Annotated in this window: 48 protein-coding genes and 1 other RNA gene (1 of these 49 only partly in view); 33 read left to right on the top strand and 16 right to left on the bottom strand. The window is 60.9% G+C overall.

Annotated features, from left to right (window positions below):
• Positions 1-410: 410 nt before the first annotated feature.
• From ffs to BLO49_RS15945, 5 genes are all read left to right on the top strand, one after another.
• An RNA gene (gene ffs, locus BLO49_RS15965) (signal recognition particle sRNA small type) lies at positions 411-504 on the top strand.
• A gap of 174 nt (positions 505-678) precedes the next feature.
• Positions 679-2,499 carry a DNA polymerase III subunit gamma/tau gene (locus BLO49_RS15960; protein WP_090650391.1) on the top strand — a complete coding sequence of 607 codons (1,821 nt, stop codon included), beginning with the start codon at positions 679-681 and terminating at the stop codon, positions 2,497-2,499.
• A complete protein-coding gene (locus BLO49_RS15955; RefSeq protein WP_415500638.1) occupies positions 2,496-2,828 on the top strand; it encodes a YbaB/EbfC family nucleoid-associated protein in 333 nt (110 codons plus the stop codon). The genes BLO49_RS15960 and BLO49_RS15955 overlap by 4 nt, the downstream gene beginning before the upstream one ends.
• 120 nt (positions 2,829-2,948) lie before the next feature.
• The gene (gene recR / locus BLO49_RS15950) at positions 2,949-3,551 is read left to right on the top strand and encodes a recombination mediator RecR (protein ID WP_090650389.1); all 603 of its coding nucleotides are present in this window, start codon (positions 2,949-2,951) and stop codon (positions 3,549-3,551) included.
• 24 nt (positions 3,552-3,575) lie between these two features.
• The gene (locus BLO49_RS15945; protein WP_090650388.1) at positions 3,576-4,070 is read left to right on the top strand and encodes a DUF6998 domain-containing protein; all 495 of its coding nucleotides are present in this window, start codon (positions 3,576-3,578) and stop codon (positions 4,068-4,070) included.
• A gap of 4 nt (positions 4,071-4,074) precedes the next feature.
• Here BLO49_RS15945 and BLO49_RS15940 read toward each other — a convergent pair whose 3' ends face one another.
• Positions 4,075-4,626, bottom strand: a complete 552-nt coding sequence (locus tag BLO49_RS15940; RefSeq protein WP_090650387.1) for a VUT family protein — start codon at positions 4,624-4,626, stop codon at positions 4,075-4,077.
• Positions 4,627-4,708: 82 nt separating this feature from the next.
• Here BLO49_RS15940 and BLO49_RS15935 point away from each other — a divergent pair, with 82 nt between their 5' ends.
• From BLO49_RS15935 to truA, 4 genes are all read left to right on the top strand, one after another.
• Positions 4,709-6,007 carry a DNA recombination protein RmuC gene (locus tag BLO49_RS15935; RefSeq protein WP_090650386.1) on the top strand — a complete coding sequence of 433 codons (1,299 nt, stop codon included), beginning with the start codon at positions 4,709-4,711 and terminating at the stop codon, positions 6,005-6,007.
• A gap of 24 nt (positions 6,008-6,031) precedes the next feature.
• Positions 6,032-6,565 (top strand): peptide deformylase, encoded by a 534-nt coding sequence (gene def / locus BLO49_RS15930; RefSeq protein ID WP_090650385.1) that lies wholly within the window; start codon positions 6,032-6,034, stop codon positions 6,563-6,565.
• Positions 6,566-6,630: 65 nt separating this feature from the next.
• A complete protein-coding gene (gene fmt / locus BLO49_RS15925) occupies positions 6,631-7,560 on the top strand; it encodes a methionyl-tRNA formyltransferase (protein ID WP_090650384.1) in 930 nt (309 codons plus the stop codon).
• Complete coding sequence (gene truA, locus BLO49_RS15920; RefSeq protein ID WP_090650383.1) at positions 7,560-8,342, top strand: tRNA pseudouridine(38-40) synthase TruA; 783 nt, start codon at positions 7,560-7,562, stop codon at positions 8,340-8,342. Before fmt ends, truA begins: the two co-directional genes overlap by 1 nt.
• Here the strand turns inward: truA and dapE are convergent.
• Positions 8,291-9,451 carry a succinyl-diaminopimelate desuccinylase gene (dapE, locus tag BLO49_RS15915; protein ID WP_090650381.1) on the bottom strand — a complete coding sequence of 387 codons (1,161 nt, stop codon included), beginning with the start codon at positions 9,449-9,451 and terminating at the stop codon, positions 8,291-8,293. The genes truA and dapE overlap by 52 nt on opposite strands.
• Positions 9,452-9,528: 77 nt before the next feature.
• Here dapE and BLO49_RS15910 point away from each other — a divergent pair, with 77 nt between their 5' ends.
• Entirely contained in the window at positions 9,529-10,803 is a 1,275-nt protein-coding gene (locus tag BLO49_RS15910; protein WP_090650379.1) for an MFS transporter, read from the top strand.
• Between the two features lie 139 nt (positions 10,804-10,942).
• On the opposite strand, the gene BLO49_RS15905 is transcribed toward BLO49_RS15910, so the two are convergent.
• Positions 10,943-12,361 carry a peptidoglycan DD-metalloendopeptidase family protein gene (locus BLO49_RS15905; RefSeq protein ID WP_090650378.1) on the bottom strand — a complete coding sequence of 473 codons (1,419 nt, stop codon included), beginning with the start codon at positions 12,359-12,361 and terminating at the stop codon, positions 10,943-10,945.
• 577 nt (positions 12,362-12,938) lie between these two features.
• Here BLO49_RS15905 and BLO49_RS15900 point away from each other — a divergent pair.
• Positions 12,939-16,508: an intermembrane phospholipid transport protein YdbH family protein gene (locus BLO49_RS15900; protein WP_170828361.1), complete on the top strand. Its 3,570-nt coding sequence runs from the start codon at positions 12,939-12,941 to the stop codon at positions 16,506-16,508.
• Between the two features lie 43 nt (positions 16,509-16,551).
• Here the strand turns inward: BLO49_RS15900 and BLO49_RS15895 are convergent, their stop codons facing one another.
• Entirely contained in the window at positions 16,552-17,601 is a 1,050-nt protein-coding gene (locus tag BLO49_RS15895; protein ID WP_090650373.1) for a potassium channel family protein, read from the bottom strand.
• Positions 17,602-17,750: 149 nt separating this feature from the next.
• On the opposite strand from BLO49_RS15895, the gene BLO49_RS15890 reads away from it, so the two are divergent.
• The 5 genes from BLO49_RS15890 to BLO49_RS15870 all read left to right on the top strand — a co-directional run bounded on the left by BLO49_RS15890 (position 17,751) and on the right by BLO49_RS15870 (position 21,622).
• Complete coding sequence (locus tag BLO49_RS15890) at positions 17,751-17,933, top strand: YnbE family lipoprotein (protein ID WP_090650372.1); 183 nt, start codon at positions 17,751-17,753, stop codon at positions 17,931-17,933.
• Positions 17,934-17,954: 21 nt separating this feature from the next.
• A complete protein-coding gene (locus BLO49_RS15885; RefSeq protein ID WP_090650370.1) occupies positions 17,955-18,341 on the top strand; it encodes a YdbL family probable chaperone protein in 387 nt (128 codons plus the stop codon).
• Between the two features lie 185 nt (positions 18,342-18,526).
• Entirely contained in the window at positions 18,527-19,624 is a 1,098-nt protein-coding gene (locus tag BLO49_RS15880) for an acyltransferase family protein (protein ID WP_090650368.1), read from the top strand.
• Positions 19,625-19,713: 89 nt separating this feature from the next.
• Positions 19,714-20,598, top strand: coding sequence for a CHAP domain-containing protein (locus tag BLO49_RS15875; RefSeq protein ID WP_220083759.1), 885 nt, complete (start codon positions 19,714-19,716; stop codon positions 20,596-20,598).
• 58 nt (positions 20,599-20,656) lie between these two features.
• Positions 20,657-21,622, top strand: coding sequence for a magnesium transporter CorA family protein (locus BLO49_RS15870; RefSeq protein WP_090650366.1), 966 nt, complete (start codon positions 20,657-20,659; stop codon positions 21,620-21,622).
• On the opposite strand, the gene BLO49_RS15865 is transcribed toward BLO49_RS15870, so the two are convergent.
• The 3 genes from BLO49_RS15865 to BLO49_RS15855 all read right to left on the bottom strand — a co-directional run bounded on the left by BLO49_RS15865 (position 21,623) and on the right by BLO49_RS15855 (position 24,104).
• Positions 21,623-22,120, bottom strand: coding sequence for a DUF305 domain-containing protein (locus tag BLO49_RS15865; protein ID WP_220083758.1), 498 nt, complete (start codon positions 22,118-22,120; stop codon positions 21,623-21,625).
• Between the two features lie 96 nt (positions 22,121-22,216).
• Positions 22,217-23,413: a pentapeptide repeat-containing protein gene (locus tag BLO49_RS15860; protein WP_245679067.1), complete on the bottom strand. Its 1,197-nt coding sequence runs from the start codon at positions 23,411-23,413 to the stop codon at positions 22,217-22,219.
• A gap of 205 nt (positions 23,414-23,618) precedes the next feature.
• The gene (locus BLO49_RS15855) at positions 23,619-24,104 is read right to left on the bottom strand and encodes a Fur family transcriptional regulator (protein ID WP_090650363.1); all 486 of its coding nucleotides are present in this window, start codon (positions 24,102-24,104) and stop codon (positions 23,619-23,621) included.
• A gap of 140 nt (positions 24,105-24,244) precedes the next feature.
• On the opposite strand from BLO49_RS15855, the gene BLO49_RS15850 reads away from it, so the two are divergent.
• Positions 24,245-26,248, top strand: coding sequence for a TonB-dependent receptor (locus BLO49_RS15850; protein WP_090650361.1), 2,004 nt, complete (start codon positions 24,245-24,247; stop codon positions 26,246-26,248).
• A 221-nt stretch (positions 26,249-26,469) separates the two neighbouring features.
• Positions 26,470-27,264, top strand: a complete 795-nt coding sequence (locus BLO49_RS15845) for a SapC family protein (RefSeq protein WP_090650360.1) — start codon at positions 26,470-26,472, stop codon at positions 27,262-27,264.
• Between the two features lie 291 nt (positions 27,265-27,555).
• Here BLO49_RS15845 and BLO49_RS15840 read toward each other — a convergent pair whose 3' ends face one another.
• Positions 27,556-27,969, bottom strand: coding sequence for a hotdog family protein (locus tag BLO49_RS15840; protein ID WP_090650358.1), 414 nt, complete (start codon positions 27,967-27,969; stop codon positions 27,556-27,558).
• A gap of 231 nt (positions 27,970-28,200) precedes the next feature.
• On the opposite strand from BLO49_RS15840, the gene BLO49_RS15835 reads away from it, so the two are divergent.
• Complete coding sequence (locus BLO49_RS15835; protein ID WP_090650357.1) at positions 28,201-29,397, top strand: helix-turn-helix domain-containing protein; 1,197 nt, start codon at positions 28,201-28,203, stop codon at positions 29,395-29,397.
• A 157-nt stretch (positions 29,398-29,554) separates the two neighbouring features.
• A complete protein-coding gene (gene ispG / locus BLO49_RS15830; RefSeq protein WP_090650355.1) occupies positions 29,555-30,670 on the top strand; it encodes a flavodoxin-dependent (E)-4-hydroxy-3-methylbut-2-enyl-diphosphate synthase in 1,116 nt (371 codons plus the stop codon).
• A 231-nt stretch (positions 30,671-30,901) separates the two neighbouring features.
• Here the strand turns inward: ispG and BLO49_RS15825 are convergent, their stop codons facing one another.
• Positions 30,902-33,139 (bottom strand): putative bifunctional diguanylate cyclase/phosphodiesterase, encoded by a 2,238-nt coding sequence (locus tag BLO49_RS15825; protein WP_245679066.1) that lies wholly within the window; start codon positions 33,137-33,139, stop codon positions 30,902-30,904.
• 207 nt (positions 33,140-33,346) lie between these two features.
• Between BLO49_RS15825 and BLO49_RS15820 the strand changes: the two genes are divergently transcribed.
• The 10 genes from BLO49_RS15820 to BLO49_RS15775 all read left to right on the top strand — a co-directional run bounded on the left by BLO49_RS15820 (position 33,347) and on the right by BLO49_RS15775 (position 40,071).
• Positions 33,347-33,946: a glutathione S-transferase N-terminal domain-containing protein gene (locus BLO49_RS15820; protein WP_090650353.1), complete on the top strand. Its 600-nt coding sequence runs from the start codon at positions 33,347-33,349 to the stop codon at positions 33,944-33,946.
• 164 nt (positions 33,947-34,110) lie between these two features.
• Positions 34,111-35,184 carry a peptide chain release factor 1 gene (prfA, locus tag BLO49_RS15815; protein WP_090650402.1) on the top strand — a complete coding sequence of 358 codons (1,074 nt, stop codon included), beginning with the start codon at positions 34,111-34,113 and terminating at the stop codon, positions 35,182-35,184.
• The gene (locus tag BLO49_RS15810) at positions 35,184-35,390 is read left to right on the top strand and encodes a hypothetical protein (protein ID WP_090650352.1); all 207 of its coding nucleotides are present in this window, start codon (positions 35,184-35,186) and stop codon (positions 35,388-35,390) included. The genes prfA and BLO49_RS15810 overlap by 1 nt, the downstream gene beginning before the upstream one ends.
• Positions 35,387-36,190 (top strand): MOSC domain-containing protein, encoded by an 804-nt coding sequence (locus BLO49_RS15805; protein ID WP_090650350.1) that lies wholly within the window; start codon positions 35,387-35,389, stop codon positions 36,188-36,190. Before BLO49_RS15810 ends, BLO49_RS15805 begins: the two co-directional genes overlap by 4 nt.
• Before the next feature lie 46 nt (positions 36,191-36,236).
• Positions 36,237-36,950, top strand: coding sequence for a 2,3-diphosphoglycerate-dependent phosphoglycerate mutase (gpmA, locus tag BLO49_RS15800; RefSeq protein WP_090650349.1), 714 nt, complete (start codon positions 36,237-36,239; stop codon positions 36,948-36,950).
• Entirely contained in the window at positions 36,947-37,573 is a 627-nt protein-coding gene (locus tag BLO49_RS15795; RefSeq protein WP_342670339.1) for a bifunctional diaminohydroxyphosphoribosylaminopyrimidine deaminase/5-amino-6-(5-phosphoribosylamino)uracil reductase RibD, read from the top strand. The genes gpmA and BLO49_RS15795 overlap by 4 nt, the downstream gene beginning before the upstream one ends.
• Before the next feature lie 62 nt (positions 37,574-37,635).
• On the top strand, positions 37,636-38,889 hold the full coding sequence (locus BLO49_RS15790) for a pentapeptide repeat-containing protein (RefSeq protein ID WP_090650345.1): 1,254 nt from the start codon (positions 37,636-37,638) through the stop codon (positions 38,887-38,889).
• Between the two features lie 54 nt (positions 38,890-38,943).
• Entirely contained in the window at positions 38,944-39,318 is a 375-nt protein-coding gene (locus BLO49_RS15785; RefSeq protein ID WP_090650343.1) for a GFA family protein, read from the top strand.
• Positions 39,315-39,770: an EVE domain-containing protein gene (locus BLO49_RS15780; RefSeq protein ID WP_090650341.1), complete on the top strand. Its 456-nt coding sequence runs from the start codon at positions 39,315-39,317 to the stop codon at positions 39,768-39,770. The genes BLO49_RS15785 and BLO49_RS15780 overlap by 4 nt, the downstream gene beginning before the upstream one ends.
• Positions 39,733-40,071 carry a hypothetical protein gene (locus tag BLO49_RS15775; RefSeq protein ID WP_090650340.1) on the top strand — a complete coding sequence of 113 codons (339 nt, stop codon included), beginning with the start codon at positions 39,733-39,735 and terminating at the stop codon, positions 40,069-40,071. Before BLO49_RS15780 ends, BLO49_RS15775 begins: the two co-directional genes overlap by 38 nt.
• Positions 40,072-40,248: 177 nt before the next feature.
• Here the strand turns inward: BLO49_RS15775 and BLO49_RS15770 are convergent, their stop codons facing one another.
• Together BLO49_RS15770 and trxB are read right to left on the bottom strand one after the other, a co-directional pair.
• Positions 40,249-40,737, bottom strand: a complete 489-nt coding sequence (locus BLO49_RS15770; RefSeq protein WP_090650338.1) for an Hsp20 family protein — start codon at positions 40,735-40,737, stop codon at positions 40,249-40,251.
• 144 nt (positions 40,738-40,881) lie between these two features.
• On the bottom strand, positions 40,882-41,922 hold the full coding sequence (trxB, locus tag BLO49_RS15765; RefSeq protein ID WP_090650337.1) for a thioredoxin-disulfide reductase: 1,041 nt from the start codon (positions 41,920-41,922) through the stop codon (positions 40,882-40,884).
• A 220-nt stretch (positions 41,923-42,142) separates the two neighbouring features.
• Between trxB and BLO49_RS15760 the strand changes: the two genes are divergently transcribed.
• Positions 42,143-42,403, top strand: coding sequence for a GlsB/YeaQ/YmgE family stress response membrane protein (locus BLO49_RS15760; protein ID WP_090650335.1), 261 nt, complete (start codon positions 42,143-42,145; stop codon positions 42,401-42,403).
• Between the two features lie 65 nt (positions 42,404-42,468).
• Here the strand turns inward: BLO49_RS15760 and BLO49_RS15755 are convergent, their stop codons facing one another.
• From BLO49_RS15755 to BLO49_RS15740, 4 genes are all read right to left on the bottom strand, one after another.
• Positions 42,469-43,455 carry a mitochondrial fission ELM1 family protein gene (locus BLO49_RS15755; protein ID WP_090650334.1) on the bottom strand — a complete coding sequence of 329 codons (987 nt, stop codon included), beginning with the start codon at positions 43,453-43,455 and terminating at the stop codon, positions 42,469-42,471.
• A gap of 148 nt (positions 43,456-43,603) precedes the next feature.
• Complete coding sequence (greA, locus tag BLO49_RS15750) at positions 43,604-44,077, bottom strand: transcription elongation factor GreA (protein ID WP_090650332.1); 474 nt, start codon at positions 44,075-44,077, stop codon at positions 43,604-43,606.
• A 210-nt stretch (positions 44,078-44,287) separates the two neighbouring features.
• Positions 44,288-46,579, bottom strand: a complete 2,292-nt coding sequence (locus tag BLO49_RS15745) for a DUF6311 domain-containing protein (RefSeq protein WP_245679065.1) — start codon at positions 46,577-46,579, stop codon at positions 44,288-44,290.
• Positions 46,580-46,812: 233 nt separating this feature from the next.
• Entirely contained in the window at positions 46,813-47,403 is a 591-nt protein-coding gene (locus BLO49_RS15740; protein WP_090650329.1) for a hypothetical protein, read from the bottom strand.
• 184 nt (positions 47,404-47,587) lie between these two features.
• On the opposite strand from BLO49_RS15740, the gene BLO49_RS15735 reads away from it, so the two are divergent.
• Positions 47,588-49,066, top strand: a complete 1,479-nt coding sequence (locus BLO49_RS15735; protein ID WP_090650327.1) for a DUF1593 domain-containing protein — start codon at positions 47,588-47,590, stop codon at positions 49,064-49,066.
• Between the two features lie 50 nt (positions 49,067-49,116).
• Here BLO49_RS15735 and carB read toward each other — a convergent pair whose 3' ends face one another.
• A complete protein-coding gene (gene carB, locus BLO49_RS15730) occupies positions 49,117-52,419 on the bottom strand; it encodes a carbamoyl-phosphate synthase large subunit (RefSeq protein ID WP_090650326.1) in 3,303 nt (1,100 codons plus the stop codon).
• A gap of 339 nt (positions 52,420-52,758) precedes the next feature.
• Here carB and BLO49_RS15725 point away from each other — a divergent pair, with 339 nt between their 5' ends.
• Positions 52,759-53,136 carry the 5' portion of a hypothetical protein gene (locus tag BLO49_RS15725; protein WP_090650324.1) on the top strand. It continues 471 nt past the right edge of the window, so only the first 378 of its 849 coding nucleotides appear in the window; it begins with the start codon at positions 52,759-52,761; its stop codon lies beyond the right edge, outside the window.

Below are 53,136 nucleotides of genomic sequence, written 5' to 3'. Positions count from 1 at the left end.
TAAGCGGACGACCAGACCATCGATCTCAGGCGCAGACTGACCGCAGGTAAAACTCTCACCCAAGGGACGCAGGTGAACATCCAGACGATCCTTGGACACATCGATACCAACATATATAAGCGTTTCCATCCTGACCCATCCTTGCATAATCGGGATCGGCAAGGCCGTCCCTGGCGACTGTTCGGGGTTGATGGAAAACGGAAGGCGACCTGGCTCCTAACGGGATGAAACCCCAAGGGGGACACGGTCTGCCTACCGCTTCCAGCGCTGTCCACAAAAGAACAGATGGAAATAACTTACAAGGGGGACCGCGCCGAAGGCGTGGTGGTGGGGTGTCTTGCTTCTTTCAACCTCCAGTCTGGCCGCAAAAATCCCCTCTTGCAATGACGGATAAAAATACGCATATAGGCCGCGAGACGGCTGGGCGGAGGCCTCGCCAATCTGGTCAGGGCCGGAAGGCAGCAGCCACAACGAATTCACCTTCGGGTCAGTCGTCTCACCCGCGCCATTCTGGCGCGCTCAGACGCCGCGGGGCTCCTCGCATCAGCTCGGGCGGGCAGTCGCCCTTGCCTCAATCGCCGGATGGCTAAGACAATCCCAACCGATCTTACCTTTTGCGCCTGTTGAAGAATCGCGCATTGTGATGACGCCTGTGCAAAAAGCCACTATATAGAATTCATGTCCGAACATCCCGACCTTGATGATCCTTTTGCCGCCACGGAAATAGACCTTCCGGAGCGCGATGAGAACACGGACGACATGTTCGGTGGCACACCAACACCGGCGCCCGTTGCCGTGGCCAAGCCGATCGAGAAATCCGAAGCCTATACGGTCCTTGCGCGCAAATATCGTCCGCGCACCTTCGAGGACCTGATCGGCCAGGAGGCCATGGTCCGCACCCTGACCAACGCCTTCCATGCCAACCGGATCGCCCACGCCTTCATGCTGACCGGCGTCCGCGGTGTCGGCAAGACCACGACCGCCCGCCTTTTGGCGCGCGCGCTCAACTATGAGAGCGACACGGTTCACCAGCCGAGCGTCGATCTGTCCGTCATGGGCATACACTGCCAGGCGATCATCGAAGGCCGCCATATCGACGTGCTCGAACTCGATGCCGCCTCGCGCACGGGGGTCGACGCCATGCGCGACCTGCTCGAATCCGTGCGCTATGCTCCCGTCGAAGCGCGCTATAAGGTCTACGTCATCGACGAAGTCCACATGCTTTCCACCGGCGCCTTCAATGCCCTGCTGAAGACGCTGGAAGAGCCGCCGCCCCACGCCAAGTTCATCTTCGCCACGACCGAAATCCGCAAGGTGCCGGTTACCATCCTGTCGCGTTGCCAGCGTTTCGACCTGCGCCGCGTTGAGCCGGAAACCCTGACCCCGCATCTGGAAAAGATCTGTGGGCTCGAAGGCGTGAAGATCGAACCGGACGCCGTGGCCCTGATTGCCCGCGCCGCTGAGGGCTCAGTGCGTGACGGGCTTTCCCTGCTCGACCAGGCCCTGGTGCAGAGCGAGGCCGGTGAAACCACCAGCGCCGAAGTGGTGCGCGACATGCTGGGCCTGGCCGATCGCTCGGCAACGCTCGGCCTGTTCGAAAACATCATTTCCGGCCAGATGAGCGAGGCCCTGCTGGCCTTCCGCACACTCTATGGGTTCGGCGCCGATCCGTCGCAGATAATGGGCGACATGCTGGAATATGCCCACGCCACCTCGGTCGCCAAGATCCTCGGTGCCGACGCCACGCGCCTGCCCAAGGCGCCGGCCATGCGCGTGACGGCACTAGGTTCGCAGCTTTCCGCCGGCACACTCAGCCGCCTGTGGACCCTGATGCTCAAGGCGTTCGAGGAACTGCGCCGGGCGCCGGATGCCTGTGCTGCCTTCGAAATGGCGCTGGTGCGGCTGTGCTATGCCGCCGACCTGCCGGGGCCTGAACTGCTGATGAAGCGCCTGCAAAGCGGCGAACCTCTGGTGCCGAATGGGCCCGGTGGGCTTCCCACACATGGCGGTGGCGGCGGAGGTGGGGCGACCGCCGTTCAGATGCGGCCCGTTCAGCAGGCTCTGCCCAGCCCGCAGACCTTCGAGGAGGTGCTGAAGCTGATTTCTGACAAGCGCGATATCGGCCTGCGCGTCGATGTCGAGCGCTTTGTCCGCCTGGTCGCTTTCCGGCCCGGCGCCATCACCTTCGAGCCAGCCCCCAATGCACCGGGTGATCTGGTGCGCAAGCTGTCGCTCAAGCTGCGCGAATGGACCGGCCAGCGCTGGCTGATCGCCACCGAAGGCGCCGGCGGCGCGGAATCGATCATGGAGCGCGACAACCGCGAGCGTGACGCGGCGAAAGCGCGTTTGCAGGCTAACCCGTTTGTCTCCAAAGTTCTGGAGACCTTCCCCGGCGCCGAAATCACCGCTGTGCGCGCCAAGCCGAAGCCCGTGGTGGACGCCAGCGAGCCGGTCGTGCCCGAAGACGAACGCCCAGACATTGATAAGGAAAACGACTGATGGATTTTGCCGCAATGATGAAGCAGGCGCAATTGGTGCAGCAAAAGCTGCATGAAGCGCAGGCGAAAATGAGCGAAAGCACCGTGCAGGGTTCGGCCGGTGCGGGTCTTGTGAAGATGGAACTGAAGGGCTCCGGCGATATGGCGGCCCTGACCATCGATGACAGCCTGATGGCGCCCGGTGAAGGCGAGGTTCTGGCCGACCTGATCCGCGCCGCCCATGCCGATGCGCGCCGCCACCTTGATGCCCTGAATTCGCAGGTCATGGCCGAAGCCGCCAAGGACCTGGGCCCCGGCGGCGGTCTGCCCAATATGCCGAAGTTCTTCTGATTTGATGGATAAGGCCCCCCTCTCTTATACCTCCCCATCTATGATGGGGAGGGGGACCGCGAGCCTCTTGGCTCGGGGTGGTGGGGTTTCTTACTTCTTTTCTTTTCTTTCCGGGCGCGCCTGATGTCCGGCGCCGGCCCCGAAATCGAACGCCTGATGGCCCTGCTGTCCAAGCTGCCGGGGCTTGGGCCGCGTTCGGCGCGTCGGGCCTCGCTGGCCCTGCTGAAACGCAAGGACCAGCTTCTGATTCCCCTGACCCGTGCCATGCAGGACGCGGCCGACAAGGTGGAAACCTGCCGTATCTGCGGGCGGCTGTCGACGCAGAATCCCTGCCCGACCTGTGCCGATCCGGCGCGCGACCAGACCATGATCTGCGTGGTCGAGGAAGACAGCGCGCTCTGGGCCATGGAACGCGTCGGCGCTTTTACCGGCACCTATCATGTGCTGGGAGGGTTGTTGTCGGCGCTGGATGGTATTCGCCCGGAAGACCTGCGGCTGGATAGTCTGGTTCAGCGCGTTCGCTCAGGCCGTGTGCGCGAAATCATCATGGCCCTGCCTGCGACCGTGGAGGGCCAGACCACGGCGCACTATATCGCCGATCGTCTGAAGTCATTCGATAATCAGGTAGAGATCACCTTCCTGGCGCGCGGCGTCCCCGTCGGTGGCGAACTGGATTGGCTGGATGATAATACCATCGCCCATGCGTTTAAGTCACGTAGGTGATCAGCTCTTCCATAAGGAAATTGCATGAAAGAGATCGCCCTTCCTCATATACGAGGGCTTTTTGAAGCTCGAAATGCGCTGAGATCACATTACAATCATATTCTTCGTCAACGACACTGTGATAAGGTAAAGCTTCACTTCACTTTGGATGGAAACCTTGTCGGAGATATCGGCGAAGGCATTGCAGCGGAATATTTCGGAATAATCCTTGTGGATACCAAATCTACAATGGGTATAGATGGTTATGCTCCGGACGGAGTTACAACAGTGCAGGTGAAAGCCACAGGGACTGGACGTGGGCCAGCATTCCGAAAGACCGAAGTTCGAGCGGATTACCTCCTTTTCTTCGAAATCGATTTTGAGAAGTCGATAGCGCGGATTATATTTAATGGTCCTGAATTTTACGCCACCTCAAAGCTACCACCAGAATTTAAAAATCAACGAATGCTGTCGCCTAAGGCAATCCGAGAGGCGAACGCAAAAGTTCCTGACAAAGCGCGTTTGCCGTTACTAAAGTGAGCAGTTATGTGGTGGCCAGCGCTGCTTTCTTCTCGCGGTTCTTCATAAGTAAATAAACGATCACGCAGCCGACCAGCTTGCTGAGGATCGAGGCACCGATCGCCCAGATATTGAAAATGCCGGGAATAGCGGTCGCGGCCATCATGTAGAAGACCGTCGTATCGATCGGCGAGCCTATGGCGGCTGAGATGAATACCCGTTTGGAAAGCGGCAACTTGAGGAAGGTGAACAGGGCCCAATCCACCGACTCGCTGATGCCGAAGGCGACCGCACTGGCCAGGGCAATCTCCGCCGGCGCCATCTTGAACGAAATCGCCAGGCCAATGATCAGCGGAATGAAGATCCAGTGGCCGATTTCGCGCTGGGCGAAGTCACGCACCACCAGCACCAGCCCGGTGACGATGGCCAGGGGTGTCCATTCACCATGATCGGGCAGGGGGATGGTCGGCACTGCCGCATAGGCCCAGTTGATGAACGGGATCAGGAACAGGTAGAGGTAGGTCCAGGGCGCGCGGCCGGTAAAAGCTTTTCTGGCAGCCGTCTTGGCGTCGATCATTTGTGCCCCTTCCAATTTATAAGCGAACTGTAGCAGTGAAATAGAACTTGCCAAGTTCGTTTCCGGAAGTTAGGAACATAGCATGAACATGTCAATGCTGAGTTTGCTGGTCGTTTTGGTCGTTGCCGCGGTTTTCGCCGGCGCCTGGTTTTTGTCGCTGGCCGAGGCGAAGCGCCTGCGCGCGCGTAACGAAGACCTGAGCGATCGCCTGACGGATGTGACGGCCGAGCTTTCTGCGGCGAAGGAGCGGGCGCGCAATCTGGAAGATGCGAAGGCCGCCATGAGCGAGCAGTTCCAGTTGGTGTCGCACCAGGCGATGCAGGCGTCATCGGACTCATTGCTGAAGCGGGCCGAGGAGTCCTTTGTGGCGCGGGAAAAGCTGGCGCTGGAGCGGATGAATTCGAGCCTCAAGCCAGTTTCAGAAACCCTGACGCGTTTCGAGGCCCAGGTGAAGGCCATGGAAGAGGCGCGCTCGAAGAACAGCGGCGAACTGGAACAGCAGATCAAGCATCTGTTGACGGCGTCTGACCAGACGCGGGAAGTGACGCAGAAACTGGCTAATTCCTTGCGGCGCGGTGCCGGCGTACAGGGGCGCTGGGGTGAGGAAACCCTGCGCAATGTCCTCCAGGCCGCCGGCCTGACGCGCTTCGATTTTATCGAACAGCAAAATCTCGATACCGACGAGGGCCGCCGCCGTCCGGATGTGGTGGTACGGATGCCGGGCGATAAATCGAACGGCGTGTTCGTCATCGATTCCAAGGTGAACCTGACCGCCTTTCTCGATTCGATGGATGCGCTCGATGACGAGGCGCGAGAGGCCGCATTGCAAAGGCATACCCAAGGGTTGCGCGCCCATGTCCGCGATCTGGCGGGCAAGGCGTACTGGGATCAGTTCAAGGATCAGTCGCCCGATTTCGTCGCCCTGTTCATTCCGGGCGACGGTTTTCTGGCGGCGGCGCTCGACCGGATGCCGCAACTGATGAACGAAGCCATGGACAAGAAGGTCATCATTGTCACGCCCACCACCCTGTTCGCCCTGTGCAAGGCCGTGGCCTATGGCTGGCGAGTCGAGGACCAGATGAAGAATGCCTCGCATATCGCCGATCTGGGGCGCGAACTCTATAAGCGCCTGTCGATCATGGGCGGTCATGTCTCCGATGTGGGGACGGCGCTTGGCCGGGCGGTCGATAAGTACAATGCCTTCGTGGGTTCGCTCGACAGCCAGGTCCTGACCCAGGCGAAGAAATTCGAGGAGCTTCAGGTCGAGCATCAGGGCAAGCCGGTGCCCGAACTGCCGCCGGTCGAAGCCCAGCCGCGCGTCTCTAACAAGTTGAAACTATTGGAATCGATCGAGGGCGACGCGGCGAAACTTGATTTTTAAGCCACCGAAGATTACATAACCCTTATGGCTATACGTGAAATAATTACAGTTCCGAACCCGCTTCTGAAGCAAATCTCCAAGCCCGTCGATAAGGTTGACGACGCCCTGCGCGCCCTGATGGATGACATGCTGGAAACCATGTACGACGCGCCCGGCATCGGCCTGGCCGCCATCCAGATCGGTGAGCCGGTCCGGGTCATTGTCATGGATTTGCAGGAAAAGCCGGAAGGCGCAGCGGAAGACGCCGAGCCGGTCAAAAATCCGCGCTATTTCGTCAATCCGGAGATCATCTGGAAATCGGAAGACACTCTGCCTTATGAAGAAGGCTGTCTGAGCATTCCCGAAATCTATGACGAGGTGCAGCGTCCGGCGCATGTGAAGATTCGCTATCTGAACTATCAGGGCGAACAGGTTGAGGAAGAGGCCAAGGGTCTTTTCGCCGTCTGTATCCAGCATGAGATGGACCATCTCGAAGGCATTCTGTTTATCGATCACCTGTCCAAGCTGAAACGCGATCGCGCCGTTACCAAGGTCAAGAAGCTTACGCGTGCGGCTTAAGCACTTGCTCCGCAAGCCTTTAAAGATTAGACCTCGCCGCATTCCGATACGGCGAGGTTTTCTTTATGCGCTTAGCTTTCATGGGCACACCCGAATTTGCGGTAAAAGCTCTGGCCGAACTGGTGGCCAGCGGGCATGAAATCGTTTGTGTCTATAGCCAGCCGCCGGCGCCTAAAGGCCGGGGGCAGGTGCTGAGCCCCTCGCCGGTTCATGCCTTCGCGCAAAGCCTGGGTATCGAGGTCCGTACGCCGAAATCTATGAAGACATCGGAAGCCATTGCCGACTTTCAGGCACTGGATATCGACGCCTGTATCGTGGTCGCCTACGGACAAATTCTGAAAAAGGAAGTGCTCGATCATCCGCCGCTCGGCTGCTTCAATCTCCATGCGTCACTGCTGCCGCGCTGGCGCGGGGCCGCGCCCATCCAGCGCGCTATCATGGCCGGCGATACCCACACGGGCGTCGAGGTCATGCGCATGAGTGAAGGGCTGGATGAAGGTGCCATCATCCTCACCGGTCGTGAAGAAATCACCGCCGATGACACCGCCCAGACCCTGCATGACAAGTTGGCGGCGCTGGGCGCTTCGCTCCTGCCGGTGGCACTGGCGGCCATCGAACGCGGTGGTGCGGCCGGCCAGGAACAGGTTGGTGAACCCACCTATGCCAGGAAGATCACCTCCGAGGAGGCCCGCATCGACTGGAACCGCCCGGCGCGCGATCTTGATTTCCATATTCGTGGCCTGTCACCGTTCCCTGGTGCCTGGTGCCTTCTCCAGACCCCGAAGGGTGAGCAACGCCTGAAGGTACTGATGTCGCGCCTGACCGACGAAGCCACCGGCGAAACGCCCGGTACGCGGCTGATCGGCGGCCTGAAGATCGCCACGGGCGAGGGCATTATCGAACTGCTGCGGGTGCAGCGCGAAGGCAAGGCGGCGCAGGATGCGGCCGATTTCCTCAATGGCGCGGCGCTCGAACCCGGCGATATCCTGCTCTGATGCCGCGTTACAAACTCCTCGTTGAATATGATGGCCGACCTTTCAACGGCTTCCAGGCGCAGGGCGACCAGCCCAGCGTGCAAACGGCGCTGGAAGAAGCCGTCTTCAAATTCAGCGGGCAGCAGTTGCGCCTGACCGTCGCCGGCCGCACCGATACCGGCGTACATGCCACCGGCCAGGTGGTGACCTTCGATCTGGAAAAAGATTTCCCGGCCAAGGTCGTGCGCGACGCGATGAACGCATATCTAATGCCGAAACCGGTTTCGGTGCTGGCGGCGGAAAAATGCGACGATGACTTTTCCGCGCGCTTTTCCGCTACGGGCCGGATGTATCTCTATCGCATCCTCAATCGCGAAGCGCCGCCGGCGATCGGCCAGGGCCGGGTCTGGCATGTCAAGAAGCCGATCGATGTCGAGGCCATGTCCGAAGCCGCGAAAGCCCTGATCGGCCATCATGATTTCACCACTTTCCGCTTTATCGGCTGCCAGGCTAATTCCCCGATGCGCACGCTCGATATCGCGCGGGTAAAGCGGATCGGTGAGGAGATCCACTGCGTCTTCGCGGCGCGCTCATTCCTGCATCGCCAGGTGCGTTCGATGGTCGGCACTCTGGTCGATATCGGCACCGGCCGTTATCCGGTCAGCTATATGGCGGACGCTTTGAAGGCGGCGGATCGGGCGATCTGTGGCCAGGTGGCGCCGGCGCACGGGCTATATCTGACCCATGTGACCTATGAGCCCGAGCCGAATTTCGAGAAATACGCTTCGATCAAGGCGGAATAAGCATCGGTCAGGGCTTCGAGATCGGCCACCGAAGCGCACTCATTGATCTGGTGCATGGTCTGGCCGACCAACCCAAATTCGACCACCGGACACAGGTCACGGATAAAGCGGGCGTCAGAGGTGCCGCCGGTCGTCGAGCGGTCGGTTTCAATGCCCAGCGTGTCCTTGATTACATCGGCGATCAGATCGACAAAGGGGCCAGCTTCGGTCAGGAAGGCTTCGCCGGAAATAGCCGTCTGCACCTCGATTTTCGTGCCTGACCGCGCCGCATGTTCCGCCGCCAGCGCCTCGAACCAGGCTTTCAGTTCCGCGCCGGTATGGGCCGGATTGAAGCGGATATTGATGCGGGCGCGGGCGTCCTGCGGGATGATATTGGTGGCCGTATTGCCGGTATCAATGGTGGTGATTTCCAGGTTCGAGGGCTGGAAGTCGGCATAACCGTCATCGAGCACGCGGTCCTTCAGGGCGGCCAGCAAATCGACCAGCACCGGCAGAGGGTTCAGGGCGCGCTGCGGATAGGCGACATGGCCCTGCTTGCCGCTGACCGTGAAGGTGGCGTTGACAGACCCGCGCCGGCCGACCTTGATCATGTCGCCCAGTTGTGCCGAAGACGAGGGCTCGCCGACGATGCAGTGATCGATGACCTCGCCGCGCTCTTTCAGCCACTGCACCACGCGCACCGTGCCGTCCTTCGCCACGCCTTCCTCATCACCGGTGATCAGAAGGGAGAGTGACCCCGCTTGATCCGCATAACGCGAGACCGCAGCAATCCAGGCGGCGATCCCGCCCTTCATATCGACCGCGCCGCGCCCGATGACGGCGCCGTCATGGATCTCAGCGCCAAAGGGATCATAGCGCCACAGATTGCGCGTCCCCACCGGCACCACATCGGTATGGCCGGCAAAGCAGAGATTGGGCGAGGCGGTGCCGCGGCGGGCATAGAGGTTCTCGATATCGCCGAATTTCAGCCGGTGGCAGGTAAAACCCAAATCCTCCAGTGTGCGCTGTACGGTATCCATAGCGCCGGCATCGGCGGGGGTAACGGAGGGCCGTGAAATCAGCGCCTGAGTCAGCGCGACAACGTCGAGATTTTTAGATGCATTTGCCATGTGCTTGCTCTAAGACCCTTTGTTGACCGGGGGAAGACTCAAATTCGAGTCGTGTCTGCATTTCTGAAGGCTTTACAGTGACGACGCCTGCCGAACCGCCCGTTATCGACCTGCCGCCGCTTGAGGATGACAACCGGCATCCGCTGCAAATTCCCGATTTTCGCGCCTTCTGGACCTCGCGGCTGGCCGGTGTGCTCGGCACCTCGGCGCAGAGCGCGGCCATCGCCTGGCAGGTCTATGAAATTGCCCGGCGCACGCAAGGCGTGGCGGAATCGGCGCTTTATGTCGGGCTGATCGGCCTGGCGCAGTTTCTCACCCTGTTCGCCTTCACCCTGCCGGCCGGGATCGTGGCCGACCGGCATGACCGCAAGAAGATCGTCGGCGTGGTGCTTTTCGCGCAGTTGCTGCTGTCTCTGGCCTTCTTCGCCTATTCCTTTATCCCGCATCCGCCCTTCTGGGGCCTGTTTGCCCTGAGCGCCGTGCTGGGCGCCTGCCGCGCCTTCAGCGCGCCGGCCAGTTCGGCCATAGGCCCCATGCTGGTGCCGAAACATATCCTGCCGAAGGCGATCGCCGTCAATTCGATGGCCTTCCAGACCGGACTGATCGTTGGGCCGGCCCTGGGTGGCGTCCTGGTCGGATTCTCGCCGCGCTTCGCCTATGGCTTTTGCGCCGGCCTCTGCCTGATCGCCGCCCTGCTGATCCTGACCATCAGGACGCCCACGGCGCCGGACGCCCCGTCAGGTTCCAAGATGACCATGCTGAAAGAAGGCATGGCCTATATCTGGTCGAACAAGGTGATCCTGGGGGCGATTTCGCTCGATCTGTTCGCCGTCCTGCTCGGCGGCGCGGTGGCCCTGATGCCGATCTATGTCCGGGATATCCTTCATGCCGGTCCGCAGGCGTTCGGCCTTCTGCGCGCTTCGCCGGCCATCGGCGCCATCATCACCTCGTTTATACTGTCGTGGTCGCCTATCCGTCGCCATGCCGGGCCGTGGATGTTCGGTGGCGTGGCGGTCTTCGGCATTTCGACCATTGTCTTCGGCCTGTCCGAGATAATCTGGGTGTCGATCGCCGCCATGATCGTGCTGGGGGCGGCCGATATGATCAGCGTCTATGTCCGCGGCACCCTGGTGCAGATCGTCACCCCCAATCATATGCGCGGGCGTGTCGCCTCGGTCTCCTACCTGTTTATCGGTGCGTCCAATGAACTGGGCGAGTTTGAAACCGGCGTCATGGCCCGCCTGATGGGGCCGGTTAATGCGGCGCTTTTTGGCGGCATCGGCTCGCTGATCGTCACCGGAAGCTGGATCAAGCTGTTCCCGGCGCTGTATAAAGCTGACAAACTCGAATGATGAAAACGCCCATCCTTGGCCGATTGCGTCGCAGTCTGCGCTTGCAGGTATAGAGTATACCTGCGGCGCCTGCCGGCTAGCACTCGACTCAAGGTTGAACGTTTTCAGCTTCGGCGAAATTAAGAAAGAGTTGTAGGGTCTACCGTGTGCCGCGCGTGGTGGTGATGGCCGACCGCAGCGGATGGCTGCCATTGCGTAGGGGGCTGGTTTCCGTCTGGGCCAGAGCCTGGGGCTGGGCTGCATCGGTATTCATATCGAAGCGGAAGCCGTTGCTGTCGGTATTGGCCAGCGCGCCGGTGGGGCTGGCCTCTGCCTGAGCGATCATGGTGTCGATCTCATGCTTGCGTGCGCGGAAAGCGACCATATCGCTGCCGGCCAGGGTGCTCGATTGCGGCACCTTGGCCCCCTTCGGATCGATCGGGTGGTGGTTCTGCCACACCTCGAAATGCAGGTGTGGACCGGTCGAGCGGCCGGTGGTCCCGACATAGCCGATGACCTGGCCCTGGGTCACATGCTGGCCGGGGCGCACGGCAATGGCCGACATGTGGCCGTAACCGGTTTCCCATTCCTTGTTATGCGCGATGCGCACCCAGCGGCCATAGCCGCCCCACCACTTCGCATCCATCACCACACCGTCGCCGGCGGCCTGGATCGGCGTGCCGGAAGGGGCGGCGAAATCGATGCCGGTGTGCATCTTCATGAAGCCGACAATCGGGTGGAACCGCATCCCGAAGCCCGACGAGGTGCGGGCGCCATAAACCGGCGTCGCCAGCAGGAAGCCTTTGATGCTCTTGCCGTTTTCATCGTAATATTCGGTGGAATTCGTGCCCTTGGGCGTAAAGGAGTAGAAGCGGTCGACACCACCCTTGGCCTGGATCTCGGCGTAAAGCAGGTTGCCGGCCTCAACCGTGCGGCCGCTCTCGGTGACCTTGCGGTCGAAGACCAGCTTGAAAGTGTCACCGGACTGGATGTCGCGTTCGAAATCGAGCTTGTGGGCGAACAGCTTGACCACCTGGGCGGTCAGGGTGGGGGTGGCGCCCATGGTGGCGGCCGAGGTGAACAGCGATCCGCTGATCGTGCCAATGGCGACGCGGCGTTCGTCACGCACGGCCTCTTCCAGGGCGCGCAGGCGCATCTGGCCATCGCGCGAGGTGGTGAGCGTCAGTTGCCGGGCCGGGCCGGTACGGACGGTGAGGCCCAAAAGCTGCGCTGGCCCCGCGCCCTCGGCCGGTTTGGCGATAGCGGCTTCCAGGGTCAAGCCGGCCTTGATGTCGGTGATGTTGAACGATTTGGACAGCAGGCTGACGGCGGCCTTGGATTCATCCGGGGCAATCCCTAAGCGGATGAGCGCGCCGGCCAGGGTTTCGCCGGAGCGCAGCGATACCGGCACATCGACCGGCTGTTCATAACCGGGGCGCGCGGCGGCTTCGGCATAGGCCTGGGTTTCCAGGGCCATTGCGGCGGCCGGGTCCATGGGCTGCACCGCGCCGTTCATCGGCTGGACCACCTTCCACAGCAGGGTGCCGACCGTCAGCGCGGTGGCCAATGCGAAGACCATTGGCGTCAGTCTGACAGGTTGTCGGCGGGGGTCGAGTTGGGCCATGGGTACGCGAATTCGTCCTGTTTTAGCGGTAGGCGACGGCTCTGTTTCAGAGGCCGGCGGACTAAAATAGCTTTGCTTAAAACCGTCATCTGTTGGTCAAGCGGTAGACAAGACTCGTAAAAGACAGAGAACATGCCTTGAGTCTCAAAACAGTGGAAGGCCCTGCTTACGCCAAAAAAAGGCGAAAATGAGGCGATTTTGCCCCGGCTGCCGACCCTGTCCGCGCAAGAAATTACCTTGTTATCCTTAAAATCCTGCTTAAAAGATATTAACGAGGTCTTAACGCGTTAACCTTTTGTGACGGCCAGGCGTGCCCTGTGTGGATAACTCTTTCATAAACCTGTAAAAAAAAGCACAAATCGATTTTGGCTCACAAAAGGCGCCGGTAATCGGCGGATATGCCGGAATTTCGGCTAAAACGGGCCCTAGTCTGTAAAAGAAAATCGTTGATATCCACACTTTTTAAAAAGGTATGGTTCATGATGCGTTACAAATCCCGCAGGCGAATGCCGCAGAACAACAAGACCGATTGATGAGCCCAACCTCCCCGTCAACCTCCCTGTCTGATGAAGCCCTGTGGTTTCCGGCGCATATGAGCACCGGGGACAGCTTCTCGCGTCCGACAGGGATCGATGGCGCGCCACCAGAAGACGAGATCGGCCTTCCGGGGCGGCGGCTTTCCGGGAAACGCGGTGGCGGCAATGGCGGCCATTTCCGCGCCGCAAGCTGGCTGTGGATCACCCTGTGCGGCGTCACTGCGCTCGGCATAATCGGCGTGGCCGGCCGCAAGGTCATCGCGGAATCGGTGGCCGAAAGCTGGTTGAAAGGGCAGGGTGTCACCGCCCATGTGACGATAGACAGGTTGTCACTCAGCCATGCCTCCGGCAGCGTGCTGATCGGCGATATGAAAAAGCCGGAAATGTCGGTCGGCGGTTTCGATGTCGATTATACCCTGACGCCCTTCGCCGGCAATGGCCTGCCGCTGGCCCGGATCAAGGCCCTGCATATCACCCGGCCGGTCGTCGCCATTTCGATCAAGGACGGCAAGCTGAAATTCGGTTCGCTGGACAAGGTGGTGCAGGATGCCCTGTCGGCCAAGCCATCCAATGCGCCGCCGCCGGAAGAAATCGTCGTCGCGGACGCAGATATTAGCCTCAACAGCGACTACGGCCTGCTGAAAGGCCACGGGGCTCTAAGCCTGCGCAACGGCCTCCTGACCCTGCTCGACCTGAATCTGCCCGCCACACACCTGACCGGCACGCTCGGCACCGGGGACCTGCGCGAAGGCCGTGTGACGGCCCGCTCGGTCAATACGGGTAAGAATGGCGACCAGTTGCAGGTCAAGGCGCATCTTTTCGGCGACAACTGGACGGTGAAGGGCGCCGGCAACCTGGTCGAAACCATCGGGGCAGAGGATCAGCGTTTCCATGCGCAGAATGTCGTGCTCGATCTCGACAGCCACCTGCCATATCGTCATTCGAAGTCGATGTATGAGGCGTTCAGCGGCGCCCTGGATGCGGTCATCACCCTGACCGGAGATGAGGTGGTCAGCGAAGGCACGCGTGCCGAGGCTTTCGAGACCCAGGTACGCTTTGACGGCACGCTCAAGACCACGGAAAAGGGCGTGGCCTACTCCGGCAAGGCCCGGCTGAACGCCAGCACGGACCGTCTGCAATCAGGCGGGATGCAGGCAGAAACCCTGCGCCTCGCCGGTGACGACCTGACGCTCAATACCGGCTTTTCCAGCGAAACCGGCCTGGCCTTCAATCTCAACGGCCCGATCACCGGAGAGGCCGGCCGATTCCAACAGGGCGATCTGTCGGCCCAGGCGGTGCGCCTGAACCTGACAAACCTCAGCCTGGTCTCCGATGACGACGGCGCGAAGGCGACCTTTACGGGCGGCATGACCGTGGGGCGCCTGGCGCAGGGCGCCGACCTGTCGCTCGACCAGACGACGCTGTCACTGAATGGTGGCGCCGAGGCGGGTGCGGATCATGGCCCGTGGGATGTGACGATCAAGAGCTATGTCCGCTCCGAGCGCGGGCGTTACAGCGGCCTGGCCGCCATGGCGAAGGATCGCGCCGCTGCCCGGGCCGAAGCGGCCGGCAAGCCGCCGATTCCGGGCGCGCCGGTGCCTCTGCCGGCGGACGCCATCATCACGCTTGATCAGGCATTCCAGCGTTTCGCCCTGCGCATCAAGGGGCTGACCCTCAACCTGCACGGCGATGCCGATACCCCGGCGCAGATGGCGCTCCGCGTCCAGGGCGCTGAAGCCGTGCTGGCTGGCGGCGGTAAGGCGACTCTGGTGCCGCATGGCTCGAAGCCGCTGATCGCCAGCGGTGAATCCGGGGCAGCCGGTATTGCCCTGACCGGCGACGGCCTGCCGCAGGTGGCGCTGGGGCTCGATGGCCTGGCGCTGGATGACAGGGGCATCCTCTCCGGCGGTTATACCCTGGCGGCGCAGTTTGATTTCGATCCGCTGCAGGGCGCGCAGGTCAAGGGCCACGGTCGCTTCAACACCCTGCCCGGCGGCGGTTTCAACGTCACCCTGGCGGACAGCGCCGCCTTCACCGCCGCCTCGGCGCAGATCGGGGATAACCTGACCGACCTCTCCGGCGAAATCGTCCAGACCGGGCCGTCCTTCCTCGTCTATACGCCGCAGGGCTGGCGCGTGACCGGCGCCTATCGCAACCTCGGCCTGACAGCGCCCAATGTCATCGTCAAACTGGCCGGCGGGCAGGGCGATTTCCAGGCATACAGCCTGGGCGATGGCCTGGGGTACAAGGCGACGCTTGCCGGCGCCACCCTGACCGATGGCGTACCGGCCGACCAGACGCGTTTCAACCCGCTGCTGATCGACGGCGCCATCACGCAGGACCGCAAGGCCACGACGGGCCGCTTCTTCGCCTCTACCCCTTCGACCAAGGGGGCTGACGGCAAACCCCTGCGCATTGCCGCGATCAATCTCGACAGCGATGTAGCTTCCGGCGCCGGCAGCTTGTCTTTCAAGACGCTCGACCTCAATTTCGTCCCGACCGGCCTGCAACCGGTCTATTTGTCGCCGATGGTGGCGGCGGTCTTCAGCCGTGATGTTACAGGCCCGATGAGTTTCGAGGGCGCGTTCAACTGGACAAAGACGACCAGTTCGAGTGGTGGCGTGCTCACTATCGGCGTCGGCGATTTCGTGGCGGCCACCGAAAAGGCGCCCTATGGCGTGGGCATGAGTTTCTTCGGCGCTACCGGCCCGTCGCAAGGGTTGACCGGGCAGATCGTCTTCGATTCCCTGTCGCCGCTGCATACGGCGCCGGGCCAGACCATCCGCCTGGCGCAAACCAAGCTCGGCGTACCCCTGACCGATCTCGATGTTCGCTTCCAAATCCTCGGCGATCACATGGCGCTGGAACAGGCCACGGTGGAAAGTCCCGGCGGTCCGGTCCGGCTGGAGCCGACCGATATCTGGTTCGATGCCAAAAAGCCGATCACCGGCGTCCTGGCCTTCGACGGGCTCGATTTCGGCAAGGTGGTCGCGGCGTCCGACCTGAATACCAGTATGAGCTTCAAGGGCAATCTCAGCGGCCATTTGCCCTTTACCTACACTGAGGGCCACATTGCCTTCGCCAATGGCACCATGACCTCGGATGCGCCGGGGCAGATATCAATCTACCGCACGGCGGTGACCGGCGTGAATACCGCCACCGGCTCGGTGACGACTGACGCACCGCCGGCCACCGCCGCCATAGCCAGCCAGAACGCCGAAGCCGCCGCGGCCGCCGATCCCAATTTCAACCCGTTCCAGGACCTGGCCTTCCAGGCGATGGAACATGTGGCTTATGACCAGATTGACGCCCGCCTCAATTCGATCGACGGCGGCATCCTCAATATCAATTTCCACATCAAGGGCTATTACGATCCGCTGCAGCCGCAAAAGGCGAAGATCAGCCTGATGGACTATATCAGCGGCAAATGGATGCAGAAGCCGATCAAGCTGCCCTCCAAAACGCCGGTTGAGCTGTATCTCGAAGTGCCGGTCAATCTCGACGAGGTGCTGACCGATCTGGCGGCCTTTTATTCCAACACGGCCCAGAAACCGCCGTCGGAATAAGGCTCCTTTTCTCGCCAGCCAGTCTTTTCGGCTCACCGGAACGCTATCGCGCCTGAACCGATGACGGAGGGGCGTCCGTCCGGACAATCTCGACGATGATATCGCCGGCCTTCAGGCTCTGGGCCGCGCGATCCCAGTAGCCGTGGATATGGCTGCCGCGCGAAATGCGCAGGCCCATGCCGGTGGTGATGTCGCTCAGCGGCTTGCCGATTTCGCCTGCGCTCACTTCGCGCTCGCGCATGACCACCTGGCCGTCGGCCGAGGCCAGGTCGGCAATGCACTCGGCGACATGCCGGCCTTCCGAGGCGCGGGCCAGCAGGTGGCCGCCCATGCTGACCGGATTGATGATATTGTCGGCCCCGGCCTGGCGGATCAGGTCTTCGTTTTCCGTGGCGCGTACCGTGGCGCTGATCGGCACGGTCGCGTTCATCTGGCGGGCGCTCAGCACGATCAGAACTGTGGAATCGTCACGGTGTGTGGCCACCATCACGGCGCGGGCCGTCTTTATGCAGGCGGCGTCCTGGGTGGCGTTATAGGTGGCATCGCCCTCTATCCCGGTCACGCCGCACTCGATGGCCTGGGCAATGCGTGCGGCATTGCTGTCGACCACCACTATGCTTTGCGGTTTAACGCCCTGGCGCAGCAGTTCGCCGACCGCCGCCTCGCCGGTTGAGCCGTAGCCATAGACGATGATGTGATTTTTCAGGCCCTTGCGGATCATGCGCGTTCGGATCTGCTCCCAGGTGCTTTTCAGGGCCAGAGTATAGGCCGTCCCGAAGAAGATTATCCAGATAAAAAGCCGCACAGGCGTGACCACGAAGGTATCGAACATGCGGGCACGGTCGGTGACCGGCGTGATATCGCCATAGCCGACCGTGGTGACGGTGATGGCGGTGAAATAGACGACATCGCTGAATGACACCACGCCGTCGGTATTGTCATGCAGGCCCTTGCGATCGAGCCAGTGGCCGGTGAGGGCGATGCCGAGCAGCACCAGCACCAGCACACCGCGCAGCCACAGAGATTGCCAGATATTCAGGCGGGGTTTTTGCCGGGCGATAATCGGCGCGGTCGTCGCGTCGTTTTTCAGCATCTGTGCTCTTCCGTGGCCCCTGGGTCTGTGTGCGGCCAAAGGCTGTAAAATGTCCAGTCAAAATATCCGTTTCGTTCAGCCACGGTTCAGCCTATATCTGGCTATATGGGTATAACGGTATTTACAGCTCGGAATTGAGGGAGCCATTTATGAAGAAAACGATAGCGGCGATAGCTTTGGGGGCGGGCGGCATCATGCTCATCGCCTGCACGCCCTCGGTCAATGTCAATGTCAACCTGGCGCCCATCTATGCCAAGCTTGATGTCAATGTGAAGGTCCAGCTTGACCAGGACGTGAAGGCCCTGATCCAGCAGAACCCCGATCTGTTTTAAGGTTAGAAAGTGAGCACTCTCATGAAAAAGACCTCTCTGTTTAAAGCCGCCGTTGCGGCCCTCGCCATGGCGTCTTCGGTAGTTGCCGTCAGCGCCGTTATCTCCACCCCGGCCGCGGCCGATGTCGCCGCCTCGAAGGCGCTGGTCGATGCCGCCAAGGCCAAGGGCACGGTCGGTGAACGCAATAACGGCTATCTCGGCTTCGTGTCGGGTTCCGGCGATGCCGCCACCAAGGCCGCCGTCGATGAAATCAACGAGGGCCGCAAGAGCGTCTACGGCCAGGCGGCGGCGAAAAACGGCGTCTCGCCGGAAGCCGCGGGCATTTCGGCCTATGCCAATGTCATCGTGCCGAAGCTGAAGGCGGGTGAATATTACCAGGATGCCAGCGGCAACTGGGTGAAGAAGTAGACGTCTCTCCTTTGATGCGTTGAAAAGCCCTCCCGCGCGGAGGGCTTTTTTATGCGTACCATTTACAAAATCTGTAGTTTTCTCCGGCACACTTCGTGCAAGGCCCCAGCCGTTCGCCTGTTCGGGCGTTATTTTTAAGGACAACGCTGTTCCTTTTACGAGGCGGCAGCGGGAAGGCCGGAGACATGAACGATCATCTCAAACCCCTGACGAGCCTGAGGTTTTTCGCCGCTTTTTGGGTGGTGATGTACACCTATATCCACGAACTGAGCGGCAATATCAGTCTGGGCGTGATCGAAAAGGGCTATCTTGGCGTAGATCTGTTCTTCGTGCTGTCTGGTTTCATCCTCTCCTATGTTTATCTGAACGGGTTCGGCGAAGGGCGTTTCAAATACGGACAGTTCGTCATCCATCGTCTGGCGCGGGTCTATCCGCTGCATATCGCCACCCTGCTGTTCACCCTGCTTCTGGTCGCGGCGGCCGCCGTCAAGGGCGTGACGCTCGATGGCAATGCCGATAACTGGGCGGCCCTGCCGGCGCACCTGACCCTGACACAGGCGTGGGGACTGGCGCCGACCGCTTCGTTCAACCATCCCTCCTGGTCGATCTCGGCCGAATGGTTCGCCTATCTTGGCTTCCCGGTGGTGGCGTTCCTGGCGTGGCGCCTGCGTGAGCGCCCGATTGTCGCCGTGTCGCTGGCGATCTGTTTCCTGGTCGCCGTCAACCTGATCTTCGCCCGCCTGGCCGGCTTCGAATTGACTCATGCCACCTTCCAGTGGGGCGCCCTGCGCATTGTGCCGAGCTTCCTTTATGGCAGCGCGCTCTATCTCGCCTGGCGCTCCCGCGCCGTCGCCAAGCCGGGCGTGGCGCTGATCGGCACCGGCATCGCCCTGCTGACCGTGGTGTTTTCGACCTCTTTTGGGCAGTCCGATATCCTGACGGTCGTGGCGCTGGGCCTGCTGGTCTTGTCGATCTCCGGCCTGGCTCAGGATGAAAAGGGCATACTGTCCGGCAAGACTCTGGTCTATCTCGGCGAAATCTCCTTCGCCACCTATATGATCTATGTGCCGTGGAAGTGGGTTTACCTGAAGTCTGTCAATGCGTTACTGGGCACAGATCACGCGCCCCTGCCATTCCTGTGGTGGCTTGCCGGCCTGCTGGCCCTGGTGCCGCTTTCCATGCTGGCGCACCACCTGGTCGAGCGCCCGTTCCGCAAGATCGTGCGTCATTATGGCGAATGTCTTCACGGCGCGATCACGCATTCGTGGGTTAAGGAAGGTTAATTTTTGCGCCGAACGGGCGAAAAAGTATTTGAAAATTAATTTTTCTGATGTAGCAAAGACACAGGACGAATAGTTAATGAGTGTGTTGCGTGCAGAAAAAGACCCTTTCGGCGATTGCCTTTGCCCTTCTTGCCCTTTGTGCCGCCGGCTCGGTTGAAGCCCGGACCAAAGCCCATAAAGCCAGCAAAGCCAGCGCTGTAAAGGTTGCCGCTCAGAAGACGCCTGCCGGTTCCGCCTACCTGCAATGTGTCACCTTCGCCCGCCAGTTTACCGGAATGCAGATCTTCGGCGATGCCTGGACTTGGTGGGAAAAAGCCACCGGCCGCTATGAAGAAGGCTCCACGCCCAAGCCCGGCGCCGTTCTCGTCTTCCGTTCGCAGGGCCGCATGAAGCTCGGCCACGTTGCCGTCGTTTCGCAGATTATCACCGATCGCTATATCCAGGTCACCCACGCCAACTGGTCGCCGATCAATGGCCGCCGCGGCCAGGTGGAAGACAATGTCAACGTGATGGACGTGTCGGAAGCGGGTGACTGGTCCAAGGTCAAGGTATGGTATGGCCCGTCCAATGACCTCGGCACCACGGTCTATTCGACCTACGGCTTTATCTACCAGGACCCGTCGCAGGTCCGCATGGGCGAACACGTGACCACAATTGCCCAGCCGGAAGCGGCCCCTTCGACAGCCCGTCCGTACCAGCAGATCGCCTCGGCCAATACGGACGATATGCCGGCCGACCTGAAGGCCGCGCTCAGCCCGGCCGGCAGCAAGATGACTGCGAAGCCGGTGACGGTCGCCGCCCATGTCAGCGGCAAGTCCGCTGCCGAACTGGTGGCGCAGATCGATTCGGATAAGGCCGCCGCCGGCCATGCCGCCGCCAAAAAGGCAATCAAGCCGGAACCCAAGTCGGCCAAGGCAAAATCAAAGGCCCAGACACCCAAGGCCGCAGCGCGCAAGCATACCCACAAGAAGTAGGCTTTACCGCCTGTCCCTGAAACGGTAAACAGCACGGGGCTGCCGGAAAGGTATTCGCGTGCTGACACTTCATTCGCAGGGATTTCACGTCGCGGCCGAGGCTGGCGACTTTGATCCGCATACCACCTGGATCGACCTTTTCAATCCCTCCCGCGATGAAGAACTGAAGCTGGAAGCCCAGCTTGGCGTCCTGTTGCCGACGCGCGAAGACATGGACGAGATCGAGACGTCCAGCCGGCTCTATATCGAAGATGGCGCCGCCTTCATGACGGCCCAGGTGGCGTTCTTCGGCGGCATGGCGCAGTTGCAGTCCGGGCCCGTCACCTTTGTCCTGACCGGCGGGCGGCTGGTGACGATCCGTTATATCGATCCGGCCTCGTTCAAGATTTTCGGCGAGCAGCTTGAAAAGCAGCCGCTTCATTGTACGGATGGCCCGACCACCTTCCTCAATCTGGTCGATCTGATCATCGACCGCACCGCCGACCTGATCGAAAAGACCAGCCACAGTATTGACGACCTGTCGAAGGAGGTTTTCACCACGCGTCGCCGCACCAAGCTGGAAACCGTGCTGATCCGCCTGGGCGCGGCACAGAATGACATCGCCAAGGTGCGCGATTCCCTGGTGTCACTGGCGCGACTGACCGTTTTTGCCGCGGGGCTTGAGCGCCAGATCGTCGGTTTCCGCAAGACGACCGAGTTAAAAGAATTCCATGATCGCCTGCGCACCATGAGCCAGGACGTGGCCAGCCTGAACGATCATTCGAGCCATGTCTCCGGCCACATCGCCTTCCTGCTCGATGCGGCCCTGGGGCTGATCAATGTCGAGCAGAACAATATCGTCAAGGTGATCTCGATCGTCTCGGCCATCTTTCTGCCCCTGACCCTGATCGCCAGCATCTATGGCATGAATTTCGACCACATGCCTTTCCTGCACCAGCCCTATGCTTTCGAGGCGGTGTGCGCGCTGATGATCGCCATCATCATAGCCATGCTGGCCTATTTCAAAGCGCGCCGCTGGTTCTGATTATTTGGCGGGCCTCGCCGGCAGGTCAGAGTGGCCGGCAGGGACGGGCTCGGCTTTCAAATCCCGAATCAGGGCCTTCATCTCGCCGATTTCCCTGACCTGCGCCTCGATGATGCCGTCGGCCAGCTTGCGCACGCGCGGGTCTTTGATATGCGCTCGTTCGCTGGTCATGATGGCGATGGAATGGTGCGGAATCATCGCTTCCATGTAGCCAACGTCGCTAACCGTGGCCTGGCTGCGCACCAGCCAGAGCGAGGCCGCGAACAGCACACAACTGCCGGCTATGATCAGCCCGTTCAGTCGCTTGTTCTTATACATCGACCACATGAAGATCATCATCACGGCCGCCATGGCCGCCCCCATGACGACGGCCATCCAGAGACGAGTCTGGCTGAACGCGATATGATCGGCCTGATAGGTATTTAGATACATCATGCCGTACATGAGGAGGGTGGACACGCCGACCATCACGGCAAAGCGTCCATAGGACATGGTCATGATCAAAGGGCTCCAAAAAAGCCCCGTAATAGACCCATGCCGGTTCGATTTCGCTGCGAAAGGCCGGTCGGAAACATCAGTATCCGGCAAGTGCCGTCAGGCCCGTTCCGCCAGCATATAATTGCAGCCCTTGTCAATGACATGTTCGGTGACAGCTTCCAGCATCCGGGCGCGGGTCAGGTCGGCGTTTGAGAGATTGGCATGGGAGAGGTGGGCGCGGGAGAGGTCGCTGCGCATCAGGCGGCCGCCGCCGAGGTCGAGCGGGCCGAGATTGGTGCCGGTAAGATTGGCGTGGGTCAGTTTCGCGCCAATCAGCCGCGCCCCGCGCAGGTCGGCGCCGGCCAAATTGCAGCGGCGCAGATCGGCATTGATCAGATTGGCCCCCTGAAGCTCGATGCCACTCAGGTCCAGACCGAAGAGGATGGCGCCGTCGGCTTCCAGCATGGTCAAAACGCGTTTGCGCAAATCACCGGCCAGGCGGAAATCGACGCCGGAAAGCACCTGCCGGCTGCCCTTCGCGCCGCCGGTTTTCGCCCAGTCTTCGTGCAGGGCGACAAAATCTCTGAGAGGCCGCTCGTCGATAAAGACCTCTTTTGGCGTATCCAGGGTGCCGGTGGTGTCGGCCTCGCGCAGATTGCAGCCTGAGGTCTGAGTCTCGACCATGACGGTGCCCGTCAGGTCGGCGCCGCTGACATCGGCGCCATTGAGATCGGCGCCGGTCAGGTTGGCGCCGCTGAGATTGGCCTTGCGGAGCTTGGCCTGTGACATGACGGCCCCGGCCAGGTTGGCGTCCCTGAAATCCGCCGAAACCGCCTGCATCCCGTTCATGCGCGCCCCGCTGAGGTCGGCGCCGTTGAATATGGCGTGGTCCAATTCGCCCGCGCGCTTTTCATGCTTCATCAGGCGCAAGCCCTGCTTTTCGTCCTTAAAGGCGATCATGCCCTCACGCAGATCGGTGCCGATCAGCGAAGCGGCGGTCAGATTGGCGCCCCGCAGGCAGGCGCCGCGCAGATCGGCGCGATCGAAGCGGGCAAAGCGCAGGTCGGCATTGCGCAGGTCGCAGCCATAGAGATTGGCGCGGGTGAAATTGGCGTCGCGCAGGGAAGCGCCATAAAGCCGCGCCCCGGTCAGGTTGGCATCGCTTAAGTCGACGCCTTCCAGCTTCATGTCCGTCAGGTCGATATAGGAGAGATTGGCGATCCGCCCGCCCGCCTTGCGCAGCTTGAACAGATTGTGGGCTTCCAGGATATGACGAAGCGAGCCCTGGTCGAGCATTTGCAGCGTAGTGGACATGGTAGCCTTGGAGCGCTTTTTCGAAAAAGGGTGACCCGTGCGAATCGCATAACGGCGATTTCGTGATCTCACCCGCCTTGTGAATCAGAGCGTGCGCCGTGGCAAGACCGTTGCGGAAATTTAAGCTTTAGCTGGAAGTGCGATCACGCTTTTTGTGCCACCAGGCTGACTCTGTGGCGCGATCTGCGACAATCGGTGGCAGCTCTCAATGGTCTGTTTGGCACGCCTGGCACAGGCCGCGCGCTTCCAGGGTGATGTGGTTGACCCTAAAGCCGGTTTTGGCGGCGCGGGTTTCCACATCCGCCACATTGGGAATGGCGATTTCCTCGCTCTGGCCGCAGCATTCGCACAGCAGGAAGCCGGCCGTATGCTTATGGTCGTGCGTATCGCAGGCTACAAAGGCGTTCAGGCTCTCGATGCGATGGATCAGGCCCATCTGTTCGAGGAAGGACAGGGCGCGGTAAACGGTCGGCGGCTTGGCGGCGCCTTCGGGATGGAAGCGGTCGATCACATCGTAAGCCTTGATCGGGCCATTGGCCTCCAGGATCAGCTCATAGGTGCGCAGGCGTGATGATGTCATGCGCTCGCCGGAATCCACGCACAGCGTCTGCGCCGCCTCGAGCCGGGCCGCGCGGGCGTCGGGTGTCGGGGCATGATCGTGGTTGTGTGCGTGCGCGCAGGCGTTGCTCATAGACAGAAGGTAAGAGGACGCGGCCGATTTCGCAAGCTGTAAGCGAGATGTAATAATATAACATTCGCGCTTGACTCGCGTTATATTATTACATAACAAATACCGCTTCCCAGTATTTTGGGCAATATTCTGAGGTATCCATGTCCTTCCCGAAATCCACTCTTTTGGCCGGTCTCTCCCTAATCGCCTTGGCTACGGCCGGTGTGGCCCGCGCCGATGATCCGACGCCAACCGCCGATGACAAGCCTACCGAGGTCGTCATCACGGGTTCCGGTTACCGGATCAGCAAGGACGCGCTGATGTCGCACGTCGATATCCTGACGCGCGACCAGATCGACCAGAAGCCGGCGGCGGGCCTGGGCGACATGTTGGCCTATCTGCCGGGCATCCGCTCCTCCAGCTTCGCGCCGGGCGCCAGCCGGCCGATGATCCGCGGGCTCGATGGATTCCGCGTGCTGGTGCTGAATAACGGCATGGGCGTGGTGGATGTGTCGGCCCTGTCGCCGGATCACGCCGTGCCGTCTTCACCCACTGAGGCTAAGCGCATTGAGGTGCTGCGCGGCCCTTCGGCGCTGGCCTATGGTGGCAATGCCATCGGCGGCATCGTCAATGTGATCGACGACCGCATCCCCGCAACAGCGCCGGAAAAAGGCTATGAAGGCACGGCGACGCTCCAGGCCTCGTCGGTCGACCAGGGCCTGCAGGGCGCGTTTGATATCAAGGCCGGAAAGGGGCCGTGGGTCTTCACCTTCGACGCTTTCAAGCACAAGACCTCCGATTACAGCATCCCTGTACCGGCCGAGACCCTGGCCTATACTGAGGCGAACGGCCTGCCGGCCGATACCAGCGACAAACAGCACAATTCCTTCCAGGATATGAAGAATGTCGGGGCCGGTGTCAGCTATGTCGGTGATTTCGGCTTTGTCGGCCTGAGCTACAAGAAAACCGATTATCTCTACGGTACAGCGATCGATTCCGATGTCTCCATCGACCTGCACCAGACGCGTTGGGACGCGCGCGGATCGTTCAACCTGAACTGGGCCGGTTTCAACCGCCTCGATGCTTCGGCCGGTTATTCCGACTATGACCATGCCGAAATCGAAGGCGGTGCGCCGGGGACGCAGTTTCTTTCGAAAGGCAGCGAATTCCGCACCGCTCTGGTCCGCGACGGCCAGGGAAAGTGGAGCGGCACGGTCGGCCTGTCGGGCCTGAAACGCGATTTCGAGGCGATCGGCGAGGAAGCCTTCGTGCCTTCGACCACCACCAAGCAGGCCGGTGTTTTTGCGCAATATCGCTATGACGACGGGCCGTGGGGCCTGGAAGGCGGGGCGCGGGTCGATGACACTAAGCTGACCTCGGCCGCCACCGCATACGACAAGGACTTCAATACCCTGTCGGCCTCGCTCGGCGGTTTTTACCGGCCGTCAGACCATAGTTTTGTCGGCCTGAGCCTGACGCGCTCGGAGCGCGCGCCGTCCGATGTCGAACTGCTGGCCGATGGGCCGCATGGCGGCACTGGCCAGTTCATCATCGGTGATCCGGCTTTCCGCACCGAGATCGGTTATTCGCTCGAACTGACCGGCCATGTGGTCGTCGATCACGATAACCGCTTCGCCATCGACGCCCACGTCTATACCAGCCATTTCGACAACTTTATCGACCTGCGTCCCACCGGCGCCGTGCAGGATGACCTGCCGGTCTTCCAGTACGTCCAGACCAATGCCGATCTTTACGGCGTGGAAATCGAGGCAAATACGAAGCTGTTCGCTCTCGGCTCGCAAGCCATCGCGCTCGATGTCGCTTACGATTATGTCCATGGTCAGACGAGTATCGGGCCGATCGTGCGCATTCCGCCGCAGGCCCTGACCCTGAAGCTGGAAAGCAAGGGCGGCAAGTGGGATTCCTATTTTGAAGTGCGCGGCGTTGACGCCCGCAAGGAACGCCTGGCAGCTTTCGAGACGCCGACCGATGGTTATGTCACGGCCAATATCTTCACATCGTACAAGATCAGGCCGGATACCTCGCTGTTCGCCGAGGTGCGCAATATCGGCGATGTCGAGATGCGCGAGGCGACCAGCAGCACCAAGGACGCGGTAGTCGACCCCGGTCGTAATCTGCGCATGGGGCTGGTGTATAATTTCTGACCCTCCGAAGCGTTAAGCTTCGGCAAGCGCAAGGCGCGCCCGAGCCGTTGCGAGGAGCCTCGCGGCGTTTGAGCGCCATAATGTGCCATTTCAATCCAAACACCCGCCGGAAGCTGAAAAGCCTGGGGCCGTTTCCCGCAAACCGTCACGGCGCTTGCCGGAAGCAAAGGGTTGCGCTAGAAGCGAAGCTCCTTTTTCTTCTAACCTTCTTTAAAGCGACCATGGCACAAGAACAAACCAACGATGCGACGCTCACCGGAAACGTCCTTTTCTACAAATCCCCCGAGCCGCTGAGCCCCGAAGCGCACGCCGGCATGGGCATCAAGTCGATCCCGGCGCCGCACGCCTTCGTCGCCGAAACCAATGTCGTGCCGCTGACCGTGGCCGAATTCCCGGCCGCTTCTTTGAGCTTCCCGATCGTCTTCATCGGCGAAAACTACATGCCCGTCGCGGCCATGGGGCTTTCGGCCGGCCAGAACGTCTTCGTGTCGCCGGAAGGTGTCTTCAAGTCCGACAGCTACCTGCCGGCCTTCGCCCGCCGCTATCCGTTCGTCTTCGCCAATGACGAAGGCCAGGAGCGCATGATCCTGTGCGTCGATACCGGCGCCGCCATGGTGGCCAAGTCGAACCCCGACGTGCCATTCTTCGAAGCCGGCAAGGCCACGCCTTACGTCGAGAACGCCATGCAGTTCTGCTCGGACTTCGAAAACGAGCGCCGCCGCACCGAAAGCTTCGTTGGTCTGCTGCGTGAACTGGACCTGCTGGCCGCCCGCGAAACCCTCTACCGTCCGCAAAATCCGGACGGCACGCCGGGCGAGCCGCAAAAGATCGCCGAATATTTCGCCGTCGATGAAAAAAAGCTGGCCGAACTGACCGGCGACAAGCTGGTCGAACTGCGTGACAACGGTGCGCTTACGCACATCTATGCGCACCTGAACTCGCTGCTGGCCTGGGACAAGCTGATCGCCATGACGATCGAGCGCAACAATGCCCAGCCGGCCGCCAACGCCAACTAAGGCGTTCGGGTTTATGAAAATGAAAAGCTCCGGTCGCAAGGCCGGAGCTTTTTTGTTCGGAAGATTGAACACGGATAATGCGCAAGCGCATCTGCACGGATAAGGCACGGATTTCAGGTCATCTTCCAGACGGTAGGAGTTGACGAACGTCCATCCGATAGCAAGGCCGTCATTCAGAGCCTCGCAAGACCGCGCTATTTGCTGTTGTCCCACGAAGTTAAGGCGCACATAAAATCCGTGCTGATCCGTGTCGCCGCGAAGCGGCATCCGTGCCTTATCCGTGTTTAAACCTTAATCAATCGGCGCTTTCGGCAGCCGCTGGAACACGGACCGCGTCAGGCAGGAAAAGACCAGCCGGCCGGCTTCATCGAGCACGTCGTTTTGGGCAATGACCACGCCCTTGGTGTCGCCCACGGCATCCTTGCCCATCACGGTCAGGCGGCCGCGCAGCAACTCGCCCGGCGGCGGATTGCGCGACCAGCGCAGGGCATCGACCGCCAGGCGCTTGGTCTGCGGCCAGTGCGAGGCGGCTTCGGTCTCCAGTTTGGACCACAGGGCGAAGATCAGGGCATCCGGCACGCCGTCATTGATATTCCAGGTCGGTGCATAGGACTTGCAGAACGCCGCCAGTTCCTCTTCGGAAATGACTCCCGCGCCGATGGAAACACTCTGGCCGATATAGAGATCATCGAAGGCTGCAGGCATCAACGCATTCCTTTTTGGGGCTCATTCCAACCGTCAGGTTGGCAAGTGCGACTGCACGCCCGAGCCGTTGCGAGGAGCCTCGCGGCGCTTGAGCGGAAGATGTTCATAACCGAGTTCACATTGATATCAAACACCAAAAATTGCGTTACCGAGGCCCGGCCATAGGCCATGTCCGTGTTGATTATTGTCCCGGCCTATGGTTTGGTCGCGCAACGCCAGCCCAGGACAGTTATGAGTACCAACGAGCCCAATATCATCGAGGATGAGCCCTATCAGGGCCTCTATCGCGGTGAGGCGAACTCCGCCTTCAAGGGCACGACCGATGGCCGGCTGCCCGATCGCTTCGATCTGGCCGAAATCCTGAAAAAGACGCGCGAGGCGCAAGGTTTGTCGCTCGCCGAGGTTTCGGAAATGACGCGCGTGCGGCGCGCCTATCTCGAAGCCTTTGAGCAGGCGGCCTATGATGTGCTGCCGCCGCGCGCCTTCGCCATCGGTTATGTCAAGGCCTATGCAAAAGCGCTGGGGCTGGACGAGGAAACCCTGGCGGATATGTACAAGCGCGAGGTCTCGCCGGCGGCCACCAAGCTTCACGCACCGTCGGGTGCGTCGCTCGATGATGTCAACAAGCCGAACTACCGACTCTATATCGGCGCGGCGGCCAGTCTGGTGGCGGCGATCGTCATCTGGAACGTGGTGCAACGCCAGCCAAGCCTGAAATTCGGCAATGGCAGCCACGAGGCGCAGTTCGGCAATTCGTCGTGGGCGGCGGGCGTACCTAACATGCTGAATGGTGCCATCTTCGTGTCGCAGCCGCAGCCGGCACCGCGCGATCAGGACGTGCCGGTGCCCTATGTGACGCCAGGGCTTGAAGAAGGCTTCGCGTCCATCGAGGCGGCACGGAACGCCAATTCCGCCGCACCGGTGCCGGTCAGCGATGTGCTGCAGATGCGCAAGGCGTTCAATCCGCGCGGCGCGGTTTATGGCGCTTCGCCGGAAAACTCCGCGGTGACCATCCAGGCCACCAAGACGGTCAATCTGGTGGTGCGCGATCCGGCGACCGGCACGGTTTATTTCGCCCATTCCATCGGCGCCGGCGAAGCCTACCGCCTGCCGGAAACCGACCAGCAGAATCTTCTGATCGATGTCTCCGATGTTTCGGCCTTCGAGATGTATTATAACGGCGAATATGCCGGCACGCTGGAAGGTTCGGTAACGCCCATTGGCCGCATCAATGCGCGGGCTGCCCAGCTTTCCGACGCGCTCGACCAGAAGCAGGCCCAGGCGGGGGAACTGGCGGGCGCGCCACGCGCCACCTCTGCGCCGATCGCCCCGCTGACGGCGGAGAAGCCCAATGGGCCAATCCCTTACCTGCCCAGCCAGCGGGCGGCGGCTTCATCCGTAGTGGTGCCTCCCACTGAAACCCAGTAATATTATTTGAAATTCCGGTTGTGACGAACGCCGCGCATCCTGATATAAGGCGCGTCTCCGGCTTTCGCAGAAAGACGGCAAGCACGACTGTGCGCCCGAGCCGTTGCGAGGTAAGCCTCGCGGCGTTTGAGCGTGCGATGACAATCGCAGGAAAAAAATGGATACCCATCAACCTCACGACCATACACACGTTCGCCCCTGGCGGATGATCCAGCGCCGGCCGAGCCGGAAGATCATGGTGGGCAAGGTGGCTGTCGGTGGGGATGCACCGATCAGCGTGCAGTCCATGACCAATACCCTGACCTCGGATGCCCAGGCGACCCTGCGCCAGATCGCGGCCATGGAGGAGGCGGGTGCCGATATCGTGCGCGTGTCGTGCCCGGATGTCGATTCGACCGCGGCGCTGAAAACGATCGTTGACAACGCCCATGTGCCGATCGTGGCCGACATCCATTTCCACTACAAGCGCGCCATCGAAGCGGCGAAGGCGGGCGCCGCCTGCCTGCGCATCAATCCCGGCAATATCGGCTCGCCCGATCGCGTCAAGGAAGTCATCCAGGCGGCCAAGGACTATGGCTGCTCGATGCGCATCGGCGTCAATGCCGGCTCGCTTGAAAAAGACCTGATGGAAAAGTACGGCGAGCCGTGCCCGGAAGCCATGGTCGAAAGCGCGCTGTTCCACGCCAATATCCTGCGCGACCACGATTTTCATGAGTTCAAAATTTCGGTGAAAGCATCGGATGTCTTCCTGACGGTCGCCGCCTACAATGCCCTGGCCGATGCCATTGATTGCCCGCTGCATATCGGCGTCACCGAGGCGGGGCCGTTACGTACCGGGACGATCAAATCGGCGATCGGTCTCGGCAACCTGCTGTGGGCGGGTATCGGAGATACGCTTCGCGTATCCCTGGCCGCCGATCCGGTGGAAGAGATCAAGGTCGGTTTCGACCTGCTGAAATCGCTGGGGCTGCGTCATCGTGGCGTCAATATCATCGCCTGCCCGTCATGCGCCCGCCAGGGCTTCAATGTCATCGATACGGTGGCCAAACTGGAAGAACGCCTGGCTCATATCGCCAAGCCGATGTCGCTGTCGATCATTGGCTGCGTGGTCAATGGTCCGGGCGAGGCGCTTTATACCGATGTCGGCTTCACCGGCGGCGGCGCGGGATCCGGCATGGTGTACCTGGCCGGCAAGCCCGATCACAAGCTTTCCAATGCCGATATGATCGAGCACATTGTCGAGCTGGTCGAGGCCCACGCCGAAAAGCTGTAGCTCGAGGGTATTCCGCGCGAAGCGGACAAACCTGATTATTCGATTCGCCGGCGATAGCGGTAGCGTGCGGTTGTCTTGAATATCTGTGTAATCTGTGGATCAAAAAGAACGTCTAAGCGAGTCCTGGCGTTGGAAAAGAGAGTATCCACAGATTACACAGATATTCCTGGTAATTTCGCGCTACCGCTATCGTCGGAGCGCGTTTTATTCGGCGAAGATACCCTACTCGTCTTAAGACATCCGTGGCGTCATCTTGATCGCCTTGGGCGCCACGTAGCCCTCTTCATCGATGATCGCCAGCTTGCGCTCGTTCTTCATCATCTCGTCGATGGCGCCAGAGGCGACCGGCTTCGAGAAGAGATAGCCCTGTATGATGTTGCAGCCCGTCTGGCGCAGGATGTTCTTCTGCGCGCGCGTTTCCACGCCCTCGGCGACAATGTTCAGGTTCAGGGCCTTGGACAGCTTGACGATGGCGCGGATAACCGCCTCGGCTTCCGGGTCGACGCCCAGGTTGGAGACGAACGACCGGTCGATCTTGATCTTGTCGACCGGATAGCGGCTCAGGTAACCGAGCGACGAATAACCGGTGCCGAAATCGTCGAGCGCGATGGTGAATCCCATGTGGCGCAGGTCGCGCAGCACCATCTGGGTGGTGTTGTCGTCGTTCAGCAGCACACCTTCGGTAATCTCGATCTCGATCTGCTCGGCGGTCGTCTTCGTTTCCGACAGCAGGCCCTTGATGGTGGCCAGGAAGCCTTGATTGCGCATCTGGGTGGCCGAGACGTTGACAGCCACTTTAAGGCCCGGCCAGCGATGGGAATCCTGCATGGCGCGGCGCATGATCAGGGTGCCCAGTTCGTTCATCAGGCCGCATTCCTCGGCCAGGGGAATGAAATAGGCGGGTGAGACGGGGCCGCGCGTCGGGTGCGTCCAGCGGCACAGGGCCTCGACGCCGACGATGTGGCCGAAATGATCGACCTGCGGCTGGTAGACGACGTCGATATCGCCGACATGGATGGCTTCGCGCAGTCCGGTTTCCAGCGTCTTGCGCAGCTTGATGGTGGCGTCCATCTCGACTTCGAAAAAGGCATACTGGCCGCGGCCGAGGTCCTTGGCGCGGTAGAGGGCAAGGTCGGCCTGGCGCAGGGCTTCGGCCGGCTCGATATCGCCGTCACCGATCAGGGTGACGCCGATCGAGCAGGAGGAGAACACCTGGCCGGATTCGAGATTGACCGTGCCGGTCAGCCCTTCGAGGATGCGCTTGGCCAGAGATGCGGCCGAAGAGCCGTCGGTATCGGTCTGGATAATGACGAACTCATCGCCACCCAGGCGCGCCAGCGTGTCGCCGGAACGGATCATGCCGGTGATCTTGTGGGCATTGTGGCGGATCAGTTCATCGCCGGCCAGGTGGCCCAGCGTGTCATTGACATCCTTGAAGCGATCCAGCCCGATGCACATGACCGCTACGTGCCCACCCTGGCGCTTCAGGCGTTCGCTGGCCTGGTGCAGGCGGTCGGCGAACAGGGTGCGGTTGGGCAGGCCGGTCAGATTGTCGTGCAGGGCCATGTGTTTGGCCTTGGCTTCCGAGGCGATCAGTCCTTGCGCGGCGCGCTGGCTCTGGTGCAGCAGGACGAGCGCGATCAGGCCGAGACCGAGCGAAATCATCAGGACCGGACCCAGCGTGCGGATGAACAGGGTGTGGCCGGGCGTATCCGGCATCCAGCTCAGCTCCGCGAGCACCTTGCCATTGTCATCCTTGAAGGCGACCAGCGCCGATCCCTTGGGGCGCGGCTGGCCGGGATGCAGAAGCATGATATCGGACACCATGTAACGCTGCGACAGCGCGATCAGTTCGTCGCTCGACAGTTCGTGCATACCAATGGCGACAAAAGGCTTGTATTTCAGCAGGGGGGAATCGGTTTTGTCGGAAAGCAGCAGGCTGGCGCCCACAACATAGATATGGCCGTTCATCGCCATCAGGCGGCCGGTATGGTTGCTTTCGGTCGTGGCGGGTAATCCGCGAGCGCGGCGGTCTTCATAAGTCTGGCGCAGCCCGGCCACCAGACTGCTTGTCTGGCGCGCGGCGCCGGCCAGGCGGGCAATATCGGCCTCCTTACCGTTCTTGTAGGCGAAGACGACCTCGCCCTTATCGTTCAGCAGGAGGTTGGACTCAAAATTGAGGAAATTGTTGAAATAGTCGCCGATATTATTCTTTACCCAGGTCTCGTCATATTTGACGGCGGTGCTTTCGACCGCCTTATCCCAGATGGTGATCGGCGTCATCAGTTGCGAATGGTCGTCTGCCATCTGGTTCAGCCCCAGCATGACGAGCTTTTCCTCGCGGTCGCGCGACATATGGTCGGCCTGTTCGGCCCATACCCACAGACTGCCCACCAGAGCACACACGGCCACGACCACAATCAGGGCCATGGGCGCCAGCAGTTTTAATTCGCCTGAATTACGTTTCACCAGGTCCTCATTCTGAGGTGAGTTGTATGTCAGGGTATGGTTACTGTAGATATCTTAAATTAAGGCAAACATCCGCCATTTTTATTTAAACGATTATTAAGAATTCTGTGCCGGAAAACGAGGTGAATTGGACGGCCGCATCCTTGACGAACAAGGTTTTGCGCGCCACGACAGGGGCGGTTCAAATCTTAATCGGATAACGAAGTTATGAAATTATTTGTCAGTGCCACATCCGTCTTTGTACGGAAAGTCCGTGTTGTCGTCAGGGAAAGAGGACTGGCGGCGCGGATAGAGGAGATATCGCGCCTCCCGGTGGAGGCCGCGCCGGATCTGGTGGCGGCCAATCCGCTGTCGCAGCTTCCGGCCCTGATCGATGATGAGGGCGTCTGCTGGACGGACAGCGGCCTGATCAGCGCGTGGCTGGCGACGCAAGGCCAGGGACCGCGCCTGCTGCCGGACTATGGTACGGATGATTACTGGCGGGTCAGGCGCGTGGAGACGGCCGGGGCCGGGCTCAACGAGATGATGGCGAAGATCGTCTATGAAAACCGCCGACCGGAAACCGAGCGTTCGCCCTTCTGGCTGGATCGCTGGGAAGGTAATCTGAAGCGCGCCTTCGCCGTGGCCGATGAGATGTGTCCGGACGCGAATGTTTTCGATATGGGCACGCTGACCCTGGGCGTGGCGGCTACCTTTTGCGATTTCCGCATGACCCATCTCGACTGGCGGGCCATCGCGCCGCGTATCGCCGCCTTGCAGGAAGTTCTGGAGCGTCGCCAGAGCTTTATTGACACCTATCCGAAATAGGTTCCTAAGACCGGGCCGAAGGTCTGCAAAGTCTCATCTGCCTGCGAGACGGTGCTCACGTACTTAAGTACGCTCCGCTCCGTTTCTCGGCAGCTAATACTTTTCGACTCATCGGCCCGGCTTATGTATATGAAGCCCTGATTTCAGATGAGAGAATACCCTTGATACACCTTCCCGACGCCAAGCTGGCCCAGGTCATGGACCGCTTCCAGATGATCGAAGCGCGCATGGAATCCGCGACCGACGGCGCCGAGATCGTCAAGCTGTCCAAGGAACATGCCGAACTGAAACCGGTCTTCGATGCCGTGACCCGCCTGCACAAGGCGCGCCAGTCCGTGCCCGAACTGGAAGAAATGGCGGCACTGAATGACCCCGACCTGTCGCCCCTGGCGGCCGAGGAACTGCAAGACCTGAAGACGACCCTGCCGGAGCTGGAGCACGGCGTGGCCCTGCTGCTGGCGCCGCAGGATAAGGACGTCAATGCTTCGGCCATTCTCGAAGTGCGTGCCGGCACCGGCGGTGACGAGGCGGCGCTCTTCGCCGGCGACCTGTTCCGCATGTACAGCCGCTACGCCGCGGGACAGGGCTGGCGGGTCGAGATCGACAGCGTTTCCGAAGGCGAAATGGGCGGCTACAAGGAAATCATCGCCTCGGTGACCGGTGAGGGTGTCTTCGGCAAGCTGAAGTTCGAGAGCGGCGTCCACCGTGTCCAGCGTGTGCCGGCCACCGAAGCCGGCGGCCGCATCCATACCTCGGCGGCCACCGTGGCGGTGCTGCCGGAAGCCGAGGATGTCGAGATCGAGATTCTCGACAAGGATATCCGCATCGATACCTATCGCGCTTCGGGGTCCGGCGGTCAGCACGTCAACAAAACCGACTCCGCCGTGCGCATCACCCACCTGCCGACCGGGATCGTGGCGACCTCGTCGGAAAAGTCGCAGCACATGAACCGGCAGATTGCCATGCGCAATCTGAAGGCCCGCCTGTATGACATGCAGCGTACGGCGCTCGATACGGCGCGTTCGGATGCCCGCAAGTCGCAGGTCGGCTCCGGCGACCGCTCGGAGCGCATCCGCACCTACAATTACCCGCAGGGCCGCGTGTCGGATCACCGCATCAACCTGACGCTTTATAACCTGCCGCAGTTCATGGAAGGCGACATGGACCAGATGATCAATGCCCTGATCGCCGAGGACCAGGCGGAACGGCTGGCCATGCTTGAAGAGGAACTGGGCTAATGTCCAAGGGTGTCTTGCGCAAGCTTCTGATTCTATGGGCTATGCTGCTGATCGGCCAGTTCCTGCTGGCGGCGGCGGTGATCTATCAGAGCCTGATGACGGGCGTTCCCTTGCTGAATGCTCTGCTCAGTATGCAGCCGGTTCTGGCTGGCGCCAGCCTGATGCTGTTTCTGATTACCTGGTTGCAGTATAAAAACCGGCCATGAACAAGGGTGTCATCTCCGCGCTCTGGCGTTACCCGGTCAAGGGCTTCACCCCGGAACCGGTGCCGGAGGCGCTGTTGTGTCCGGATGATTTTTTTCCGTTCGACCGGCTTTATGCCCTGGAAGTCGGCCGCTCCGGCTTCGAAGCCGAAAATCCAGTCACTATCTCCAAGATGAAATTTGCCGTGCTGGCGCGCTTCGCTGCCGTGGTGCGACTGCGCACGCGCTATGACGAGGTTGGCGACGTGTTCGAGGTCACGGACGAGGATGGCAAATCGTGGGCCTTCGATCTGGCCAGCGAGGCCGGGCGACAAAGCCTGGCACGGCATGTCGAGACGATACTGGCGCGACATGAGGATTACGACCCAACCGCTTTCCCGCTCAATCTGTTGCGTGCGCCGGGCTGGGACGAGGTCCATTCGCACTTCCGCTTTACCGATTCCGGCAAGGGCTTTGTCTCGTTTCTCAATCTGAACTCCCTGCGTGATTTAGGCCAGCGCATAGGCCGCGATCTCGATCCCTTGCGGCTGCGCGCCAATATCTGGGTCGAGGACCAGGCGGCCTTTGAGGATCATGACTGGGTGGGCCGGCATATCCGGCTGGGCGAAGAGGGGCCGGAATTCGAGGTGCTGAAACCGATCGTCCGCTGCGTCGCCACCCACGTAAATCCCGAAACGGCCGAGCGCGATGTCGATCTCTGCGAAGCGCTGTGGGAAAATTACGGCCACCGCGATTGCGGCATCTATGCGCGCATCGTCAAAGGCGGAACGGTTCGGCCCGGAGACGTATTGCACCTGTATTAATCTCGCCCTATAGGCTTGCCGGTAATTCACAGACCGGAGACGCTACATGCCCACACTCGTCCTGCTTCGCCACGGCCAAAGCCAGTGGAACCTTGAAAACCGCTTCACCGGCTGGGTCGATGTCAACCTGACCGCGGAAGGCGAAGCCCAGGCGACGCGCGGCGGTGAACTGATCAAGGCCGAGGGCATCGAGATCGACAAGGCGTTCACCTCAGTGCTCACCCGCGCCATCCGCACCTGCAACCTGGCGCTGGAAGCGGCCGGCCAGTCCTTCGTGCCGGTGGTGAAGGACTGGCGCCTCAATGAACGCCATTACGGCGGCCTGACGGGCCTCGACAAGGCCGAAACCGCCGCCAAGCATGGCGAGGATCAGGTCAAAATCTGGCGCCGCTCCTATGACGTGCCGCCGCCGCCGCTCGAAGCCGGCAGCGCCTACGATTTCAAGGGCGACCGCCGCTATGCCGGCGCCGACCTGCCGGATACCGAAAGCCTGAAGACGACGCTTGACCGCGTCATGCCGTTCTGGACGGGCGATATCGTGCCGGCCCTGAAGGCGGGCGACACGGTGCTGGTGGCCGCCCACGGCAATTCGATCCGCGCCATTATCAAGTCTTTGTTCGATCTGTCGGACGAAGCGATCCTGGAAATCGAAGTCCCGACCGGCAATCCGCTGGTGGTCAAGCTCGACGACAACCTGAAGCCGGTCTCGGCCAAGTATCTCGATGCCGCCCGCGCTAACCCGTTGCCCGAAATCAGGTGAGTGCTGAGGCTGACATTGCCTTTATGCAGCAGGCGCTCCGGCTGGGTTTGTCCCAGGCGGGGCGGACCTGGCCTAATCCGGCGGTCGGCTGCGCGATTGTCAAGGATGGCGCGGTCATAGCCGAGGGCGCCACGGGCGACGGCGGGCGCCCCCATGCCGAGGAAATCGCGCTCGATGCCGCCGGTGAGGCGGCCAGAGGTGCTACGGCCTATGTCACGCTTGAGCCTTGCGGCCAGCGCTCCAATGGCGGTTGCTCGTGCTCGCAAAGGCTGGTTGAGGCCGGCGTGGCCCGCGTTGTCTATGCCTGCGATGATCCGTCGCCCTTCGCCTCGCATAGCGGCGTGGAACGCATGAAAGCCGCCGGGACCACGGTCGAATCCGGCCTGCTGGCAGAGGAAGCCGACCGCCTGATCGCCCCGACCGCCCATTATCACCGCACCGGCCGGCCGCTCGTGCAGGCCGAGAGGGAAGGGCAGGGCTTCGACGCTGCTTTCACGCCTGAAAGCGACGATCTGGAAACCGAACTGGTGGCCTGGGCGGGCCGTGGTTACCGTCATCTGTCGGTGCCTGCCGGGTCTGACCTGGCCGTGGCGCTCGCCGCATCAGGCTTAATGGCCGGATAACCCAAATTTTTAAGGTTTTTGTGGAAGACTGCCTGTCCTGATATCGAGGAAAGCCCGTCCGCATGACCGCCACCGCCGGCGATACACGCTACACCAAGCTTAACCAGACGCAGGTCGATGTGATCTGCACGAAGCACGAACGCCTGCGCGCCATGAAGCCCGGCGGGGCGCGGGCGGTCTTTGCGTGGTGCGATCTGTCGGGCCTCAATCTCTCCGGCCGCGTACTCAATGATGCCGATTTCACCGCCGCCATCCTGATGGATTGCGACCTGACCAATACGGTGCTCGATACCTGCAATCTCTATTGCGCCGACCTGCAACTGGCCAATCTCAGCCATGCCTCCATGCGTCGGGCCGATCTGCGCGGGGCTTCCCTGCGTGGCGCCAACCTCTCCGATTGCGATCTGTACGAAGCCGACCTGCGCGAAGGCGCGCTGGCCCTGCCGGACAAGCAGGCGGGGCTTTCCTACGTCGAAATCTCCATGCGCTCGTCGGAAGCGACCTACGCCAACCTGCGCGGGGCCAATCTGGAGCGCTCAAAGCTCTCCGGCATCCAGGCGATGAAGGCCGATTTTACTGACGCCACCATGAAATCGTGCAAACTGATCCGCGCCAATCTCAAGCAGTGCATCATGGATAATGTCGATCTGGCGGGGGCCGATCTTTCCGGTGCCGACCTTTCCGGGGCGTCCCTGCGCGATGCCGTGCTGATCGGCGCCAAGACCGACATGTGGCGCACCTCCCAGACCGACATGACCGGCGTGCTGACCGACAAGCCGCAGGGCACGGATGTCACCAACCTGCCCTATGGCCAGATGCTGCGTGATCATGCCCTGTGGGTCGATACCCTCGGCAAGGAAGGCACGCCCTCCAAATTCGATAATGCCGACCTGCGCGGCCTGGGCTCGATCAAGGGGCTGAACCTGGCGGCGCTTTCGGCCAAGGGCGCGGTTTTCTACGGGCTGGATATGCGGGGGGTGCAGCTTCAGGGCGCGCATCTCGAAGACGCCGACCTGCGTAACTGTAACCTGGCCGGCGCCGACCTGCGCGGCGTGCGCATGGCGCGGGCGCGTCTCGATGGCGCCAATCTGGAAGGCGCCAATCTCGGCGCGCTGAAGATCGACGCCACGCGCTTCCTGCCGGCGGACCTGCGCGACACACGGATGCGCAATGTCAATTTCACCGATTCCGACATGAAGCTGGCGCGGCTTGATGGCGCGGATATTTCGCGCTCCAACCTTCAGGGCGCCATGATGAACCTCGAAGCGCTGGAGCATACCACCTGCGTGGCCCTGCGCGGACGGATCGCCTCCTGACATAAATTGGCAGCATAACGGCGTAGGAGTTCCTCCAGCGATAAGGAGGATATCATGACTGTCAAAGGAAGCTGCCACTGCGGCGCCACCCAATTCACTCTCGAAAAGGCACCAGAAACGGTCACGCGCTGCACCTGTTCGATCTGCAGCAAGCGCGGCGCCTTGTGGGCCTATTACACGCCGGACCAGATTGTCTTCGACCCGGCCAATGATCCGGCGAAGGACAGCGAATATCGCTGGCAAAGCCGGATGGTGGGACTGCATTTCTGCAATGGCTGCGGCTGCACCACCTATAATGTCTCGCCGAGCTGGGTCGATTATAAGCCGGATTTCGACCATCCTCAGATCGCCATCAACGCGCGCCTGCTTGAGGGTTTCGACCTGGACGCCGTGCCGGTCCAGGTTCTTGACGGCCGGAACCTGTGGTGAGGCGCTTCTGGCTGGCCGTGGCCAGCGCCGAACATGTGCGGCGCGGGCGGGCGGAAGGCTTCATGCAGGTCAATCACGGCAAGCTGGCGCCGTTGAAGCGCCTGAAGCAGGGCGACGGCATTGTCTACTACTCGCCTTCGGAGCAGATGGGCGTAAAGGATGGTTTTCAATCCTTCACAGCCATAGGCCGGATAAAAGAGGGCGAGCCTTATCAGGGCTTCATGTCCGCTGGCTTCCAGCCCTTTCGCCGTAATGTCGAATGGGAAGACGGCCGTGAACAGCCGATCCGCCCCTTACTGGGCACGCTCGACCTGACAAGAGATCGTAACTGGGGGTATGCTCTGCGCTCCGGTCTGCTGGAACTCAGCGCCGGGGATTTCGCAGTGATCGGTGCGGCGATGACGGGAGAAAAAAATGGCCTATGGCGAATTGGTGTCGTTGCGCATCCGTGATGCGCTGGGCGTGGCGAATATCACTGAAAGGCGGATGATGGGCGGGCTGGTTTTCCTGCTGAACGGTAATATGCTGGTTAGCCACAGGACGCTGAAAACCGGTGCCGAGCAATTGATGTTCCGGCCCGGCCACGAAAATGAAGCCGAAGCCCTGACTTTCGCCGGCACGCGGCCGATGATTCACGGCGGGCGGCGCATGACGGGCTTTATCTTCATTGATGAAGGTGGTTGTCCGTCATCGGCATTTGACCGCCTTCTGGAACTGTCGCGGCGATTTGTCGAGACATTACCGGCAAAATAAAAGACCCCCGGCTTGTCGCCTGACCGTCAAACGCCCGAGGGATGGCAGGCGGAGATCAGAGGGGCCGGGGGTCTTGGGCGCGGCCAACCGTCACGGGGCCGCGCAACACACATAAGTACAGGGAGAAACAGGGTAGGTGTGTGCCTGAGACGCCTATCTCAGGCACACGGCAGGGGATTACTCGGCGGCGGTCAGGACCGGCGCGGAGTCATTGGTGTAGGAAGCCGTCTTGATGGCAATGGTCTTTGCCTTCTTGGCTTCCGGCACTTCAAGCTTGAGCGTGATCGACAGCAGACCATTGGCGAGGTCGGCTTCGGTCACCTTGATATGATCGGCGAGCTGGAAACGGCGCTCGAAAGAGCGCTCGGCCAGGCCGCGATGCAGGAAGGTGCGGGTGGCGGCGTCATCATCCTTCTTGCCGGTGACGGTCAGGACGTTTTCCTTCACCTCGATATTGAGCTGGTCGGGGCGGAAGCCGGCGACAGCCACTTCGATGCGGTAGGAATCCCCCTGGTCTTCGCCCTCGGCAGCCGGCAGGCGCTCAATATTGTAAGGCGGCCAGCCCGGCGCGGTGTCGGTGCGGGCGGCGCTGTCGAGCAAATTGACCAGGCGGTCAAAGCCAACGGCGGAACGGTACAGGGGGGAAAAATCGATTGCGGTACGCATAGGGGCTCTCCTTCAAAAAGCGAGACATTACAGGTGTGCAGACACGCTGCGCCTTTGCCCGTAACGGTTTGATTTTGAACGACATCCACATCCCCTGCTGGGCGATGCTGCCGGTCAAGAAGGCCCGGTATCGGCGCCTTCGCTTTATGATTTGGTAGCGACTTTCTGCTGTTCAAGGGTCAGGTGCGAAAAATCTTCAGCCACCTCTTTCGCGGTCAGCAGGCTGTGGTGATGGTCCTCTTCCGCGATCAGGCGGATGGCTTCCAGCGCTGCCTGGCAGCCCATGCCGGCGGCGGTGACGGCCTGGCGGTAGACATCGTCGGTGACATCACCGGCGGCGAAGACGCCTTTGATCGAGGTCTTCGGCGTGCCTGGTTCGACGACCAGATAGCCGCCCGACTTGGTTTCCAACTGGCCTTCAAACAATTGCGAAGACGGCGCATGGCCGATGGCGATAAAGACACCATCGAGATCAACGACACGGTGCTCGCCAGTATTGACGTCCTGCAGGCGCACGCCAACCACGCCGGCGCCGCCAAATTCATTGGTCTCGCCCAGGATTTCATCAATGGCAACATTCCAGATCGGTTCGATCTTCGGGTCGTTGAGCAGGCGCTCGACCAGAATCTTCTCTGCGCGCAACTGTTCGCGGCGGTGGATCAGATAGACCTTGGCGGCGAACTTGGTGAGGAACAGGGCTTCCTCGACGGCCGTATTGCCGCCGCCGACCACAGCCACCACCTTGTTGCGGTAGAAGAAGCCATCGCAGGTGGCGCAGGCCGAAACGCCGAAGCCCTGATAGGTCTTCTCGGATTCCAGGCCCAGCCATTTGGCCTGGGCGCCGGTGGCGATGATCACGGTTTCAGCCAGGAACTGCGCGCCGCTTTCGGTTTCGAGCAGGAAGGGGCGCTTGGAGAGGTCAGCCTTGGTTACAATTTCGCCGATGATTTCGGTGCCCATATGCACAGCCTGGGCCTTCATCTGGTCCATCAGCCACGGCCCCTGCACCACCTCGGCGAAGCCGGGATAGTTTTCCACGTCCGTTGTGATCGTCAACTGGCCGCCATCCTGCGGGCCGGTAAAGATGACCGGCGACAACAGGCCGCGTGCCGCATAGATGGCGGCGGTCCAGCCGGCGGGACCGGTGCCGATAATGGCGCAGCGAAGGGGGCGGGGCTTGGACATGACGGAAACCTGCGGAATCGAAAAAGTTAACGGCCATTAGATAGGTAGTGCTGCGGCGAATGTCATCAGTAATTGCAGGCGGGTGGCGGTTTTCAACACCTTGTTCTTTTCCGAAACTTTGCAATCTGGCCGCCGAACCGTATCTCAAAAGCTTTCAGGGCAGATTAGGCTTGTTCTAAATCCGCGGGCTGTTCGCGGAGGTCATGAGAGAGGTGATATCATGCAAGAACAAGGCATTGGCTGGCTTCTGGCCATTATCGTAGGGGCGGCCGCCGGCTGGGTCGCTGAGCAGATCATGAAGTCCAACCAGGGGCTTCTGATGAATATTATTCTGGGTATTGTCGGCTCGATTGTTGCCAACGCTCTGTTTTCGATGGTCGGCATCGGTTTCGGCGGCGTGATCGGTTATCTGATTGCCGGCATTATCGGCGCCTGTATCCTGATCGCGCTTGGTCGCATGATGCGGGGCCGACACGTTTAAGCCAAACGTTTCAGCCCTTATAAAACTGCCGGCGAAGAGTGAGAGCTTCGCCGGCTGTTTTTTTGCTATTTTCTGTTGTGATACATATCCAGCAGGTATTCGGCGGCGCGGCGGGTTTCGTCCAGCGGCGGATAGGGGGCGCCCGCCAGGGTGCCATTGAACGGATGGGTGATGCCCTTGGCGCGCAGGGTCTCGTGAAAATCCTCGAATTTTTCCCCGGAACCGAGAGAGCGTCGTTCCAGGCTGAGTATCTGGATCGGTTTGCCGGTGGAGGCGGCTTCGGTGACCATATTGACCGAGTCCTCGGTCACCAGGAAATGATCGGCGGCCTTGAGGAAGGCGAAATAGGGATTGTCGCCCTGACCGTCATAGATAATGCCCGGCAGGTCTTTCAGAATATCCTCGATCACGACGCGGGCTTCCAAGGGGGTGCGGCGTGACACGGTCAGAAGTACGGAGCCCTTGGCCTGGGTAATGGCTGCGTGAACCTCTTCGGCCAGTATTTGCGCATGGGCGGCATCGAGGTCATAGGCTTTCGACCGCCCGCCGATCAGGACGGCGACGCGGGGTTTCGGCAGGCTTTTCAGCTTGTTGCGCCACGCCTTGAGGCCATTGTTCAGCTTGGTGGCCTCGATACGGTTGGTGGAGCCGATGATCGACAGGACATTCCCGCCTGCGACATGATCATGTTCGGGGGCGATGACGAGATCGAACGCCTTCAGGTTATGGCGCGGATCCTGGAGTTGGACCACGAAGGTCTGCCCTTTCGAGCGGGCCCGCATCCGGCTGCTGTGCGGGATGGTGGCGCGGCCCGCGGCAATCCAGATATCCGGCCAGGGGGCATCCAGCGTATCGCTGCCGGGGCTTAACATGCGGTCGGGCATGATCTTGAGCGCCGAGGGCAGGCGATCGAACAGATCGTTGTAACGAATGCGCTTCTTGATGATCTTGGCCGGACTGATGCGCGCCACGGCTTCGGCCAATCCCAGAACCTGGTTTTCAATGCCCGCCCGTCCATCGGACACGGCCCAGATTATGAGCGGCAGAGGCATCCCTCACTCCCATCCTCACACGGCCTGGCCGGGCGATTCACAATAAACGTCAAAAACGTGCGCGGACCTGACATCTGCCGGACCCGCGCAAGCCGTTGTCTTCATTGCAGCGCAAAAAAGCAAGACCTTATTGGCCCCCGCAATTCCGTCAGAGCCATTCAACCTTGAGAATTTCATACGCCTTGACGCCGCCGGGGGTCTGGACCTCGACGACATCACCGACCTCTTTGCCGATCATGGCGCGCGACAGCGGCGACGACAGCGAAATCTTGCCCGATTTCACGTCGGCTTCATGGTCGCCGACCACCTGGTAGCGGCCTTCTTCCTCGGTGTCCTCGTCGATCACGGTGACCGTGGCGCCGAACTTGATCTTATTGCCGGAAAGCTTCGATACATCGATCACCTGGGCGCGGCTGATCTTGTCCTCGATCTCGGCGATCTGGCCCTCGATCCAGCCCTGGCGCTCCTTGGCGGCGTGGTATTCGGCATTTTCGGACAGGTCGCCGTGGGCGCGCGCTTCCGAAATGGCGGCGATCACGCTCGGGCGCTCGACCGACTTCAAACGCTTCAGTTCATCGTCGAGAACCTGGTAGCCCGCGACGGTCATCGGCACTTTTTCCATGTGCGATTAAAACTTTATTTCCGCCCTGAGGAATGACAAAAATCCTGACGTCGGTTGAGGGGGACAACAACCGGTCAGGACGAATACTGGCGATGGTGGGCTTGCTCGTTTCCTGCTGACGCAGTGCACAAAACGAAACCGGCAGCCCTTATAGTTCTATTTGCCGTGATTTAAAAGAACTTTTGCGGGCCGCCGATTTGTCGAATGGATTCAGCCGGCCAGCGGGGCCGCGGGCGCCGGTGCATTCGGATCGACCAGCTTGATGTCGATCAGCTTGATGCCGAGCGCGCGGGCATCCACCGGAATGGCGGCGGCGGCCTTGGCGGCCTTGAAGGCGGCGCCGCGACCGCTGTATTTTTCGGCCGCCTTGGTGGCGATGATTTCGTCCTCGTCCTTCGCCGGTTCCTCGACCAGGAAGCGGATACGGAGGTTTTCGCTGCGCAGGGCCGAGGCCGGCAGGGGCAGGGTATTGAGCGTGGTGCGGTTGGTGAGGTTGACCTCACCGACCTTGACGCCATTGACGAAGACGCTGACCAGGACCGGCTGGCGGCTCTTGGCCTTCATCGTCATATCCAGTTCCTTTGGCCTGGGCGTATCGAACTGGACGTGTTTGATCGGAATGCGCAGGTTGGCCGCCGGGCCTTCGCTCCATACGCCGTCATATTCCGGACGCGACCAGTTTTCATCGAGCAGGCAGGTGCCCTGATCCAGCCAGCCGAAGCGGACTTCCGAGCGCAGCGGCGACCATTCGGGCTTGGGCAGGTCGATATGACTGTCCTTCGGAGGGATGATCCATACGCCATCGAGCATCCGCAGGCGCGACCACAGTTCCTGCGGGGCATCGCACTGCTTGAGGAAGACGAACAGGTGATCGGACTTGACCTCGCCGCGCTTGAAGGCGTCCATGCCGGCCTCCTGATTGGCGATCTGGATCAGGTTTTCACGCGCCGCATACATGGTGTTCACCGGCTTGACCTGCGAGGTGGCGCGCCAGGTCAGTTCATAGAACAGCTTGTCGTTCATGTGCACATTGGCCGGGTAGAAATCGATGCCCTTGGCGTCCTTCACCAGTTGGTCCCATTCGGGGCTCGGCGTCTCGTAAAATATCTGATCCGAAGCTGCTAGGCTGGTGGCCTGGCGCATGGCTTTGGACATGCCGGAGATATCATAGGCCTGCACGACCAGAACCAGCGGCAGCAGGACGGCGATGGTCTTCGGACGGCTCTTGAACAGGACCACCAGCGCGGTGGCGACCAGCAGATAGGTGATCGGCCAGGTCAGGCGGCCGGAGGCACGCAGGATGGCGGCGGGATTGCGCAGTTCATCGGGTAACCTGAATTTCCAGATGTCGTATCCGTAGAATTGCGCGTGATTGGAGGTGGCGATTAGCAGCAGTAGCAGGAAGGGTATGGTCAGGGGGCGCAAAGCGGCGATGAAGCCGCGCGCCGCTTTCGCTTCCGGCGTGGTGATGTAGAGCACGATGGCGGCGATCACCAGAACGATCAGGCCAAAGCCGAGATACTGGTAGCCTTCAAAGGACTGCCCGCCATCGAGCGGCCACGCTTTGAGAATGGTCGAGAACTCCGGCATGACCGGATTGAACCAGCCATCGAGTGGGAAGGAATAGTAGCCATAACCGCCGGCGCCGGGGCTCATGCCCTTGTTGAAACTGCCGCCGATATAGAGGGCCAGCACAGCAAGGGCGAGCGGCGGGATGGCGCGGATCACGGCATCGAGCAGGGTTTTCCAGTCGGCGCTTAGTTTGAGCTTGCGTTCGGAAAAATCCGCCCGGACACCGCTGAAGAAACGCTTGATGCAGTCACCGCCGAAAATGGCGGCGATCATGAACAGCAGATAGGGATGGACCATGCCGGTCACGAACAGCAGGGCCGACCAGCCGAGCATCTTCTGACCATTGCGGAACCAGCTCACCAAGAAGCGCCAGCCGGAACCCTCTGGCAGGGTGTCGTCCTTCACATTGATGAAGAGGTGCAGGCCCCACAGGATCAGCCACTGCGCCACCAGGGTGTCGTGGCGCATCCGGTAATAGAGCATGGGCAGGGCCGACAGCGCGATGGCGCCGCCGAGCGCGGTCCACCTGCCGGGCGCGTGGGGGCGGATCAGCTTGTAGGCGAAGGTGAAGTGCATCACCACGCAGAACAGGAACCACAGGCCGATATACTGGAAATTATCCGGCAGCCACTGGCGGAAAGGCTTGAAGATAAATGCGAAAAGCGGATTTGAGTCGGTCGAGAAGATGGTGTTGCCAACGGGTGCGCCCAGCAGGGTCTCGTGGTTGAAGGTCGACCAAGGCATCCGGCGCCAGGCGTTCCAGCCCAGCACATGCTGGCCCCAGTCATGCTCCATCAGCCAGCCGATGCGCGTCGGGTTGACCACATTGACGTCGAAGAACGCTGCGAACAGCAAAAGCGGCGCGATCACGCACAGGCTGCGATGCAGACCGGTCCAGACGGCGGGCGGGGTCTGCCCGAGGGCTTGCATGAGTTTCGCGTATAGCTGGCCGGGACGGAGCCAATTCGGCAAGGTCATTGTGTCTTGTACTCAGATTAAGGTAGGGCGCGGGCTTGCAATGCGGGTGCCTTTGCCCAAGCCGCATGACTTTTTTGCGGCAAATTCAGGCATGGCGGGAGCAATTTTTGCAGCGCAATCATAACGGATTTGCCGCAGTTCACAAGCGTGTGAACGGTTGACTTTTTGTTACGGGCGACAGCCGGTCAGATGACACCGGAAACGAGCGCCGCCGGCGTCAGGGCGTCGTGTGAAGCACGGGCCGCATCATGAGCCAGCTTGCGACGGTAGTCGTCGAGAGAGGCATAGCGTTGAAAGCCGTGCATATTGATGGCATTGACGTTCAGCTCGAAGTGGATGGCCTGATCGTCCGGGGACAGATGATCGAAAAAGGCGTGCTGGGCTTGTGTCGGCGATGTCTGATGGGCCAGGGCGGCATTGATAGCGGCGACCTCATCCTGCTGGATGGCGGCCTCGCGCTGACCGAGATCGCTTTGATCCGTCAACTGATGAAACAGGCGGGCGTTCTTCGAATCGATGCCGCGCAACTGCCCGCGCGCCGCCAGACCGCGCAGGGCCTGCATGGCTTTCAGGCGCTTGTCGAGCTGGGTGCCGGCCTCGGCGCTCCCAAGAAAGGCCGTCAGGCTGTTGAACTGCGCCTGGTTGAGCGAAAAGGCGGTGGCGTAGCGATCACTCTGTAGGTGTTCTGGGAGCAGGCGTTCGGGGGCGGCGGTGACCGGCTGCACGCGCAGCGGCGCCAGCGAGGCATTGACGGACGGGACGGGCGTGATTTCCATGAACCTGACCTGAAAAACAATGGATACCTGTGCCCCCGCCCGCGACTTTAGAATATCAGCCTTAAGGGCTTTTTAAGAGGCCGGCATTTTTTGACCGGGGGCAACCGTTGAGGCCGGGAACGATTGGGTCTTGCGCGACCGCAGGTTTAGGGTAGCGTGCGTTCATAAAAATGGGAGCGATAACATGCTAAAGAAAACAACTCTCTTTCCTTTTGCCCTGTCTCTGTGTCTGGCCAGCCTGGCCGCATCTTTGCCACTGACGGCCCAGGCGGCAAGGGTCGCGGCGAATGCACCGGCCCAAACCGGCAAACAGCGGCTGATTGTGCTCACCGATGTTGGCGCTGATCCGGACGATACGGAATCGCTTGTCCGCCTCATGCTCTATTCAAATGAGATCGATATCGAGGGGCTGATAGCAACCACTTCTGTCTGGATGAAGGGCACTGTCAATCCGCAGTCCGTTCGTGAGGTGATTGGCGCCTATGGTCAGGTCCGGGATACTCTGCTTTTGCATGACAAAGACTATCCGCAGTCGAGCGACCTGCTCTCGCTCGTCCGTCAAGGGCTGCCGGTCTATGGCATGGCCGGTGTCGGCGAAGGCAAGGATTCGCCCGGTTCCGACCGCATCATTCAGGTATTGCAGGAAAAGGACGGCCGCCCGGTCTGGGTGACCGCCTGGGGCGGAACCAATACCTTGGCTCAAGCGCTCTACAAGATTAAGCACACGATGAGTGAAGCCGAAGCCGCCCGGCTCATCGCCAAACTCCGGGTTCATACCATTTCCGATCAGGACGATACGGGCACATGGATCAGAACAAACTTCCCCGACCTGTTTTATATTGTCAGCCCCGGCGATTACGGCGCCTCAACCTGGATAGCGATCAACTCGGTCATTCCCGGCATAGACAACACAACTATCTGCAACAAATGGCTGGCGGATAATATTCAGCAGGGGCATGGCCCGCTGGGCGCCATCTATCCCGATGTCGGCTATGGCATGGAAGGGGACACGCCCTCCTTCCTGTCCCTGATCCCCAACGGACTGAATGATCCGGAGCATCCGGACAGAGGGGGCTGGGGCGGCCGTTATGAACTCTATAAGCCGCAGCCCTATGCTGACGCGGCGGGGAATATGCCGGGCGGCGTGCCTTATGTGCCGGAAACACGGCCGATCTGGACCAATGCGAGTGACGATTATGCGCCGCCGGAAAAGGGGGAATACAACCGGGCCATACATTTCGGCACCAAGACGTTTTCCGGCAACAAGGTCAGCCTGTGGCGCTGGCGGGATGATTTCCAGAATGATTTTGCCGCCCGCATGGCCTGGACAACGAAACCGTTCGATGAGGCGAACCATCCGCCTGTCGTTCGGCTCGATGTGCCTGAAGTGCTGACGGTGAAATCCGGTCAGGGTTTCGCACTCAGCGCTAAAGGGACCACTGATCCCGACGGCGACAGCCTGACCTACCTCTGGTTCCAGTATCCCGAAGCCGGCACTCTCAAGACAGTCATGAAAATGTCCGCGGAGGATGTCCAGGGCGTGTGGGTGGAGGGCGCGACCGTCACACGGCCGGAAACGGCGGAATTTGTTGTCCGCGTAACGGACAGGGGCACACCACCTCTGACGAGGTACAAGCGGGTGACGGTAAAAATCCTGCCCTGATCAGTGCATGAACCCGCGGCGATTTTGAGGATCGCCACGGGGTCATGCGGTCAGGCATAGGCCTGGATCGGGCGCACATCGAGCCCTTCATTGGCGCCGGACTTGATGGCCCGAGTCGCGGCCACGGCACCCGATGCCGTCGTATAGTACGGGATCTTCTGCATCAGGGTGGCGCGGCGCAGCGAGAACGAATCCGCCAGCGACTGCTTGCCCTCGGTGGTGTTGAACACCAGGTCGATCTCACCGTTCTTGATGGCGTCGAGGATGTTCGGACGCCCCTCCAGCACCTTCTTGACCGGCTCGATATCGAGGCCCTGGGCCTTCAGATAATCGGCAGTGCCGCCGGTGGCGACGACCTTGAAGCCCAGTTCCAAAAGCGTTCGGATCGAGTCCACGATCACCGGCTTGTCCATGTCCTTGACCGAGACGAAGACCTTGCCGGATGTCGGCAGCTTGACGCCGGCGCCGAGCTGCGACTTGGCGAAGGCGCGCGAGAAGGCGTCCATCATACTTTCACCGTCACGTACCCAGTCAAGGCCCATGACCTCGCCGGTGGAGCGCATTTCAGGCCCAAGCACCGTATCGACATTGGCGAAGCGGGCGAACGGGAAGACGACCTCCTTGACTGCGACGTGGTTGTAGGTCTTCGGCTTGAGGTCGAAATCAGCCAGCGGTACGCCCGCCATGATCTTGGCGGCGATGCCGGCCAGAGGCTGGCCCAGAGTCTTGGCGACGAAGGGCACGGTGCGCGAGGCGCGCGGATTGACTTCGAGCACGAAGATTTCCGGCGCGTCCGAATAGGGGTGCAGGATGGCGAACTGGACGTTCATCAGGCCGCGCACTTTCAGCGCCTTGGCCAGTTCGATGGTCTGGCGCTCCAGTTCCTTAACCGTTTCGGCTTTTAGCGAAAACGGCGGCAGCGAACAGGCGGAGTCGCCGGAGTGGACGCCGGCTTCCTCGATATGTTCCATGATGCCGGCCACGAAGACATTGCCGGAACCATCGGCCAGGGCGTCGGCATCGACCTCTATGGCGGCCGACAGGTACTGGTCGATCAGCACCGGCGAGTCGCCCGATACCTGCACGGCCTCGCGGACGTATCGCGCCAGTTGCTCGTCATCGCGGACGATTTCCATGGCGCGGCCGCCCAGCACGTAGGACGGTCGAATAACGATCGGATAGCCGACTTCATGAGCGCCCTTGAAGGCTTCTTCCGGCGTGCGGGCGATGGCGTTGATGGGCTGCTTCAGGTCGATATCGCGCAGCAGGTGCTGGAAGCGCTCGCGGTCTTCGGCCAGGTCGATGGCGTCCGGCGAGGTGCCGAGGATAGGGATGCCCTCGTCTTCGAGCGCTTGCGCCAGCTTCAGCGGGGTCTGGCCGCCGAACTGCACGACGACGCCGCGCAGATCGCCCTTGGACTGTTCGACATGGATCAGTTCCAGCACGTCCTCGGCCGTCAGCGGTTCGAAATAGAGGCGGTCGGAGGTGTCGTAATCGGTCGAAACCGTTTCCGGGTTGCAGTTGACCATGATGGCTTCGAGGCCCATGTCCTTGAAGGCGAAGGCGGCGTGACAGCAGCAATAGTCGAACTCGATACCCTGGCCGATCCGGTTCGGACCACCGCCGAGGATGATGGCCTTGGCGCGATCCGACGGCTCGGCCTCATTTTCCGGCACCTGGCCCAGCGCGCCCGATTCATAGGTCGAATACATATAGGCGGTCGAGGAGGCAAATTCGGCGGCGCAGGTATCGATGCGCTTGAAAACCGGGCGGACATTGAGTTCCTGGCGGGTCTTGCGCACGGCCTTCTCGGTCTTTCCGGTCAGTTGCGCCAGGCGCTTGTCGGAGAAGCCCATGGCCTTGAGGCTGCGGAACGCCTTGGCCGAGGTCGGCAGGCCGAGCGCGCCGATCTTGGCTTCCTCAGAGACGATGGCTTCGATCTGACGCAGGAACCATGGCTCGTATTCGCAGGCGGCATTGATCTCTTCGACCGACAGGCCGTGGCGGAAGGCTTGGGCGATAACGCGGACGCGGTCCGGCGTCGGGCGGCCCAGCTCGCGGATGACGGCGTCACGGATGGCGTCCGGATTTTCGGCGGTTTTCACACCGGCGATTTCGACTTCATCAAAGCCCGACAGGCCGGTTTCCAGGCCGCGCAGGGCCTTCTGCATCGATTCCGCGAAGGTGCGGCCGATGGCCATGACTTCACCGACCGACTTCATCGAGGTGCCGAGCAGGGGTTCGGAGCCGGGATACTTCTCGAAGGCGAAGCGCGGGATCTTGGTGACGACATAGTCGATCGACGGTTCGAACGAGGCCGGGGTGGTCTTGGTAATGTCGTTTTGCAGTTCGTCGAGCGTGTAGCCGACGGCCAGCTTGGCGGCGATCTTGGCGATCGGGAAGCCGGTGGCTTTCGAAGCCAGCGCCGAGGAGCGCGACACGCGCGGGTTCATCTCAATCACGATCATGCGACCGTCGCGCGGATTGAGCGCGAACTGGACGTTGGAGCCGCCGGTCTCGACGCCGATTTCGCGCAGCACGGCCAAGCTTGCCGAGCGCATGATCTGGTATTCCTTGTCGGTCAGGGTCAGGGCAGGGGCGACGGTGATCGAATCGCCGGTATGAACGCCCATCGGATCGACGTTCTCGATCGAGCAGACGATGATGCAGTTGTCGGCAGTGTCGCGCACCACCTCCATCTCGTATTCCTTCCAGCCGAGGATCGACTCTTCGATCAGCACTTCGGTGGTCGGCGAAAGGTCGAGGCCGCGCTCGACGATTTCCTTGAATTCTTCCTGGTTGAAGGCAATGCCGCCGCCGGTGCCGGCCAGTGTAAAGGACGGACGGATGACCGCCGGCAGGCCGCCAATGGCTTCGAGACCTGCCACGGCTTCATCCCAGGTGTGAGCGACAGCGGACTTGGCCGATTCCAGGCCCAGCTTGTCCATGGCGTCGCGGAATTTCTGGCGGTCTTCGGCCTTGTCGATGACCTCGGCCTTGGCGCCGATCATTTCGACATTGTATTTCGCCAGCACGCCGGCGGCATCGAGGGCAAGCGCCGTGTTGAGCGCGGTCTGGCCGCCCATCGTCGGGAGCAGCGCATCCGGGCGCTCCTTGGCGATGATTTTCTCGACGAATTCGGGCGTGATCGGCTCGATATAGGTGGCGTCGGCGATATTCGGATCGGTCATGATCGTCGCCGGGTTGGAGTTGACCAGGATGATACGGTAGCCTTCCTCGCGCAGCGCTTTACAGGCTTGCACGCCGGAATAATCGAACTCACAGGCCTGGCCGATCACAATAGGGCCTGCGCCGATAATGAGAATGGACTTGATATCTGTGCGTTTGGGCATCTCGGTCTTTCGTAACACAAGGCGCAACCTTGCCAGTTGCGCAAAATTAGAGCGGGCTGCGAATCCGCAGTCCGGTTAAAAAAATTGCGCCTTCATCGGGCGCAGCATGTTTTATGGCTAAGCGGGTGCTTTAGAGCCTATGTTCCCGCGTTGCAACCCTTGAATCACGAATCTCTGACCGATCATCACGATGTGAAGATATGTAATAACGGGAAACATCGGTACGAAGGCTGATGCCGCAATTCAACACTTGGCCCCGTAATGGTTAACGCGGACTGGCAGAGCCAGGGGATTGGTGTTAAGACTTTTGCAACCTGCGCGTAAACCTAAGGGGGCTGCATGAAATCGGCCGCTGTACCTGTACTGAGTGCGTGTGCTTTCCTGATCGTGTCTTTTCCGGCTCTTGCGGCGCAGGGGACGCGGAGTTGTGGCGCCGGCGCAATCCGGGCCGCGGCGGCGAAGCAGGTTGCTCCGCGGCTGGTGGGCTGCCGTTATGATGACGTGGCCGTGCCCCTGGCCCAGTATTTCGCTATTTACCCCTCTCTGACCAAGACACCGGGCGATGACGCCTCCAGCACCATACTCCAGCAGACTCCGGCGGCCGGTGAGCCGCTGGCGGCCGGCGGGCAACTGGCCCTGCAAGTGTCGGTCGGGCCGGCGCGTTCCCCACAGGCCGCCGAAACGCCGGCTGCACCCCCTTCAACGGATACGCCTTCA

Source organism: Asticcacaulis taihuensis (genome assembly GCF_900100255.1).
Lineage (GTDB): Bacteria > Pseudomonadota > Alphaproteobacteria > Caulobacterales > Caulobacteraceae > Asticcacaulis > Asticcacaulis taihuensis.
The sequence above is the reverse complement of the archived record's forward strand: the minus strand, read 5'-3'. Positions and strand labels throughout refer to the sequence as shown.

What these genes read in the sequence shown, in the direction of transcription:
- BLO49_RS15850 (WP_090650361.1), top strand. Translation starts at nt 24,245, where the DNA reads ATGTCCTTCCCGAAATCCACTCTTTTGGCCGGTCTCTCCCTAATCGCC.
- BLO49_RS15755 (WP_090650334.1), bottom strand. Translation starts at nt 43,455, where the DNA reads ATGCCTCTGCCGCTCATAATCTGGGCCGTGTCCGATGGACGGGCGGGC.
- truA (WP_090650383.1), top strand. Translation starts at nt 7,560, where the DNA reads ATGCCGCGTTACAAACTCCTCGTTGAATATGATGGCCGACCTTTCAAC.
- BLO49_RS15820 (WP_090650353.1), top strand. Translation starts at nt 33,347, where the DNA reads ATGAAATTATTTGTCAGTGCCACATCCGTCTTTGTACGGAAAGTCCGT.
- BLO49_RS15760 (WP_090650335.1), top strand. Translation starts at nt 42,143, where the DNA reads ATGCAAGAACAAGGCATTGGCTGGCTTCTGGCCATTATCGTAGGGGCG.
- def (WP_090650385.1), top strand. Translation starts at nt 6,032, where the DNA reads ATGGCTATACGTGAAATAATTACAGTTCCGAACCCGCTTCTGAAGCAA.
- BLO49_RS15905 (WP_090650378.1), bottom strand. Translation starts at nt 12,361, where the DNA reads ATGGTCTTCGCATTGGCCACCGCGCTGACGGTCGGCACCCTGCTGTGG.
- trxB (WP_090650337.1), bottom strand. Translation starts at nt 41,922, where the DNA reads ATGTCCAAGCCCCGCCCCCTTCGCTGCGCCATTATCGGCACCGGTCCC.
- BLO49_RS15740 (WP_090650329.1), bottom strand. Translation starts at nt 47,403, where the DNA reads ATGGAAATCACGCCCGTCCCGTCCGTCAATGCCTCGCTGGCGCCGCTG.
- BLO49_RS15785 (WP_090650343.1), top strand. Translation starts at nt 38,944, where the DNA reads ATGACTGTCAAAGGAAGCTGCCACTGCGGCGCCACCCAATTCACTCTC.
- BLO49_RS15840 (WP_090650358.1), bottom strand. Translation starts at nt 27,969, where the DNA reads ATGCCTGCAGCCTTCGATGATCTCTATATCGGCCAGAGTGTTTCCATC.
- BLO49_RS15945 (WP_090650388.1), top strand. Translation starts at nt 3,576, where the DNA reads ATGAAAGAGATCGCCCTTCCTCATATACGAGGGCTTTTTGAAGCTCGA.
- BLO49_RS15900 (WP_170828361.1), top strand. Translation starts at nt 12,939, where the DNA reads ATGAGCCCAACCTCCCCGTCAACCTCCCTGTCTGATGAAGCCCTGTGG.
- ispG (WP_090650355.1), top strand. Translation starts at nt 29,555, where the DNA reads ATGGATACCCATCAACCTCACGACCATACACACGTTCGCCCCTGGCGG.
- BLO49_RS15735 (WP_090650327.1), top strand. Translation starts at nt 47,588, where the DNA reads ATGCTAAAGAAAACAACTCTCTTTCCTTTTGCCCTGTCTCTGTGTCTG.
- BLO49_RS15885 (WP_090650370.1), top strand. Translation starts at nt 17,955, where the DNA reads ATGAAAAAGACCTCTCTGTTTAAAGCCGCCGTTGCGGCCCTCGCCATG.
- gpmA (WP_090650349.1), top strand. Translation starts at nt 36,237, where the DNA reads ATGCCCACACTCGTCCTGCTTCGCCACGGCCAAAGCCAGTGGAACCTT.
- BLO49_RS15805 (WP_090650350.1), top strand. Translation starts at nt 35,387, where the DNA reads ATGAACAAGGGTGTCATCTCCGCGCTCTGGCGTTACCCGGTCAAGGGC.
- BLO49_RS15860 (WP_245679067.1), bottom strand. Translation starts at nt 23,413, where the DNA reads ATGTCCACTACGCTGCAAATGCTCGACCAGGGCTCGCTTCGTCATATC.
- BLO49_RS15895 (WP_090650373.1), bottom strand. Translation starts at nt 17,601, where the DNA reads ATGCTGAAAAACGACGCGACGACCGCGCCGATTATCGCCCGGCAAAAA.
- fmt (WP_090650384.1), top strand. Translation starts at nt 6,631, where the DNA reads ATGCGCTTAGCTTTCATGGGCACACCCGAATTTGCGGTAAAAGCTCTG.
- dapE (WP_090650381.1), bottom strand. Translation starts at nt 9,451, where the DNA reads ATGGCAAATGCATCTAAAAATCTCGACGTTGTCGCGCTGACTCAGGCG.
- BLO49_RS15855 (WP_090650363.1), bottom strand. Translation starts at nt 24,104, where the DNA reads ATGAGCAACGCCTGCGCGCACGCACACAACCACGATCATGCCCCGACA.
- BLO49_RS15775 (WP_090650340.1), top strand. Translation starts at nt 39,733, where the DNA reads ATGGCCTATGGCGAATTGGTGTCGTTGCGCATCCGTGATGCGCTGGGC.
- BLO49_RS15880 (WP_090650368.1), top strand. Translation starts at nt 18,527, where the DNA reads ATGAACGATCATCTCAAACCCCTGACGAGCCTGAGGTTTTTCGCCGCT.
- BLO49_RS15960 (WP_090650391.1), top strand. Translation starts at nt 679, where the DNA reads ATGTCCGAACATCCCGACCTTGATGATCCTTTTGCCGCCACGGAAATA.
- BLO49_RS15935 (WP_090650386.1), top strand. Translation starts at nt 4,709, where the DNA reads ATGAACATGTCAATGCTGAGTTTGCTGGTCGTTTTGGTCGTTGCCGCG.
- BLO49_RS15835 (WP_090650357.1), top strand. Translation starts at nt 28,201, where the DNA reads ATGAGTACCAACGAGCCCAATATCATCGAGGATGAGCCCTATCAGGGC.
- BLO49_RS15845 (WP_090650360.1), top strand. Translation starts at nt 26,470, where the DNA reads ATGGCACAAGAACAAACCAACGATGCGACGCTCACCGGAAACGTCCTT.
- BLO49_RS15770 (WP_090650338.1), bottom strand. Translation starts at nt 40,737, where the DNA reads ATGCGTACCGCAATCGATTTTTCCCCCCTGTACCGTTCCGCCGTTGGC.
- greA (WP_090650332.1), bottom strand. Translation starts at nt 44,077, where the DNA reads ATGGAAAAAGTGCCGATGACCGTCGCGGGCTACCAGGTTCTCGACGAT.
- BLO49_RS15940 (WP_090650387.1), bottom strand. Translation starts at nt 4,626, where the DNA reads ATGATCGACGCCAAGACGGCTGCCAGAAAAGCTTTTACCGGCCGCGCG.
- BLO49_RS15790 (WP_090650345.1), top strand. Translation starts at nt 37,636, where the DNA reads ATGACCGCCACCGCCGGCGATACACGCTACACCAAGCTTAACCAGACG.
- BLO49_RS15810 (WP_090650352.1), top strand. Translation starts at nt 35,184, where the DNA reads ATGTCCAAGGGTGTCTTGCGCAAGCTTCTGATTCTATGGGCTATGCTG.
- BLO49_RS15865 (WP_220083758.1), bottom strand. Translation starts at nt 22,120, where the DNA reads ATGACCATGTCCTATGGACGCTTTGCCGTGATGGTCGGCGTGTCCACC.
- carB (WP_090650326.1), bottom strand. Translation starts at nt 52,419, where the DNA reads ATGCCCAAACGCACAGATATCAAGTCCATTCTCATTATCGGCGCAGGC.
- BLO49_RS15890 (WP_090650372.1), top strand. Translation starts at nt 17,751, where the DNA reads ATGAAGAAAACGATAGCGGCGATAGCTTTGGGGGCGGGCGGCATCATG.
- BLO49_RS15745 (WP_245679065.1), bottom strand. Translation starts at nt 46,579, where the DNA reads ATGCAAGCCCTCGGGCAGACCCCGCCCGCCGTCTGGACCGGTCTGCAT.